General features: G+C 52.4%; 52 protein-coding genes. 23 read left to right on the top strand and 29 right to left on the bottom strand.

Annotated elements, in window-relative coordinates; all coding sequences use genetic code 11:
- Positions 1–200: 200 nt before the first annotated feature.
- The 3 genes from ON072_RS18080 to ON072_RS18070 all read right to left on the bottom strand — a co-directional run bounded on the left by ON072_RS18080 (position 201) and on the right by ON072_RS18070 (position 2,504).
- Positions 201–938 (bottom strand): DsbA family protein, encoded by a 738-nt coding sequence (locus ON072_RS18080; RefSeq protein ID WP_044733833.1) that lies wholly within the window; start codon positions 936–938, stop codon positions 201–203.
- A gap of 140 nt (positions 939–1,078) precedes the next feature.
- Complete coding sequence (locus ON072_RS18075) at positions 1,079–1,720, bottom strand: DNA-J related domain-containing protein (protein WP_261752945.1); 642 nt, start codon at positions 1,718–1,720, stop codon at positions 1,079–1,081.
- Between the two features lie 130 nt (positions 1,721–1,850).
- Positions 1,851–2,504: an oxygen-insensitive NAD(P)H-dependent nitroreductase NfsB gene (locus ON072_RS18070; RefSeq protein WP_025886967.1), complete on the bottom strand. Its 654-nt coding sequence runs from the start codon at positions 2,502–2,504 to the stop codon at positions 1,851–1,853.
- 232 nt (positions 2,505–2,736) lie between these two features.
- Here ON072_RS18070 and ON072_RS18065 point away from each other — a divergent pair, with 232 nt between their 5' ends.
- Together ON072_RS18065 and ON072_RS18060 are read left to right on the top strand one after the other, a co-directional pair.
- Complete coding sequence (locus ON072_RS18065; RefSeq protein WP_025011540.1) at positions 2,737–3,099, top strand: MbcA/ParS/Xre antitoxin family protein; 363 nt, start codon at positions 2,737–2,739, stop codon at positions 3,097–3,099.
- Positions 3,100–3,135: 36 nt separating this feature from the next.
- Positions 3,136–3,882, top strand: a complete 747-nt coding sequence (locus tag ON072_RS18060; protein ID WP_045283715.1) for an RES family NAD+ phosphorylase — start codon at positions 3,136–3,138, stop codon at positions 3,880–3,882.
- A 13-nt stretch (positions 3,883–3,895) separates the two neighbouring features.
- Here the strand turns inward: ON072_RS18060 and ON072_RS18055 are convergent, their stop codons facing one another.
- From ON072_RS18055 to ON072_RS18040, 4 genes are all read right to left on the bottom strand, one after another.
- Positions 3,896–5,461: a hypothetical protein gene (locus ON072_RS18055; RefSeq protein ID WP_107006061.1), complete on the bottom strand. Its 1,566-nt coding sequence runs from the start codon at positions 5,459–5,461 to the stop codon at positions 3,896–3,898.
- Between the two features lie 98 nt (positions 5,462–5,559).
- Positions 5,560–6,285 (bottom strand): amino acid ABC transporter ATP-binding protein, encoded by a 726-nt coding sequence (locus tag ON072_RS18050; RefSeq protein ID WP_025886969.1) that lies wholly within the window; start codon positions 6,283–6,285, stop codon positions 5,560–5,562.
- Positions 6,278–6,955 carry an amino acid ABC transporter permease gene (locus ON072_RS18045; RefSeq protein WP_025011537.1) on the bottom strand — a complete coding sequence of 226 codons (678 nt, stop codon included), beginning with the start codon at positions 6,953–6,955 and terminating at the stop codon, positions 6,278–6,280. The genes ON072_RS18050 and ON072_RS18045 overlap by 8 nt, the downstream gene beginning before the upstream one ends.
- Before the next feature lie 6 nt (positions 6,956–6,961).
- Positions 6,962–7,687: a basic amino acid ABC transporter substrate-binding protein gene (locus ON072_RS18040; protein ID WP_045283734.1), complete on the bottom strand. Its 726-nt coding sequence runs from the start codon at positions 7,685–7,687 to the stop codon at positions 6,962–6,964.
- 411 nt (positions 7,688–8,098) lie between these two features.
- Here ON072_RS18040 and ON072_RS18035 point away from each other — a divergent pair, with 411 nt between their 5' ends.
- A complete protein-coding gene (locus ON072_RS18035) occupies positions 8,099–8,665 on the top strand; it encodes a phosphoribosyltransferase (RefSeq protein WP_025011535.1) in 567 nt (188 codons plus the stop codon).
- A 67-nt stretch (positions 8,666–8,732) separates the two neighbouring features.
- Here ON072_RS18035 and ON072_RS18030 read toward each other — a convergent pair whose 3' ends face one another.
- From ON072_RS18030 to ON072_RS17995, 8 genes are all read right to left on the bottom strand, one after another.
- Positions 8,733–10,022: a glycerophosphodiester phosphodiesterase family protein gene (locus ON072_RS18030; RefSeq protein ID WP_274626130.1), complete on the bottom strand. Its 1,290-nt coding sequence runs from the start codon at positions 10,020–10,022 to the stop codon at positions 8,733–8,735.
- 186 nt (positions 10,023–10,208) lie between these two features.
- On the bottom strand, positions 10,209–10,421 hold the full coding sequence (locus tag ON072_RS18025; protein WP_025886971.1) for a hypothetical protein: 213 nt from the start codon (positions 10,419–10,421) through the stop codon (positions 10,209–10,211).
- Positions 10,422–10,518: 97 nt separating this feature from the next.
- Entirely contained in the window at positions 10,519–13,164 is a 2,646-nt protein-coding gene (pepN, locus tag ON072_RS18020) for an aminopeptidase N (protein WP_274626129.1), read from the bottom strand.
- A 212-nt stretch (positions 13,165–13,376) separates the two neighbouring features.
- Positions 13,377–13,970 (bottom strand): penicillin-binding protein activator LpoB, encoded by a 594-nt coding sequence (lpoB, locus tag ON072_RS18015; protein ID WP_170946744.1) that lies wholly within the window; start codon positions 13,968–13,970, stop codon positions 13,377–13,379.
- A gap of 22 nt (positions 13,971–13,992) precedes the next feature.
- The gene (locus ON072_RS18010; protein WP_107006058.1) at positions 13,993–15,348 is read right to left on the bottom strand and encodes a COG3014 family protein; all 1,356 of its coding nucleotides are present in this window, start codon (positions 15,346–15,348) and stop codon (positions 13,993–13,995) included.
- A complete protein-coding gene (gene def / locus ON072_RS18005; protein ID WP_107006057.1) occupies positions 15,345–15,833 on the bottom strand; it encodes a peptide deformylase in 489 nt (162 codons plus the stop codon). The genes ON072_RS18010 and def overlap by 4 nt, the downstream gene beginning before the upstream one ends.
- Before the next feature lie 21 nt (positions 15,834–15,854).
- Positions 15,855–16,067 (bottom strand): SlyX family protein, encoded by a 213-nt coding sequence (locus ON072_RS18000; RefSeq protein WP_107006056.1) that lies wholly within the window; start codon positions 16,065–16,067, stop codon positions 15,855–15,857.
- 3 nt (positions 16,068–16,070) lie between these two features.
- Positions 16,071–17,045, bottom strand: coding sequence for a WD40 repeat domain-containing protein (locus ON072_RS17995; RefSeq protein WP_025011528.1), 975 nt, complete (start codon positions 17,043–17,045; stop codon positions 16,071–16,073).
- Positions 17,046–17,250: 205 nt separating this feature from the next.
- On the opposite strand from ON072_RS17995, the gene fkpA reads away from it, so the two are divergent.
- Positions 17,251–18,027 carry an FKBP-type peptidyl-prolyl cis-trans isomerase gene (gene fkpA / locus ON072_RS17990; RefSeq protein WP_274626128.1) on the top strand — a complete coding sequence of 259 codons (777 nt, stop codon included), beginning with the start codon at positions 17,251–17,253 and terminating at the stop codon, positions 18,025–18,027.
- 89 nt (positions 18,028–18,116) lie between these two features.
- Here fkpA and ON072_RS17985 read toward each other — a convergent pair whose 3' ends face one another.
- Positions 18,117–19,085, bottom strand: a complete 969-nt coding sequence (locus ON072_RS17985) for a zinc transporter ZntB (protein ID WP_208155797.1) — start codon at positions 19,083–19,085, stop codon at positions 18,117–18,119.
- A 402-nt stretch (positions 19,086–19,487) separates the two neighbouring features.
- Between ON072_RS17985 and ON072_RS17980 the strand changes: the two genes are divergently transcribed.
- Positions 19,488–19,862 carry a YacL family protein gene (locus tag ON072_RS17980; RefSeq protein ID WP_107006053.1) on the top strand — a complete coding sequence of 125 codons (375 nt, stop codon included), beginning with the start codon at positions 19,488–19,490 and terminating at the stop codon, positions 19,860–19,862.
- A gap of 55 nt (positions 19,863–19,917) precedes the next feature.
- Here ON072_RS17980 and ON072_RS17975 read toward each other — a convergent pair whose 3' ends face one another.
- Both ON072_RS17975 and narQ read right to left on the bottom strand, forming a co-directional pair.
- Entirely contained in the window at positions 19,918–20,547 is a 630-nt protein-coding gene (locus tag ON072_RS17975; protein WP_025011524.1) for a response regulator, read from the bottom strand.
- Positions 20,540–22,249 carry a nitrate/nitrite two-component system sensor histidine kinase NarQ gene (gene narQ, locus ON072_RS17970; protein ID WP_028780137.1) on the bottom strand — a complete coding sequence of 570 codons (1,710 nt, stop codon included), beginning with the start codon at positions 22,247–22,249 and terminating at the stop codon, positions 20,540–20,542. The genes ON072_RS17975 and narQ overlap by 8 nt, the downstream gene beginning before the upstream one ends.
- 315 nt (positions 22,250–22,564) lie before the next feature.
- On the opposite strand from narQ, the gene nrfA reads away from it, so the two are divergent.
- Positions 22,565–23,968: an ammonia-forming nitrite reductase cytochrome c552 subunit gene (nrfA, locus tag ON072_RS17965; RefSeq protein ID WP_062793833.1), complete on the top strand. Its 1,404-nt coding sequence runs from the start codon at positions 22,565–22,567 to the stop codon at positions 23,966–23,968.
- 93 nt (positions 23,969–24,061) lie between these two features.
- Here nrfA and ON072_RS17960 read toward each other — a convergent pair whose 3' ends face one another.
- Positions 24,062–24,604 carry a hydrolase gene (locus ON072_RS17960; protein WP_044733845.1) on the bottom strand — a complete coding sequence of 181 codons (543 nt, stop codon included), beginning with the start codon at positions 24,602–24,604 and terminating at the stop codon, positions 24,062–24,064.
- A gap of 301 nt (positions 24,605–24,905) precedes the next feature.
- Between ON072_RS17960 and glnK the strand changes: the two genes are divergently transcribed.
- The 4 genes from glnK to ON072_RS17940 all read left to right on the top strand — a co-directional run bounded on the left by glnK (position 24,906) and on the right by ON072_RS17940 (position 28,446).
- Positions 24,906–25,244: a P-II family nitrogen regulator gene (gene glnK / locus ON072_RS17955; protein WP_025011521.1), complete on the top strand. Its 339-nt coding sequence runs from the start codon at positions 24,906–24,908 to the stop codon at positions 25,242–25,244.
- Between the two features lie 10 nt (positions 25,245–25,254).
- A complete protein-coding gene (locus ON072_RS17950) occupies positions 25,255–26,505 on the top strand; it encodes an ammonium transporter (protein WP_144217936.1) in 1,251 nt (416 codons plus the stop codon).
- A gap of 248 nt (positions 26,506–26,753) precedes the next feature.
- Positions 26,754–27,125 (top strand): hypothetical protein, encoded by a 372-nt coding sequence (locus ON072_RS17945; RefSeq protein WP_229672016.1) that lies wholly within the window; start codon positions 26,754–26,756, stop codon positions 27,123–27,125.
- Between the two features lie 166 nt (positions 27,126–27,291).
- Positions 27,292–28,446, top strand: coding sequence for a hypothetical protein (locus ON072_RS17940; protein ID WP_144132788.1), 1,155 nt, complete (start codon positions 27,292–27,294; stop codon positions 28,444–28,446).
- A 159-nt stretch (positions 28,447–28,605) separates the two neighbouring features.
- On the opposite strand, the gene ON072_RS17935 is transcribed toward ON072_RS17940, so the two are convergent.
- From ON072_RS17935 to ON072_RS17925, 3 genes are all read right to left on the bottom strand, one after another.
- Positions 28,606–29,895, bottom strand: coding sequence for a DUF4785 domain-containing protein (locus ON072_RS17935; RefSeq protein WP_274626127.1), 1,290 nt, complete (start codon positions 29,893–29,895; stop codon positions 28,606–28,608).
- A gap of 10 nt (positions 29,896–29,905) precedes the next feature.
- Complete coding sequence (locus ON072_RS17930) at positions 29,906–30,763, bottom strand: hypothetical protein (protein WP_025011517.1); 858 nt, start codon at positions 30,761–30,763, stop codon at positions 29,906–29,908.
- A 230-nt stretch (positions 30,764–30,993) separates the two neighbouring features.
- Entirely contained in the window at positions 30,994–31,737 is a 744-nt protein-coding gene (locus ON072_RS17925) for a transporter substrate-binding domain-containing protein (protein WP_144132784.1), read from the bottom strand.
- A 291-nt stretch (positions 31,738–32,028) separates the two neighbouring features.
- On the opposite strand from ON072_RS17925, the gene aroG reads away from it, so the two are divergent.
- Positions 32,029–33,084 carry a 3-deoxy-7-phosphoheptulonate synthase AroG gene (gene aroG, locus ON072_RS17920; RefSeq protein WP_044733847.1) on the top strand — a complete coding sequence of 352 codons (1,056 nt, stop codon included), beginning with the start codon at positions 32,029–32,031 and terminating at the stop codon, positions 33,082–33,084.
- Positions 33,085–33,122: 38 nt separating this feature from the next.
- On the opposite strand, the gene ON072_RS17915 is transcribed toward aroG, so the two are convergent.
- Positions 33,123–33,296, bottom strand: a complete 174-nt coding sequence (locus tag ON072_RS17915) for a hypothetical protein (protein ID WP_096142315.1) — start codon at positions 33,294–33,296, stop codon at positions 33,123–33,125.
- Between the two features lie 319 nt (positions 33,297–33,615).
- Here ON072_RS17915 and ON072_RS17910 point away from each other — a divergent pair, with 319 nt between their 5' ends.
- Together ON072_RS17910 and ON072_RS17905 are read left to right on the top strand one after the other, a co-directional pair.
- On the top strand, positions 33,616–35,421 hold the full coding sequence (locus ON072_RS17910; protein ID WP_107353212.1) for an ABCB family ABC transporter ATP-binding protein/permease: 1,806 nt from the start codon (positions 33,616–33,618) through the stop codon (positions 35,419–35,421).
- 60 nt (positions 35,422–35,481) lie between these two features.
- Positions 35,482–35,751: a hypothetical protein gene (locus ON072_RS17905; RefSeq protein ID WP_025011513.1), complete on the top strand. Its 270-nt coding sequence runs from the start codon at positions 35,482–35,484 to the stop codon at positions 35,749–35,751.
- Positions 35,752–35,764: 13 nt separating this feature from the next.
- On the opposite strand, the gene ON072_RS17900 is transcribed toward ON072_RS17905, so the two are convergent.
- From ON072_RS17900 to ON072_RS17890, 3 genes are all read right to left on the bottom strand, one after another.
- A complete protein-coding gene (locus ON072_RS17900) occupies positions 35,765–35,977 on the bottom strand; it encodes a hypothetical protein (protein WP_174840162.1) in 213 nt (70 codons plus the stop codon).
- Positions 35,978–36,094: 117 nt separating this feature from the next.
- Positions 36,095–37,585: an FMN-binding glutamate synthase family protein gene (locus ON072_RS17895; RefSeq protein WP_025011511.1), complete on the bottom strand. Its 1,491-nt coding sequence runs from the start codon at positions 37,583–37,585 to the stop codon at positions 36,095–36,097.
- 9 nt (positions 37,586–37,594) lie between these two features.
- The gene (locus tag ON072_RS17890; RefSeq protein ID WP_037466670.1) at positions 37,595–38,101 is read right to left on the bottom strand and encodes a phosphoglycerate mutase family protein; all 507 of its coding nucleotides are present in this window, start codon (positions 38,099–38,101) and stop codon (positions 37,595–37,597) included.
- Between the two features lie 137 nt (positions 38,102–38,238).
- Here ON072_RS17890 and ON072_RS17885 point away from each other — a divergent pair, with 137 nt between their 5' ends.
- From ON072_RS17885 to ON072_RS17875, 3 genes are all read left to right on the top strand, one after another.
- A complete protein-coding gene (locus ON072_RS17885) occupies positions 38,239–38,817 on the top strand; it encodes a DUF5610 domain-containing protein (protein ID WP_044733869.1) in 579 nt (192 codons plus the stop codon).
- A 115-nt stretch (positions 38,818–38,932) separates the two neighbouring features.
- Positions 38,933–39,682, top strand: a complete 750-nt coding sequence (locus ON072_RS17880; RefSeq protein ID WP_044733870.1) for a ferredoxin--NADP reductase — start codon at positions 38,933–38,935, stop codon at positions 39,680–39,682.
- 13 nt (positions 39,683–39,695) lie between these two features.
- Positions 39,696–40,286: a glutathione S-transferase N-terminal domain-containing protein gene (locus ON072_RS17875; protein WP_144380069.1), complete on the top strand. Its 591-nt coding sequence runs from the start codon at positions 39,696–39,698 to the stop codon at positions 40,284–40,286.
- Here the strand turns inward: ON072_RS17875 and ON072_RS17870 are convergent.
- Positions 40,248–40,703, bottom strand: coding sequence for a hypothetical protein (locus tag ON072_RS17870; RefSeq protein WP_175472264.1), 456 nt, complete (start codon positions 40,701–40,703; stop codon positions 40,248–40,250). The two genes, ON072_RS17875 and ON072_RS17870, sit on opposite strands and share 39 nt — an antisense overlap.
- 215 nt (positions 40,704–40,918) lie before the next feature.
- On the opposite strand from ON072_RS17870, the gene ON072_RS17865 reads away from it, so the two are divergent.
- The 5 genes from ON072_RS17865 to ON072_RS17845 all read left to right on the top strand — a co-directional run bounded on the left by ON072_RS17865 (position 40,919) and on the right by ON072_RS17845 (position 47,596).
- Complete coding sequence (locus ON072_RS17865) at positions 40,919–41,935, top strand: Fe(3+) ABC transporter substrate-binding protein (RefSeq protein WP_109248542.1); 1,017 nt, start codon at positions 40,919–40,921, stop codon at positions 41,933–41,935.
- Between the two features lie 39 nt (positions 41,936–41,974).
- Positions 41,975–43,606, top strand: coding sequence for an ABC transporter permease (locus ON072_RS17860; RefSeq protein ID WP_096142311.1), 1,632 nt, complete (start codon positions 41,975–41,977; stop codon positions 43,604–43,606).
- A complete protein-coding gene (locus tag ON072_RS17855) occupies positions 43,603–44,646 on the top strand; it encodes an ABC transporter ATP-binding protein (RefSeq protein ID WP_181881392.1) in 1,044 nt (347 codons plus the stop codon). Before ON072_RS17860 ends, ON072_RS17855 begins: the two co-directional genes overlap by 4 nt.
- Before the next feature lie 272 nt (positions 44,647–44,918).
- On the top strand, positions 44,919–46,562 hold the full coding sequence (gene ggt / locus ON072_RS17850) for a gamma-glutamyltransferase (protein ID WP_226685229.1): 1,644 nt from the start codon (positions 44,919–44,921) through the stop codon (positions 46,560–46,562).
- A 98-nt stretch (positions 46,563–46,660) separates the two neighbouring features.
- Positions 46,661–47,596 carry a Dyp-type peroxidase gene (locus ON072_RS17845; RefSeq protein ID WP_025886988.1) on the top strand — a complete coding sequence of 312 codons (936 nt, stop codon included), beginning with the start codon at positions 46,661–46,663 and terminating at the stop codon, positions 47,594–47,596.
- A 60-nt stretch (positions 47,597–47,656) separates the two neighbouring features.
- On the opposite strand, the gene argR is transcribed toward ON072_RS17845, so the two are convergent.
- Positions 47,657–48,127 carry a transcriptional regulator ArgR gene (gene argR, locus ON072_RS17840; protein ID WP_025012091.1) on the bottom strand — a complete coding sequence of 157 codons (471 nt, stop codon included), beginning with the start codon at positions 48,125–48,127 and terminating at the stop codon, positions 47,657–47,659.
- Positions 48,128–48,412: 285 nt separating this feature from the next.
- Here argR and mdh point away from each other — a divergent pair, with 285 nt between their 5' ends.
- Positions 48,413–49,348: a malate dehydrogenase gene (gene mdh, locus ON072_RS17835; protein WP_025012092.1), complete on the top strand. Its 936-nt coding sequence runs from the start codon at positions 48,413–48,415 to the stop codon at positions 49,346–49,348.
- A gap of 78 nt (positions 49,349–49,426) precedes the next feature.
- Here the strand turns inward: mdh and ON072_RS17830 are convergent, their stop codons facing one another.
- Positions 49,427–49,870, bottom strand: coding sequence for a DUF4124 domain-containing protein (locus ON072_RS17830; RefSeq protein WP_052657951.1), 444 nt, complete (start codon positions 49,868–49,870; stop codon positions 49,427–49,429).
- Positions 49,871–49,961: 91 nt separating this feature from the next.
- On the opposite strand from ON072_RS17830, the gene pssA reads away from it, so the two are divergent.
- Positions 49,962–50,864 (top strand): CDP-diacylglycerol--serine O-phosphatidyltransferase, encoded by a 903-nt coding sequence (gene pssA, locus ON072_RS17825; protein WP_274626126.1) that lies wholly within the window; start codon positions 49,962–49,964, stop codon positions 50,862–50,864.
- Positions 50,865–51,329: the final 465 nt, after the last annotated feature.

Here is a 51,329-nt window from a genome sequence, read left to right as displayed (position 1 = left end):
TCCGACTTCGACAGGCCCCGGCATGCCTTCAGTCAGATGCCTTGAACGCCAATTGTTGTGCAAGCCACTCTCTACAAAAGAGAGTGCCACGAGGACTTATTCGCACCTTCCCTAATAGACACTAGATAGCAAAAAGGCCACCTCCGGGTGGCCTTTGACTTGTTTGAGAATATAGCGTGTTATCGTTATACCGTCTGATTTCAGCGGCGACGTCTGGTGACGGCGGCGACACCGGCAAAGGCCAGGAACAACCAACCCAGGCTGCCGCCTTCATCTTGCTTGGCATCTTTTTCGGTAGCCAGGAAATTGATCAGATCGGTCAGTTCGCCCAGGGTGCGAATTTCTCCCAGGTTAACCATATATTTGTCGTTTACCACGAAGCTTGGCACGCTCTGAATGGCAAATTCATTCTGCTGCTTACGCCACAAGGCGATGACATCATTGATTTTCTTGCTGTCGGCCAAGGCATCATACTGGCTGACATCGACGCCGTTGGCGGCAAACAATTGCTTGATATCGTCGCGGCTATTGATAGCAGAAGTGTGCTTGTGTCCAGGGGCGGAATGGTCATGGCCATGGGCCCCTTCCTCGCCCTGAATGGCGGCAAACATAGGATGAACCAGCTTATCAGTCGCGCCCAGCTCCTGCATGATGGCCAGAGACTTCATCACCTCAGTGCCCAGATCGCTGTTCATAAAGTCGACATGCTTGCTGTCAAAGCTGACTTCTTTATTGAGACCAGCCTTGATGTCCGGCAGATACTGGGTTTCCATGCTGAAGCAGTTATGACAATAGAAAGAGTAGAACTCGGTGAGTTTGGGTTCTTCACTGCCTTTCTTGGCTATCTGGGTATAGTGTTTACCTTCGATAAAGTCGGCGGCGTTGGCGGCCAGCGGGATCAGGGTAAGTGCCATTGCGGCAACCAGTGGCTTGAGCAAAATAATCTCCTCAGAATTGACCGGGCGCAGCGCCCTTTGCTGTCAGGTTAATGTGACTGGCTTAATTATGACTTAAGCGTCGGCACCTTTGGCGGCCATTTCTGTGAGCGAGGCTAAGCTTTGACGGTTTGCCTGGTTATTCAACCTCGCAGGGCTTGCCAGGCTTCGCAGATCTGTCTGAATTTGGCGGCATCACCACCTTGCCTGTCCGGGTGCCACTTCAGCGCCAGTTTACGCCACTGGCGACGGATCTCCTTGTCGCTGGCGTCGGCTTCCAGCTCCAATACCCGCAGTGCCTCTCGTTGGGCAAAACGGCCGGGACGCGCGCCAATATAATCCTGATAACTGTTCCAGAAGGACTCCAGCATCTCACGAACAACATTGACGCAGGTGTCGTAGTTGTTCCAGTCGAGGTAGTAGTCTCTAAGCGCTGAGTCACCCTGTTGCAGTTGCAGCACATTGGCCGGTGGGATCCGCAGCAATATGATATCCATGGCCTGTACCTGCAGCCATTGGCCCGGCAACAGCATGTGTTGCAGTTCATAGAGGGCATTCATCAACAGGAAGTTGCGTTTGAACAGATCTTTCTCGGGCAGAGGATCCAAGTCGTGCATCAGTCCCTGCTGTTGTAATTCGGTGGCGAGGTGATGCACCTTCCAGGAGCGGTTGCTGCGTTTGAGCAAGCTGAGCAGCGGCCAGATAAGCGGGTTATCGCCCTTGAGTCGGGTCGGCTTGACCTCAGTGGTCTCTGGCTGGGCCAGCGCGGGTTTGGCAAGCAGCATGGTAGCAATCATTCATCCTGAACTGACGATAAAATCTACTATGCCACAGGTGTCCGTGGGTGCAAGGTGAAAATAATGGAACCCGGCGTGGAGCCGGGTTCTGAAAGGGATGATGCAAACTCGTTCCTCGTTAGATCTTGGTAAACAGCTCTTCCTGAGGCAGGCGAGATTTGGGCAACTTGGCGTTGAAGTCAGACTCGTCATGGTAGCCAAGAGCCACAACCACGCTGGCGGTCAGGCCCTGTTCTCTCAGACCCAAAACCTGATTGAGTTTGCTGGCATCGAAGCCTTCAATAGGGGTTGCATCTATGTCCAATACGCTGGCGCCCAGCAGTAGAGTACCCAGCGCCAGATAGGTTTGTTTCTCCATCCAGTGCTGCAGATCCTTAAGTTCGAACTTGTGCATATTGGTGAAGAAAGAGCGGCCGTTGTGTTGGCCTTGCTTGGCGTTTTCGTCGGCGAAGCGGCCATCGGCATCTTCTTGCTCAAGCAGACGCAGCAGATGGGCTTCGTCCATGTTGTTGCGGGTACAGAGTACTACCACGTGGGAAGCGTTGAGGATCTTTGGCGTGTTGAAGCCATAGTCTGCAGTAGACTCGGCAATTTTGGCTTTGCCTTCATCTGTCGCGGCCAGTACAAAGTGCCATGGCTGGGAGTTCACCGAGGAGGGGCTGAACTGCAGCAGACTCTGCAGATCTTCAATTTTATCCTGGGGGATCTTCTTGTTGGGATCAAAAGCCTTGGTGGTATAGCGCTTTTTGGCAAGGTATGTCAGATCTGTCATGTCACTGCTCCGGACAAATGAGGCTGAAATTGTTTTGGCATTCTACGATCTCTGTTGCGCTTTACAACAGTGTTTCTGCTGCAAGCTATATCAAAAATAAATTGAAAGTACGCTGGTGGGGAACCACCTCTCGATGCCAACAAGATTGCGTTTGCATGTTTTTTGGCTGTTAAATTGCGTTTACTGTATATCTTGGTTAATATATGGACAGGTTTATGGCGGAGCAGCAAAGATGAATACCCTAGAGAAAGCCAATGCAGCCGAGGTATTATTCAAGGCGTTTTCCAATGCTTGCAGCGAGTTACAACTTACCCAGGCCGAGGCCAGCCGTATCATAGGTGTTAATCCCAGCACCTTGAGCCGTAACAGCGGCAAGGGGTTTAAACCCGATTCCAAGCAGGGGGAGCTGCAGTTGCAGCTTATCCGCCTGTATCGCTCGTTGTATGCCATAGCGGGTGGTGAGAAAGCCTTTATGCGTCACTGGCTCAACAGCCCCAACAAGGCGCTGAATGGGACCCCCAAGACTTTATTGCAAACCGTGGTTGGCCTGGTGAGTGTTAACCAATATCTGGATGCGATGCGAGGCAAGGTCTGACAGCCATAGCCGGTGACAGGAGACAAATAACTGAAAATGGATTTTAGCGCGTTAGAGCCGCAGGACTTTTTCCCTCGCCCCTACCTTGGCCGCGGTTATCGCCTGGTCGAGTCCCAGGAAGAAGCCGCCACCCTGAGCCTGGTGGATGATTTTGACGAACAGATGCTGCTTGAGTCTCTGCTCGATGAGGTTAAACCGCCTTACCGAAGTGGAACAGAGCACTTGCATTATCTGCTCAAGACCCCGTTTCGTTATCCGCCGCTGCGCCATGGCTCGCGCTTTGGCAGTATCACAATGGAAAGCTTCTTTTATGCCAGTGAATCCTGGCAGACCTGTTTGGCCGAAGTTGCTTACTATCGTTTTGTCTTTATGGCAGACATGCTGGAGCCTTATCTGGAGCCGCTGCGCTCTGAGCATATGCTGTACTCTGTGGATATCAATGCCCGCGATTGTGCCGACCTGACGCTATTGCAGGGGCAGGAAGTGCAGCAGCAACTGACTCACAAGTCGAACTATACCTATACCCAGGCTATGGGGGCCTGGCTGCTGCAACAGCAGGCGCAGATGATCCGCTACACTTCGGCCAGAGCCGAAGAGGGCGTTAATCTGGCGCTGCACGATCCTTTGGTATTGCAATCAACTGAGCCGCAGGAGTGTGAATACTGGATCTGCCAAAGCTCGGCCGCCAAGGTGGCTTTCAGTCGTCGTAATAGCCGTAGCATGCCATTGACCTGGTTTTTAAAAGACTTTTTGCAGGACGGGCAGTTGCCGCGTCCTGCCTGAGTGCAGAACTTAGTCAGGATTGCGTGGTGATAAACAGCGGGTTGGAATAGAACCAGAGATCGCCGTAGTTACGCTCATTGATGTCGTTGTACCATTGCTGCACCTGCTCCCCTTCGGCCTGTGGCAACACCTCTGAACGCAGAGGTGTGCCCTTGTTGGTCAAGCCGCTGACGTTGTAATCCAGGTTAGTACCACGCAGGCGGAAATACTGCTTGCCATCGGCGATAAAGCTGAAGCTCATGTTGTAGAAGCCATCGCTGTCTTTTTGCCAGTCGGCCTGGGTGAATGACTTGATCACCCGGGTGCTGTCGTTGGTTTCCTTTTGCCAGGCAGCCGTTCCCGGCTTGGCCCGCTCACCGATATCGCCAGCAATCAAATCGATATGATGTACTCCCGGATTAATGCCGGCGTAGTGTTCATTGCCGATATCGCTTTCCTTGTTATTCAGCTCAGGGCTGCGGAACCTGATATTGATAGTGACCTTGTCACCGGCCTTGGCGCTCAAGGTTTGTCCCATAGTGATGGTTTGATCACCGCTATTCATCTGGAAATCCAGCCCATCGATTAGATCGCCAAATACCGCAAAGCTGTTCCCCGAGCGTAGCCCTTCAAGCAGGGCCTGGGTGCCTTCACCCTCAACCCAGGTGTAATTCTTGGCGTATTCGCCGGGATAATAACTGCTGGCGTAAGGTGGCCTGGTCTTGAAGTGAATATCCGAGTTGCCCATGTTCCAAATCCTGCGCCCTTCGCCCAGCAGCGCATCCCACCAACCGCCGACTTCGGCCACGACGGGATCGACACCGCCGTAAACACCGCTCGATCTGTCACCATAGTCACCGCGGTTGCCACTGAACTGGCCGCCAACCATGCCTTCCACCAGGAAGAAGACCTCAGGCGCGGCATCGTGAAGCTCCCTGACTTCGGCTATGGTGTAGCTGTCGAGATAGCGTCTGGGGTGATTGAGCATGCCGTAGCTCTGTTTGGGGAAGTGTTGCTGCAGCCAGGCGAGCGCCGCTACGGCATCTGCATGGGTTTGATTCTGACGCTTGACGCCGGCGGCCTCCCAGGCGGCGAGATCTTCGGCTGCGAAATCCTCCGGCTCATTCTTGGCACTGAAGCTGTACTCGAAGGTTTTAATCGCATCCAGAGTCCGCTGTTCATCGGCCAAGATGGCGATATTGAAGTGTTCGTGAGTCGGCATATCCCACTCAAAGCCGGAGTAAACCAACTTGCCCGGGTAGTTGGGCATCAGGCTGGCGAGTCCGGGTTTTTCGTAGCGGGAGAGGGCATCATAAAAGAGAATGCCGCCTAGATCGTTATCTTCATTGTCCTGGCTGTTGTTGCGCATATGGTTGGTCAGGCTCATATAATCCAGGCCAAAGTCCTCAAAGCCCCACTTGAGAATATCGGCCTGGGTCTCTCTGGCATCCTGGGAAACCGCAGTGTGAACATGAAGATCGCCTTTGAGCCAGCGACCCGTTACCGGCTCGGGAGTTTGAGTGTCGTTATCTGAGTTACAGCCGGCCAACAGGGCCAGAGACAGCAGTGACAATGCTGCGACTTGATGGGATTGACGCACGAATAACCTCTCTATATTGGGCGTTTGGGAAAGCCCCCAACATAGAGAACAAAGATGGCAGATTTATGGCACTTTTGTACTAAAAAGTTACCCTGTGCTCAGCGCAGCACCTTGGCAAGGAAGCCTTGAGTACGGGGATTTTGCGGCGCATTGAAAATCTGCTCCGGCGTGCCCGCTTCCTGGATCACCCCTTCATCCATGAAGATCACCCTGTCAGACACCTCGCGGGCAAACCCCATTTCGTGAGTGACTATCACCATGGTCATGCCGTCGCGAGCCAAAGATTGCATCACATCCAGTACATCGCCGACCATTTCCGGATCCAGCGCCGAGGTGGGTTCGTCAAACAGCATCAGTTCGGGAGACATGGTCAGGGCTCTGGCAATGGCCACCCTCTGTTTCTGGCCGCCGGACAAACTGGATGGATAGGCATCTTTCTTATCTGCCAGGCCAACCTTACCCAGCAGTCCCAAAGCCTTGGCTTCGGCCTCGGCCGAACTCATCAACCCCAGCTTGACCGGTGCCAGCGTCAGGTTGGCCAACACTGTCTTGTGGGGAAACAGGTTAAAGTGCTGGAATACCATGCCCACTTTCTGTCTGAGCTTGTCGACACAGGCCCCCGGCGCCGTTATCGATTCACCGGCTATCCGTATTTCGCCTTCAGTCGGTTGCTCCAAAAGGTTGATACAGCGAAGAAAAGTACTCTTGCCACTACCACTGGGGCCTATAATACTGACCACTTCTCCCTTGGCGATATGCTGATCTATGCCTTTGAGTACTTCCAGTTTGCCGTAGTACTTGTGCAGGTTGGTTATCTCAATCACTTTGTTTCAGCCTCGCTTCAAACTTACCCAACAGCCAGGTGAAGCTGTAGGTCAACAACAGATAGATAAGGGCACAAGTCAGCAGCGGCACCACATCTTCGAAGGTTCGGCTGCGGATGATTTCACCGGCACGCATCAGATCCACACCACCGATAAAGCCGATGACGGCCGTTTCTTTCAAAAGCACGATAAATTCATTGCCGAGCGCCGGCAGAATATTCTTGATTGCTTGTGGCAACACTACCTCACGCATGGTCAGTGAATGGCTCATCCCCAGAGAGCGGGCGGCCTCGGCCTGGCCCTTGTCAACCGCCTGGATACCGGCACGGATGATCTCACTGATATAGGCGCCACTGTTGAGGCCAAAGGCGATGATGGCGGCTGTCACCTTGTCGACATCCATGGCGGCCAACACGATAAAGTAGAGGATCACCAGTTGAACCACTACAGGGGTACCGCGGATCACCCCGACATACAGCTTGGCCGGCCAGCGCAGATACCAGCGCTCGGACATACCCATCAAGGTGGTGAGCACCCCGAGAATGGCACCGAGGATCATGGCGAAGAAGGTCACAGTCAAGGTGACCTTGAGGCCGTTTAGGATCAGCAAAATACCGATCATGCCGTCTTCCCCTATGGGGGTAAACAGCGAAGAGATTATTGCATCCATCTAAGATTACTTCTGATACTTTTCAAGGAGTTGTTGGTATTCACCTGAGCTTTGCAGTCGTGACAGGGTGGCATTGATCTGGCCGAGCAGTTCGGGTTGATTCTTGGAGACTGCAATACCGTAAAACTCGGGTGAGAAGTCGATATCCAGTTGTTTGAGAGTGGGGTTCTTGGCCAGATAAGTGGCCGCCGGTTGGCTGTCGAACAGTACCAGGTCTACCTTGTGGTTTTTCAGCTCCATAAAGGCTTCAAAACCCGTATTGAAGGCCACGACTTCGGCCTTGAGTTCCTTGGCCATGATGTCGCCGGTAGAGCCCAGCTGCACCGCAATCTTCTTGCCGGCAAGATCAGCCGAAGTGCTGAATATCTGGCTGTCCTGATTGACTATCACCACTTGGGTGGCTTCGTAGTAAGGCGTGGAGAAGTTGACGCTCTTTTGCCGCTCATCCGTGATTGTCATGCCGGAGGCGATAAAATCGATTTTGCCTGAGTTCAGCGCCACTATCAGAGAGTCGAACTTGAGGTTTTCTACCTTGAGGGTTTTACCGGCGTCGGCGGCAATCGCCTTGGCAATATCGATATCCAGCCCTTTTACCTCATCACCATTGGCGCCCCCCATATATTCAAATGGAGGGAAGGCAGCATTGGTACCGACGACCAGTACATCTTGATCTTTACCGCAGCCGGTCAACAGCAAAGCCGTGACAGTGGCCAGAAGCAGGGATTTTTTCATCATTGAAGATACTCTTGAAGAACCGTATGGCTGGCACTATAGCCAGTTCGAACGCATCAATCAATAACTAATCATAAAAAATGACTAATTATTCATTTGTTGGTTTTGTCTTGTTAGAAAATCTTTGTTAATTAGTTTGTTATTTATTAATTGAACATGCTTAAGTGAATAAAGTAGATATTGCTCAACTAGGACTGAGCGACTAGAGAAGATTTTTTGTCGCCTGAGACACAAGAATGTGCATTTGGCACAGCGCCAAAGAAAAATTTGTTATAAAATGCGCGCCCAAAATCCTCTGCCTGCCTACAATGGTGGAAGCCACTCCGGATTTTGGAACCGGCCTCCAATTCAGTACCTGCCAAAAGCAGACAGCGAAGCACACAAAATAGAACAAGATGGGGTCGCATACCTATGACAGAAAAACGCTTTATTACCGCACAGGAATTGCTGGAGGACTCATTTCGTCTGGCAGCACAGGTCTATGACAGTGGCTTTCGGCCGCAGTTTATTGTTGGGATCTGGCGTGGCGGCGCCCCGATAGGGATTGCGGTACAGGAGTTTTTCGACTTCAAAAAAGTGGAGACCGACCATATTGCGGTGCGTACTTCATCCTACTACGGCATAGGCACAGACAAGCAGAGCAAGGAGATCAAGGTTCATGGTCTGCACTACATTGTTGAAAATGCCAATGCCGATGATGGTTTGCTGATTGTTGATGATGTTTTTGACTCCGGCCGCAGTATCTTTGCACTGAAGGAGAAACTCGGTCAGCTGATGCGACTGAACATGCCCAAGGATATCCGTATCGCTTGTCCTTACTACAAGCCACAGAACACTGCGGTGCCACTGAAGCCCGACTACTATATCCATGCCTCGGATGAATGGTTGGTATTCCCCCATGAAGTTTCCGGTTTGAGCCCGCAAGAGCTGGCTGAAGGTAAGGGCGATTTGAGAAATATCAAAGAGTTGTTCCTCTGATAAAGGGTTTCTATCATCAAATACTGAAGAGGGCACCAATGGGCGCCCTCTTTGTTGTTCGCACTCGTTATATGTCCATGCAGTTGGCGTAATAAGTCACAGTCGCCGGCCAATCGGAGAAGACTCCCAAGACCTCTACTTCTTTGGCCAGTACATCCAGCAGTTGATAGACATCGCCATCATTGTTGATGCCATCGCTGATGCTCTGATAATACCAACCACCGCCTTGCGCCAGGGGGCCAGAGCGTTCCAGTGACCAAGTGATTATTTTAAGCCCGGCTTCCTTGGCCGCCAGAGCATAGGCCGAGGGAACTATCTTGCCACTGTCATCCAGTGCCACCAATACCCACAAGGGCGGTGCAATGATTTCGACTCCCAGCGCCTTGAGCCTTTGCATATCGGCCTGCCAATGGGCCAAATCATTGGGGTTAAAGCTGCTGTCTGAGTCATACCTGTCATCCAGATAAACGGCCTGCTTGCCAAAATCGGCGTTATTGGCCAACCAGTATTGCACATCCTTCAGATTAAATGACTGGGGATAGACATCTTTTGCCGGCACCCCGGCGGCCTGATATTCGTCGATCATCTTCTGAGCATAGTCCTGTTGGCTAAAGCCATCGAAGGGCATGGGCACACTGGCGGACTTGAGTTCAGGCGTCATCTTGACCTTGGCTTCTTTAAACAGAGCTATGCTCTCGGCGTGGGTCATCAATGTGCCACAACTGGCGTAGAGATCAGTGCGCCAGGCAGGAGTGCCCTCCATAAATTCATGCGCCGTGGTGGCCTTGGGATTAAAGCCATCCATCTTGCCGCAAAGCTGTTTGAATTCGTCCAGGGTTATATCACAGGTACAGCACTCGGCGCTGGCGTTAACACCATTGGCAGCATCGGCGGGAGAGAAAGGCTGACGGCATTTGGCTGCCAACTCAGGGATACCCAGGATATTGGTGGTTGTGGCCAGATCGCATTGGGAGTGCCGACAAACCAACTGTTTATCGGCGGTGAAGGTGACATCGCATTCCACTATTCCGGCACCGGCATCTATGGCTGCCATATAGGCTTCTTTGGTGTGCTCAGGGAACTGCATGGAGGCGCCGCGGTGGCCTATGCTGAAGTCGGTGCGATAAAAGGGCCCCTGGCTGCATTGTGCCAGTTTATCTTTGAGCGGCCCTTCATCCATGTCATTTACCAGAAACAGGGGACGGGGGCCCAGATTGGCGCCAACTTTCTCCTGCTGATCCTGTGTCGGGGTTGAAGTATTGGCGTTGTTGTCATTGCTGTTGCAGCCACCGAGCAACAGGCCAAACAGTACAGAGCCAAGTAATACCGACGTTGTTTTGGAGTGAAAAGCCTTCATTAAGCAGATCCTCATACTATTTCACACAGGAGTTTACTCACTTGGCGAGAATGGTATTTAGTCATAAACAGGCCGCTTAAGCTAAAGACGGTTGATGACAGCCGGATAGCAAAATCATGACAATTAACTTAATTAATACAGTATCTTGTTCCGGATATACTGAAGAGAAACCTATTGCGTTAGCCCTTAGAGCCGATTGATCTTGTCCTTCAGATCGTAGCTTTTGTCCGTGACTATGGTTTCCAGATTGGCAATTCGCTGCCTCAATTCATCCACTTCCCGTTGCAGTTTTTCAACTTCGCCATTTTGGTGGTATTGCTGCTTGCGGTTGTAATCCTTGATGAGTATCACGGCAAAGATGCCTATGACTATCACAAGCATCAGACTGATTAATCCCATAACGACTCCTTGGTGTTAAGCATGTTGAACATTCTGGCACAGTATAGGGGGACAGGAAAATCAAGGGCCTCATTGAGGCCCTTGTTCTGTCTTTCGGCTAAGGTTTCAGGGTATCTTTTATCAGTACGCAGCGCTGCTCTCTCTCTATGGCTTGCTTGAGATTACGCTGGGTCATGGCCGATAGCTCAGGGTTGGCCTGTAAGGCTTTTTCGAGCTGCAGCACTGAGGCGTGACTGCATTGACGCGGTAATAATGCCGGTGCGTAACTGCGCATAAATACCGGGCCTTTTTCGGCGTCCAGGGTGGCCAGCTGACTCAAGCGCTGCTCTGCGGTGCTGGCCTGGAGTTGCCCTTGGCTGCTGGGATAGAGGTTTTCCATTGCCACCCTCAGCTTGGCAAACGGCAGCGCCGAATGGTTGATTTTCTCCAGCCAGCGGCGTTTACCGGCGGTTTCCGGGCGCACTACTTCGGCGGCGATGGCTGCCTTTTGCCCCGAGTCGCTGTTATCAAGCTTGGCTTCTTGCTGCAGCAGAAGTTTGCTGGTGGGGTAATCGTAACGGTTCAACTGATAGATAAGCTGCCAGCGGGTATCTTGATCCAGCTCCACTCCCTTTATCTTGCTGTGGCCTTGCAGCAGTGACAGCAGGTGATCCAGCGAGTCCCCGTCGCGGGCAAAGTCCACATAGGCATCGAACCAGCGCCGCTGCAGATCTTTATTATCCGCGTTTTGCATGGTCAGACGCAGGCTCATCTGCGCCAGCGCTCTGATGGCGCGCTCGGCATAGGCCGAGTGAATGGGAGCCATCGACTCGAGCAAGGCCTTGCTGTAGCGCATATTGCCGAGAATTTGCCCCAGCAGGGTGTAATCGCTCTCTTTGGGAGCATTGATAAGCACTGTTTCCAGATACTTGTTCAAGGGCAACTTACCGCTCTGGACACTGTCCCACAGGCTTTGCCAGAGCATCGCGCGCAGCAGGGGATCTTCTACCTTGGCCAGGTGATTGAAGGCGGTATCGAACGAGCGTGGGTCGAGCTCGACTTTGACATAGCCCCAGTCCTGATAGTTGGGATAAACCAAATCAGGACAGGACGCGCCTTTAAGTTGCGGCACCAAGGTCTTTTCACCTTGGTAGGTAACGGCCAGAGTTTGCAGCAGGTGCATCTCATGGCGGCCCTTGCTCAGTAAGGCCAACTGAACTTTTTGCTCTCTTAGAGTCGGGTAGGCCGGATCGCTTGCCGACTGCAACAGGGCAAATTCACTAATGCGGCCATCTTGGCACTGGAACTCGGCCTTGAGGCTGTTGACACCGGCGCTGTAGAGCCAATCCCGGGTCCATTGGCTCAGATCCCGCTTGGCGGCCTGGCCGAGACTGGTAATGAAGTCTTCCAGTGTGGCGTTTTGCCAGGAGTAGCGTTTGAGGTATTCACTGACGCCACGGCGGAAGGTTTGCTCCCCAAGCAGGTGGCGCAGTTGAATGAGAACCGCGGCCCCTTTCTGGTAAGTGATGGCGTCGATATTATCGAAGGCGTTGGCACTACTGGCCACAGGCACTTCTATCGGATGGGTGGTAACGCCAGAGTCCTGCTGATAGGCACTCTGTTTGCCCCTGGCGTAAAAACTGCGCCAGGTGTTGTCAAACTCAGTGGCTTCGGCGCTCGCCAGCATGCCCATGAAGGAGGCGAAGCTTTCATTGAGCCACAAACCGTTCCACCATTTCATGGTCACCAGATCGCCAAACCACTGGTGCGCCATTTCATGCATGATCACCGACGCCAAGCGCTGGCGCTGATTAGCTGTCATCTCACCACTGCCAAGAAAACGCCCTTCGGCAAAGGTGATGGCGGCGGCATTTTCCATGGCACCATAGAGGAAGTCAGGCACCAGCAGTTGATCGTATTTTTTAAAGGGGTAGTCGATACCGAAATAGTCGTCAAAAAACTTAAGCCCGGCGTCTGTGTATCTGAACCAGTCGGTGGCATTGACCTGGGCCGCCACTGATTGGCGGGCAAACAGGCGCATGGGGTATTTGCCGCTGTTGTCTTGCCAGACATGGTAAGGGCCTGCATGCATGGAAAAGTTGTAGGGGCTCAACTTGGGTGTTGCCGGAAACTGCCACAGCTGGTTGTCACCCTCCGGGGTCACACTCAATTCTTGGGTGGCGCTGATCACCTGCCAGTCTTTGGGGGCTCTGACAGTTAACTTGTAGCTGGCCTTGAGATCCGGTTGGTCGAATACGGCAAACATCTGCTGCGCGGCGGCGGGCTCAAAGTGGGAGTAGAGATAGACCTTGCCATCGACGGGATCCACAAAGCGGTGCAGCCCTTCACCATTGCTGGAATGCTGGCGTGTGAAGCTGACTTCTATCTCATTGTCGCCTTTGAGCAGCAACTTGGCACTGATCTCCAGATAGGCGCCATTGTATTTGGGATAGAGCCTGTGGCCGTTGATCTTAAGGCTGGTGATCTGCGCCTTGCTCAAGTCCAATGTCAGGGGCTGTTGGTTATCGCTGAGACTGAAACGTACCAGGGTGCGGTTGGCAAATCGCTCGCTGCCATCCAAGGTAAAGTCCAGTTCATAGCTGACATTGCTGACTCTGGCAGAGCGGGCCATCGCCTGTTGCTCACTGATATAACCGCTGCCATCCCGCACACCTGCAGAGGATTGAGTGCTGCTGCAGCCGCTGAGTGATAGCAGTCCGGCAGCCAACAGGCTGAGACCAAACAACCGGGGAAGAGATTTCACAAACAGATTCCTTGCTTTTTATTGTTTTACCATTGGGTGTCGGTGTTTTCCCTCACAACAGGAATGAAAGGGAGGGATACGCCTTAAGTTAATACCCTGTCAGGCTTGGCGCCCGCGGCATAAATTACGCTATTTGCCGACAAAGAACAAAGGAGAAATGTTACAAAAAAGCCGCTGTGACAGCGGCTTTTGGGAAGGAGTGTGATGCTTGGTTAGAGCCCGAGGAAGGACTTGGACTTCACTTTGCGGATCTCTTTTTCATCGGACCATTCGATCAAGCCGGTTTCCAGATCCATCAGGCGCATGGTCATCTTGTAGTAGACATCACGGGTGCTGCCATCTTGTTTGACTATGCTGGAAAGGTTGCCGTAGAGCATGTATTGAGCGCCTATCTGACGACCGAACTTGATGGCGGTGGATGGGTCAACCATGCCGGCGTTGTTCTGGTAGTCCAGTTGCTTGCGCACTGAATCCACCTTGGTCATATCGATAAAACGGAACTTGCCTGAGCGCAGCAGCTTGTTGCTGATGGAGTCGGTCACTGACTCAGTATCTATATGCTCAGAGGTCTTGTTCTTGATCTTGTCGACAAAGATGATAGGTCTGTCGTTGGCTGTCATGGCCACCACAGGCGGGAAAGTCAGCATGCTGTCGACCATTTTGGCGGCAATGGCTTGCAGATCTGTCGAACCGAAGTTTTCATTCACTGTCTCTACCTCAGTGGCATCACCGTATTCCACTTTGGATTGACAGGCTGCCATGCCCATAGCCATTGCCAGTATCAGTATCAGCTTCAAGTGTTTCATAGTCAGTTCCATTTCAAGGTTATCAAATCAATTTTGTATAAAAACGTGTGACATTGCCAGTGTCTATTGCCCAGACCAGAGTGGTCTTGCCACTCTCAACCTGAATTTCCGTGCCCTGATTGTCCAGGGTTAGTTGATAGCTGCCGGCATCGACAAACTGCCTTGCTATCTGTGCCTGCCTAGGTAACGTGAGCCAACTGCGGCGATCGGCTTGCTCTGTGACCACGTTGAATATCTGCATGGCTATCACCCCAAGGTCCGAACCGTCTTTGCGTTCGGCCTTGCGGGCCATTTCCGACTTGGCATAGACCCTGGCGGCCTGGCGCACCAGCAGATAGGGTAGTTCCTCCTTGAGCGCCGTGATGGCCAAGGCATCTATGTTGGCTATCGGGGCTGCGGTCATAGGTTTTGACAAGCCGCGGATATGGGCACTGCTTACCGGCACTCTGGATGGCATATAGGTGGGCAGAGAGACAGTTTGCCAGTTGCCGTGAATGGTGAAGGGAACTGTTAGGCTCTCCTTGGTGGGCACAAAGCCACGCTCCAGCAGCAAGATGACCTGGCCTTGCCCCTTGGCGGGCGTGGGCGCTTCTCCCCAACGGCGTTTGAACTCATCATACTGAGGCATGGCAAGCTCTTTGGCCAAGCGCACCAGATCCTGCTGCAAATAAGGATTATCCGGCATAATCTGCGCCGCCTTGCGATAGTCGATAAAGGCATCGTTGCGCTCACCAAGGATTTCGTGCAGTACCCCTGTGGTGTAGTAACTGTAGGCGTTCAAAAACGAGCTGGTGACACTGCCGGCCGCCTTGCCCAGTTTATCCATTTCAGCGCTGATAGTGCCGTTGGCCATCTGCTGCACAGCGCTGCTGGATTTCTCGTACCTTTGCTGTTCCAGCGATTGCAGTTCATTGCTGCGACGCACCTCCACCAACGCGCCTTCGGCATCGCCGGCAAACAGATAATTGAGAGCCTGATATTGGTGCAGCATGATGCGCTCATACCCGGGACCACGATAGGGAATGATATTGTCGTTCAGCAGCAGGCTGCCGCCCTGTGAACCCAGCTCGGACAAACTGAGCTTGGCCTTGTCGTCGAATGCCTGATAGGCGGCTATGGCGCTTTGGTAATAGTCTTTGCTGGCGGTGAAATCGCCGCTTATCTGCGCGGCGCGCCCCGCTTCCTGGGCATAGAGCAGGCCATCTCGGCTGTTGATCCCGCCTGCCAACTCCTTGGCGGCATTGCCCGGCATTGATGAGTTGAGTTCGGCGCGAACGCCGGCCAGTTGGGATGGATAGTTGACCAATACACTGTTGAAGGCGCAGCCAGTAAGGCTCAATGACAACAACAGTGGCAGCAGTAACTTGCCTGACTTCAAGAGTCGGCTCCTTGGTTTTGGATCTCCAGTCGTTCTCTCAAGGTGAGCCCTTCCAGATGATCATATTCATGCTGAAAAATGCGCGCGACAAAGCCCTGTAACCATTCTTGCTGCCACTCGCCGCTGAGATCCTGATAACGTACCTCAATGCTTTCATGGCGCAGAATCTGTACTCTTTCACCGGGCAGAGACAGGCAACCTTCTTCTCCGGCCAGCATCTTGCCTGAGCGTTTGAGTATCTGCGGGTTGATCACCACCTGGGGCGCCATCAAAGGCGCATCCGGATATCTGTCGTTGGGATGGGATGCCATAATAAACAAGCGGATACCTTGGCCTACCTGAGGCGCGGCTATGCCTACGCCCTGTGCCAGTTTCATGGTCTCGAGCATTTTCTCGGCCAGGGCTGACAAAGGTTCATCGAACAGTTGAACCGGCTGGGCAGCCTGTCCCAGAATACGTTCTCCGTAGGTTGCTATGGCTAACATCCTTATCCCCCTTTATTCGACTCAGTAGTGAGGCGGCGGCGTTTCTTCCGATTGAGACGCGATATTGCTCGGTTCTACCGCTTTGAGTTTACCGATTAACAACTGGATCTGAAACTGCTGCTCGGCCACGACTTTATTGAGTTCGAAAATCTCCTGACTCAATTCTTCCAGTGTGGCTTCCTGAAATGACAGCTTGGTTTCGAGCTCTTCGATCCTGTCCGGGATTGCTTGCATTACTTACCTCTGTGTTGGCGCCGACCAGCGTTCCAGCAAGCTGGCACTGCTGATACTCTGAAGTTGGCCGTTGTCGGATTCAGACACTGAGTATACTACGGCGCTTTGGGGCAAAGGCTTTTTTGGCAGTGAAACTTGCCAGTTGGCGACTTTTTTCCCCGAATCGACCTGCCACAGACTCAATTCTCTGGCCGGCGTACCGGTCAACAAGGCCTGCTCCTGTTGGATAAAGCGCGCTGCCGAAAAGTTCATTTGCCGCCGGACTATCGCCAGCGAGCTGGCCAGTTTCCCTGAGTCATTGTGCCAAATGTCGGCATTGCCGGTACTGTCGGACACTAAACTAAGGTTACCGCTGCGGCTGAGGGCAACCTTCAGTACCCTGGAGTCCATCTGCCAGCGCCTCAGTACCTGAGCATCTTGGGTGCGCCACAGCAGGGCGGTGGCATCGTTGGCGCCGGTCAATGCCAGGCGGCCATCGGCAGAGAGGGCAACGCTGTTGACCTTTTCGCTGTGGCCAAGAAATTTCACCAGCACACCTGTGGTCGGGGTCAGCGACATCACCGCGCCATCGGCCAGCCCTACCAGCAACTGGCCGTTGTCGGCCACGGCCACAGTCTGGGCTACTGCCGGCAGTGACCACCAACCCGCCGCCCGGCCGTCGGCGATTTTCCACAGTGCAACTGAATCGCGGCTTAACGTCACCGCATATTCTCCATTGGCCGAGATATCTGTGGCGATGACATCATTGGCTTCACTGCCTTGAGCCCACTGATACTTGACCGCGCCTTGTTTGAGATCCCAAAGCTTGATCCCCTCCTGGCTGCTTATCAAAGCGTAGCGGCCATCGGCAGAGAGGCTGGCGCTGTAGCTGGGATCGGCCGCCAGGGATTGGCTGCTATTGGGGCCTGGATGGCAGGCACCAAGGCCAAGCAAAGTAAAACTGAGCGTGCAAATAAGTAGCAATCTGTTTATTGCCATGAACTTATACCGCCTCGACTTGTCATTTTGAGTAAGGGTAAAACGCTGTCGCTTCCATGTAAGGGTTATCGGTTTGTCGGCCGCTTTCCCTTGTTAACCAGTATGGATAATCTGCTTTGTATCTCAAAGTTAACTGGTATAAAGTGAGTCGTCTTACATATTTTGGGTTAATTGTAACCATTTGAAGATCCTGAGGATGCCTTTAATGAAACCGATTTACAAAATTTCACTGGTCGCACTGGCTCTGATCGGCCTTTCCGCCTGTAACCAAGAACAAAAAACAGCGAGTGCCGACAAAGTGGAACTGAGCTCTGTCGAGCAGAAAGAAGCCTATAGCGTGGGTGCCTCTATTGGCCGCTACATGGCCGGCCATATCAAGGAGCAGGAAGAGCTGGGTTTCTCAGTCGATCGTGCTTTGATTGTGACAGGTTTCCAACAGGGGCTGAAAGACGAGCTGCAACTAACTGAAGACGAGGTGCAGAAAGTGCTTGAAGGTCTGGACCAGAAGCTGAATGAAAAACGTATGGCCAAGGTTCAGGAGATGGCGGCCAAGTCGATGCAGGAAAGCAAGGCTTATCTGGAACAGAACAAGGCCAAAGAGGGTGTGATCACCACTGAGTCAGGTCTGCAGTATGAAGTATTGACTCCAGGCGAGGGTGAGAAGCCAGCCGCCGAAGATATAGTGACTGTTCACTACCGTGGTACTCTGATTGACGGCACTGAGTTTGACAGCTCCTACTCCCGCGGTGAACCGGCAGAATTTGCTCTGAACCGGGTGATCCCGGGCTGGACCGAAGGTGTACAGTTGATGCCGGTCGGTGCCAAGTATCGCTTCGTTATCCCATCAGAGCTGGCCTATGGCGAGCGTGATATGGGCACTATTCCTGCCAATTCCACACTCATCTTTGAAGTCGAGTTGCTCAAAGTCAAGAAGGCCGATGCACCCGTAGAGCCTACCGAAGCCGAGGCTTCTGCCAAGTAATCCCTTGTTTCACGGAAAGTGGATACCCGATATTGAAAAGGACGCCGCCGGCGTCCTTTCTTTTTACAGCCACTTCTAGGGCATTGACCCTAAAGCCATTTATAACGATAGAACAGCCACAACTGTCCCCCTACCAATAGCAACAGGAACAGGCAAAAGGCTCCGAAGGCCCAGCCAACATCGGCGCCCGGGATCCCGGCGATATTGACCCCGAGCAGACCGGTAAGAAAACCCAGTGGCAGAAAGACGGCGCTGATCAGCGACAGGAAATAGAGGCGGCGATTGACGGCCTCGGCCTGACGGTTTTGCAACTCTTCCTGGGTGACGCTGGCCCTGTCTCTGATTGCGTCCAGATCTTCGATGCAGCGAATGAGTTGATCATTGATTTCGTTGAATTTAAGCCGCTGCTGTTCATCAAATACCTTGGCCGAGTCTGCCAGCAGGCGGCTAAAGGCTTCCCGCTGCGGCGCCAGGTAGCGCCGGACCACCACTATCTGGCGCCTGAGCTCGGCGATATCGCTGCGTAGATCCCTGTCGTTACCGGCCATGACCTTGTCTTCCAGATCGTCGACAGTTTCTTCCAGCCGGTCGATAAACTCCGTCTTACGTTGGGTGAGACGCTGCGTCAGCGTCAGCAAAAACTCCCCGGTATTGCCGGGGCCAGCTCCCTGGCTGACTCTCTGGATGATGTCTTTGACCGATAACAGCTCGCGACTGCTGGTGCTGATAATTCTGTGATTGTCCAGGTAGAGGCGTATCGACACCATGTCTTCAGGGTCGGCCCCGGGGTTGTGATTGACCCCTCTGAGCGCCAGCAGGAAACCCTGGCCGGATTGTACCACCCTGGGGCGAGTGTCCTGCGCCAACAGTGCTGCCACTTCCAGCGCGTCCAGGCCGCTGTGTTGTTGCAACCACTGACGGTTGGATTTCTTCTTATAGTCCAGATGCAGCCAGAGTATGCCCTGCTCCGGGCGCCAGTCGCTGACCTGTTGCTGCGTCAACTCCTTGCCTGCCATCTCCCCGCTGAGCAGCAAGGCACAAAATTGTTTTTCGGCCATAGATTCACTCTCATAGGTTTGCTTTAGTTCAAGCTAACCTAGTTATACCACTGGGCATAGGAATTTACTCACTCAGTGACGATGAAAAGCTGGGCAGGCAAGTAAAGTAATAGGATATCGGGATAAAGCGACATTGGCTTGCGCCGCATACGTGCTTTTTCAACTCGACCTTGGGGAGCTTGTCAGCCACCAGATGACTACACCAACTTGTCTCACCGTAGCATCACTATGCCATCGCCAATCTGGCTTGAACCCCAATGGTTGACACAGTTCTGAGCAAGTCAAACATCTATAGGGAATGATATTACGATAGAAAGTAAAGCCCAGGCATAACTATGGGCAATCCCCTGGGCTCTGGGTTAAAATTAGGATAGGTTTGATTACAGCAAAAGAAGTGGCACCATGGAATACGAATTTCGGCGCAATTCACTGACGGGAACCGCAATGGCCCGCTTCAGTATGGAGCATCATGTACTGGGGCAATGGTTCTCTGAAGAGTTGGCGGATAACGCCGAGATCTGCACTCAGGTCAAACAGGCATTGGCGGATTTACAGTCAGGGCGCATTCGCGAATGGCAGTTGATTGGCCAGGATCTGACGCTGCAACTGGATCAGGAGCAGGTGCGGGTTTACGCCAATGTGCTCGAATTCGGTGAGAGTCAGGAGTTGGATGAGTCCCTCTCCCTTTATGATGCCGAGTCAGAAGCCTGGTGCGGCCTGGAAGACTTTCAGGATGTGCTTGAGAGTTGGTGTGACTTTCTGCACCAGAGTCGCTGAACAAGCGGCATTGGCAGCAATGAGAAGGGACGCAGTGGCGTCCCTTTTTCGTGGCTTAACGGTTGAGATAACGCACAGCCATTTCGGTGCGGGACTTGGCATTGGCCTTGCGAAGCAGGTTTTTGACATGCACCTTGACCGTGCCTTCGCTGATATGCAGTTCTTCGGAGATCACCCTGTTGCTCTGGCCTTCAGCCAGATGCTGCAGTATCTGCAACTCTCTTGGTGTCAGGCTGTCGAGCCAGGCTTCTTCGTCGGCGGCATTTTTCAATTCAAACAGATAGTCTTCCACTTCGGCGCTGATCACTCGGTGGCCGGACATGGCTTCTTTCAGCTGCCCAAGCAGCAGATCGGGTTCGGTATCCTTGAGCAGGTAACCATCGGCGCCGGCTCGCAGCAAACGGATAACATCCTGTTTGGCATCGGAAACCGTCAGGATAACGATTCTGGAGGTGACTCCCTCCTGACGCAGGGCGTTCAGGGTATCGAGACCCGTCATGCCTTTCATATTCAGATCCAGCAGGATAATGTCCGGCTCGTTTTCGGCGGTAGCCGCCAAGGCGTCGAGCCCGGTACCGGCTTCACCGAAGAGACTAAAGTCAGGATCGGATGCCAGTAACTGACAGATACCGCGACGCAGTAAGGGATGGTCATCGACTACCAGAACTGAATAAGGTTTACCCATGATGTGGCTCCTGCTGAGGTGGGAAAGTCAGGACAACACTGGTGCCTCCCGACGCATTGCTGGAAAATTCAACCATACCCGAGAGGCGGCTGGCTCGTTCGTGCATTATCCCTATGCCGAAATGTTGATCCCTTTCCTTGATATGCGCCAGGCCTATGCCGTTGTCTTCGACACTGATAACCACCATGTTATCAGAGTTCTTTTCGCAGCTGATACAAATACGACTCGCATTTGCATGTTTAATGGCATTGAGGGTGGCTTCTCGGGTGAGCTGCAGAATGTGAATATGTTGGTGCGCCGCCAGTAACTGCGGCGGCAGGCGATAGCTGAGTTCCAGCTCCGTGTCTGTTTGGCTGCGCAGTTGCTCCAGCATGGCCTCGAGGGCGTTGCGGAGATTGGGTTCTTTAACGGTCAGGCGGAAGGTAGACAGCAGTTCTCTGAGCTGGGCGTAGGCTGTGGTCACCCCCTCATTGAGTTCTTCGAGCTGTTGGGTCACCGCCGGGCTTTTGCAGCTCTGGTCGAGGCCTTTACGCAGCAAACTTATCTGGATTTTCAGGAAGGACAGCAGTTGCCCGAGAGAATCGTGCAGCTCCCTGGCGATAACCGCCCGCTCTTCCAGCAGGGCCAACTGTTGGCGTTGTTCGGAGGCGTTGTGAATCACTATCGAGCGAGCCAGCATGATGGCGAAGTTTTCAAACAGAGGCACATTGATATCGTGCTCGCCTATCACTTCCAGAAAGCCGAGTTCCTGTTGTTCAAATTTGAGCGGAAACTGCATGGTCTGTCCGGATTGCGGCCAGATATCCTCGTCGGTGGCGATTACCTCCATGGCATCTTCATCCTGCTGAATAATCAGCCGCAGATGTTGCAGGTGCTCATACTCCTTGAGTTGCAGCAGCGACTGCCGCATCACCTCGAAATTGAGTTTGCCCGAATGCAGCAACACCAGATTGTCATAAAGAAACTTGAGCTCACGGTTGGCACGGGTCAAAGCCAGGGTCTTCTCTTTCACCTGAGTTTCCAGGTTGCCGTAGAGAGTTGCCAGTTCCTGAGCCGTACTGTCGAGGGCATCGGAAAGAGCGCTGAGCTCAATATATTCCGTCTTCGGCATTTCGACGGCAAAGTTACCCTTGGAAATAGTGTTGGCCGATTCCATCATCTGTTGCAGCGGTACCACCACCTTGCGTTTGGTAAAGCGCACGGCGATAAAGGCAATCAACAGCATTAACCCCAAGCCCACTATCTGGCTGACGGCCAGCAATCTTAGTTTGAAGGCGGCATGGTGCTCCATCTCCAATACCAGCAAATCTATGGTATCGACAAAGTCTTTCAGCGAGGAGGCATAGTTGCGCGAGTCTTCCTGCTCTATGTAGTACTTCATGACCTTCCACTTGCTGATCACCAGTTGGTATTGCTGCCCGAGCCTGGCCGGCGATGACCAGTCCATCGAGCGTACCAAGGCATCTGAGTAGAGAGTGTTTTCAAATTCGCGAATTTTTTGCAGCGCTTCTTCACTGCCGGAGTTGGCATAAAACATCAGCCGGTAGCTCTGCATTCGCAGTGAGCCGGAAGCGTTGATCGCCCTGGCATCTCCCAGGCTGTAAGACAGATTGATAATGGCAAAAGTGGCCAGACCGCTTGAGAGCAGGATAAGGGTCAGCATTAAGCCTAAAATGGTAGAGGTCAAACTGCCTCGTTTCATGAAATATTCACTCACTTTTGCTAAGGTTTCCTCAGTCCCTGCAGCGTTACTCTCGATTATCGGAAAGGAAACGCGCCGATAAGATTGTCGAGAATAAAAAAGGACTTGGGTCTCAGAGTTCTACATTAGCCAGCGCTTGAATACATTAACAAGAGTACAAAAATGTGAACAACATCGCCTTCACATTTTGATCTGGCGCAAACTTCGCCCCGGATACCCCCTAAGAGGTATATTTTTGGCGTATTCAAGCGGCTACTTTTGACCTTGGAGATGTCGTGGTTATTGCAAATAACGATAAAGTAACACGGAGATGAGATGGTGAAAAAATTAAGCCAAAAATCCTTTGCACTCAGTGCATTGGTCGCGGCAAGCGTAATGGCTGCCGGTGCGTTTGCGAGTGACAAGACCGAGCCTCGCAACGAAGTCTACAAAGACAAGTTCAAAAATCAGTATGCCAGTTGGCATGACACTGCAAAGAGTTCTGAAATTGTTGACGTATTGGCAGAAGATCCCAACCTGGTGATCCTGTGGGCCGGTTATGGTTTCGCCAAGGACTACAATGCCCCTCGTGGCCACATTTATGCCGTGACCGATGTGCGCAACACCCTGCGTACCGGTGCGCCAAAGAGTGCCGAAGATGGCCCAATGCCAATGGCTTGCTGGAGCTGTAAGAGCCCGGATGTACCTCGCCTGATTGAAGAGCAAGGTGAAGATGGTTACTTCACCGGCAAGTGGGCCAAAGGTGGCCCTGAAGTGGTTAACGCCATAGGTTGTGGCGATTGTCACGAGAAAGGTTCGCCTAAGCTGCGTTTGGGCCGTCCTTTTGCCGAGCGCGCCATGGAGACCCTGGGTACGCCATTTGATAAGGCTTCCCGCAAAGACAAGCAATCCATGGTTTGTGGCCAGTGTCACGTAGAATACTACTTTGAGAAAGTGGAAGGCCGTAAGGGCTTTGTTAAGTTCCCATGGGATCAAGGCACTACAGTGGAGTCCATGGAAGCTTACTACGATGCCATCGAGTTTGCCGACTGGACTCACGCTCTGTCCAAGACTCCTATGCTGAAGGCACAGCACCCAGGTTATGAAACCTGGCAGCTGGGGGTTCACGGTAAGAACAACGTGACCTGTGTTGACTGTCACATGCCGAAAGTAACCAACGACAAGGGTCGTAAGTTCACCGATCACAAAGTGGGTAATCCTTTCGACCGCTTCGAAGAAACCTGTGCTCAGTGCCACACACAGAGCAAAGAGTTTATGGAGAACCTGACTGCCGAGCGTAAAGCCAAAGTTAAAGAGCTGAAGCTGAAGGCTGAAGATCAAATCGTCAAGGCACACTTCGAAGCTGCTGCCGCCTGGAAAGCCGGTGCGACAGAAGCCGAGATGAAGCCAATCCTGACTGATATCCGTCATGCTCAATGGCGCTGGGATTATGCTATCGCCTCTCACGGTGTCGCGGCTCACGCTCCTGATGAAGCGCTGCGGGTACTGGGTACTGCGGTTGACAAGGCTGCCAATGCCCGGGTGAAACTGGCGCAGCTGCTGGCCAAGAAAGGTATCGTTGAGCCTGTCGCTCTGCCTGATATCTCCACCAAGGCCAAGGCTCAGGCTGCTCTGGGTATGGACATGAAGAAGATGGTTTCCGACAAGGAAGACTTCAAGAAAAATGTTCTGCCTAAGTGGGATGCTGAAGCCAAGAAGCGTGAAGCAACCTACAAGTAACAGTCGTTAACATAGCGAAATGAAAAATCCCCGCACCGCGGGGATTTTTTTATCTTACAAGCCAGCAGTGGTAGCCAGCGAAGGATTACAGGCCTATTTGATCAGCTTAAGCAGAGCCTTAAAGCGTTCACCTTCTGCCTGATGTTGCAGTTCAAACAGTAAAGACTCGCTGTTGTTGAGCCTGGCTCCCTGCTGCTTCATCATCTCTATTCCCAAGCGTTTGTTGCTTTCACTGCGGGAGCTGACGGCATCGGCTATCAAGTGCACATAGAAACCCTGCTCGATAAGATCACCACAGGTTTGATAGACACAGACATGTGTCTCTATCCCGGCCAGCAGTACCTGTTTGCGGCCCGTGCTCAACAGTGCCTCACGGAACGCCGGGCAGTGCCAGCCACTGAAGTGATGCTTGGCAATCGGCGAAGTGGTCTTGGATAGCAGGGCAGCCAGCGACTCTGTAGTAGGGCCGAGCTTCTGCGGCAACTGTTCCAGCCAGAGCACTGGGATATCAAACAAAGCCGTGCCTTCTATCAGCATGGCCAGTTGTTGATGCAGCTGTTCACTCTTGTCCATTATCTGCGCCAGTTTGCCCTGAACATCCACTATGACCAGCACACATTCTTCCGCTTTTAACATCTTGTTCTCCTTTAGGTTGGTCTTAGGACAGGTGCAAACGAGTCCTTCTTTCTCTCCAGTCAACGACAGGACATTCAGTTAACGTCAGTACAGGGCTTAAGCCAATAGGCCTTAGGTCGTAGATGATTGCGCTTTTTTTGTGCGCCCAAGCCTTACTTGCACTTAATTGGTGCATATCTGCAGCTCTTAACCTGGTCCGTAAAAACTAACTCTTTATAAAACAAAAAATTAACATTTTGGCCTGATGCTTGAATTGCTTTTGGCATAACACCAATACAGCAAGGCGATTCTGGAGGTCTGGATGAAATTAGTCAGCGCAATCATTAAGCCGTTCAAGCTTGATGATGTCCGCGAAGCGATTGCGGGCATAGGCATTGAGGGGATGACGGTCACCGAAGTCAAAGGTTTTGGCCGACAAAAGGGGCATACAGAGCTCTATCGGGGAGCCGAGTATCAGGTGGACTTTCTGCCCAAGGTTAAGCTCGAGATAGCCACCAAGGCGGAGAATCTTGAGCACCTGCTGGAGGTCATCACCAATGCCGCTCATACCGGCAAGATAGGTGACGGCAAGATCTTTGTGACAGATCTGGAACAGGTTATCCGTATTCGTACGGGTGAAACAGATACAGAAGCGCTGTAAGGGGGAGAAGATGGAAGAACTGAGCAAATTGGGTACTACGGTCACAGAGCTGCGTTTTGCGCTGGACACCTTTTACTTTCTGATCTCCGGCGCGCTGGTGATGTGGATGGCGGCGGGTTTCGCCATGCTGGAGGCCGGGTTGGTGCGTTCCAAAAATACCACAGAGATACTCACCAAAAACATCTGTCTCTATTCAATCGCCTGTATCACCTACCTGATTGTGGGTTACAACATCATGTATGTGGACAATGGCGAGGGCGGCTGGCTGCCGAGCATCAGCACCTTGATAGGAGCTCAAGCTGCCGACGCCGACCATGCGCTGGAGTCTGATTTCTTTTTCCAGGTGGTATTTGTGGCTACAGCCATGTCGATTGTTTCCGGCGCCGTGGCTGAGCGCATGCGCCTGTGGGCTTTCCTGGCATTCAGCCTGGTAATGACGGCAGTCATCTATCCAGTGGAAGGTTACTGGACCTGGGGCGGTGGTTTCCTTTCCGAAGCCGGCTTTGTCGACTTTGCCGGTAGCGGCATAGTGCATATGGCCGGTGCGGCCGCAGCCTTGGCCGGTGTCTTGCTGCTGGGGGCCCGTAAAGGTAAATATGGCGTCAATGGCCAGGTTAACCCTATCCCGGGATCCAACCTGCCGCTGGCAACCCTGGGGACTTTTATCCTCTGGATGGGCTGGTTTGGTTTCAACGGTGGTTCTCAGTTACTGGTCTCTGATGCTGAAAATGCCAGCGCCGTGGCCAAAGTCTTCGTCAACACCAATTCGGCGGCGGCCTTCGGCGCGGTATCTGCACTGATCGTCTGTAAGATGGTGTGGGGCAAGGCCGACTTGACCATGATACTCAATGGTACTTTGGCTGGTTTGGTGGCTATCACGGCCGATCCATTGTCGCCCTCTCTGCCGATGGCGGGTGTGATAGGCCTGGTAGCCGGCGGTTTGGTGGTGTTCTCCATCGTGGGCTTTGACCGCATCAAGATAGATGATCCTGTCGGGGCTATCTCGGTGCACGGGGTCGCCGGCTTCTTCGGTTTGATGATGGTGCCTCTGTCCAATGCCGATGCCAGTGTGACAGGGCAACTGTTTGGCGCTGCGGTGATCTCTGCCTGGGTGTTTCTGGCGTCATTGCTGGTGTGGGGCGCCTTGAAAGTGACCATGGGGATCCGGGTGACCGAAGAGGAAGAGTACAACGGTATGGACGCGTCGGATTGCGGTATCGATGCCTATCCTGAGTTTGTGACTGTCAAGAACGCCAATTGATAAGCCAAGAACGCCAACTGAGAGGCCATGAGTGTTCTTGAGAGATCAAGCAAGCTTCCTTAATCTTTAAGCCATCTCTTGTGAGGTGGCTTTTGGTTAGAGCTGGCTTTGGGGTTACCGGCCTTGTTGTTACCTGGCTTGGCGGGAGTCGGCCAGGAAAAGCGCATTTTGGGGCTATGGCGCTTGATGACAGACGCTCTTGGGGGCAGACTGAAAGCAGAAACAGCCTGGAGCCTAAGGGGATGGCGATGAAGACTCTCAGTGTAATGAAGCTGACCGGTACTTTTCTCTGCACTTTGTGCAGTACCTTGCTGTGGCTCGGCAATGCCGAGGCAGGTCAAGTGGTGGTTCGTGATGCCAGTGAGCCTTTCGATGCCTTTGCCGTCAGGGATGAATTACTGCGTCAGCATGAGTGGCAGGAACTACTGCGCTCGCAGCAACAACTGGAGATCCTGCGCAGCCTACCTGCCATATGTGTTCCTTACATGCGCCCCTATCGCTACTTTTCCTGCGATGGCCATTTTTATCGCCCCTATCTTTACCGGCAACAGCAGCTCTATATAGGGATCCCCAAGCCGGGTTCCGAAGTTATCGCTCCCGGAAATGAAGGCTTGAACTAGGGGATATTCACATTTTGTCACCCTTTGGCGCGGCAGGAGTGGCCAGTCTGACTTAAGCTTTCAGTAAAGAAGCCTTAACTCAGGAGGCCCTATGTTCTCAGGCACTTTCTCAAGCGCTTTCTCCGGCTCTCTCACTCGTGCTCTCTCTGGCGCTCTATCCGCTACCATGTTGAGTCGCCTATTGGGTGCGGTTTTGCTGCTGCTATTTTGCGGTTGCAGCAGTACACCGGTGCCAAGCAAGATGGCCCTTGGCAGCCTGTTTCAGGATAACCAATTCAAAGAGGTTGGGAATATCCCCGAGCCCGCCGAGTTATTCGCCTTGCCTCCCGAGGCGGTGCAGTTGCTCAGAGGTGCCTATAGCCGCGGTGCACTCATGTCCAATCAGGAGTTGGCCCACGAGTGGTTGGCTGACTATATCCATGCCGACAAGGGCGGCTTTCGCTATCAGGACAACTACACCCGCACCGCCGCCGAAACCTTTCACGACAGGGCCGGAAACTGCATGTCACTGGTGATCCTGGCGGCGGCCATGGCGCAACAACTGGGGATAGAGGTTGAATTTCGTGATGTGGAAGTGCCCCCGGTCTGGGATCGTCAAGGCGCCTTTTATCTGGTCAATGGTCATATCAACCTCAAGCTATACCCGCCCAAGAATAATCATGTCTTCCATGTCACCGAGCGTTCCATTCTGGTGGATTTCCTGCCAGAGCGTGCTGTGCGCAGCTATAAGGTCAATAAGATCAGCCAAGGTACTGTGGTCGCCATGTATTACAACAATGCGGCGGCCGAGGCATTGATCAATGAGAATTGGGATCTCGCATACGGCTTGCTGAAAAAGAGCTTGCAACAGCAGAGTCTGTTTATTCCGGCGCTCAACAGCCTGGCGGTGCTTTATCGCGCCAGGGGCATGGAGCAGATGGCCGAGCGGGTCTACCGCTATGCGTTGACGCTTGAGCCGGAAAACATGACTACCCTCTATAACCTGGCGGTCATGCTGAGCAGCCAGGACAGACTGGATGAATGGGCCGAAGTGCACAAGGTACTGGAGCTTGCCCGGATCCGGAATCCTTATTACTACTATGATATGGCGCAGCAAGCCTACATGGATCATCAATATGATGAGGCGCTGAGTTGGTATCGAAGAGCGATTGAGAAGGCGGATTATCGCCACGAGTTTTACTTTGGTTTGTCCAGAACCTATTGGGCAAAAGGGGACTCCGACCGGGCGAAGAGCAATCTGCAAAAGGCGTTGGCGTTGGCCGGTGACGGCGAGCAGAAAAAACGCTATCAGGCCAAGTTGCATGCGATGGAAGGGCATTGATTCAAAAGCTTGGCTGAAAGAGTGGGGTTATAAAGGCGCAATCGGTTAAGCCAAGCTGCAGAATAAAAAGCCCGATGCTGACATCTGCATCGGGCTTTGTTGCTTTTGGGCTATAAGTTGCTTTCTGGCTATAAGTTTCTCTCTGCCTGAAAGCTGGCCTTAAAGGGCTTCGAAACTCAGCGCCTTGTCGCGGTAACTCAAGCGCACCATCTGCCCCATATCCTTGAGCTCAACTGCCCTGACACCATAGGGCGGCTTTAAGCCCGAATTTTGGATTAGCTCAAGGTTTAGAGGCAACTGCAGACTGTTTTGCTCTTGTGTCAGCCAGGCCGCAGTCTCACTCTGCAGTATGGCGATTTCCCGCCCCTGGGAGTCCATCCCTGTCAGTATTGCCGACACCCCAAAACGACCACTTTGGGCCAGCTCCAGCGTAAAATTGAGGGCGCTTGGCAGACCATTTTGCCAACCAACTTTGATTTCGGGTGCCAGCCGCGCCGATGGATAGAACTGCTTGAAGGCGGTCTTGACGGTACGTCGTACCAAGGTGTTATCCACCTGGGTCTCAATATCGACCACCAATTCACTGAAACCCGCATTGCTTGAGGGCATGGGCAGCTGCTCATTTTGCAGTCGCCAGCTGTTGCCACTTTGGCTGAGTTGCAGTGGGGTTCGCTCGCCGCTTGCTTGCTGAAGCCGGGCACGGGCTAAACGAGGTGAACCCATGGCCTTATCGTTCTCAAGCGCCAGTTCCAACTCGAGATGGGTGTTGGCCTCGAGTGATGATGGGGTGCTTAACTTGAGACGATAGGCAGACCCTTTCTCTTTGACATTGACGAGATAGTTGTCAGTGGCGGTCAGCGCTGCGGCGACCTGCAGGCGATAGAGACCGGGCTTGATATCTGAGCTCAGCAACAGGGCACTGGAGTCATCATCCATCCCGGCGCTGGCCAGAGACTCAGAGTCTACGGCGCGGCGGATAAGACGCTTGTTCTCAGTTTTGCCTGCGGCCGAGCTGAGTTGAACTGCGTCCGGAGCAATGCTCTTGGGGGCAGTCGGGGCGCCGCTGCTTTTATCCCAGCGAGGAGCCAGACGGATAACGCTGCTGCCTTGGGTTAATGGCAGCTCTATGCCCTGGTTAAGCTCGGCGCCTGTAACCATCAACCAGTATTCATCACTGCTGGCACTGGCGGATTTGTCCGGCAGCTGGGCTTGATACTCCCCTGACAGCGCCCTGACAAAGCTGACATCTTCCCTGGAAGTATTCAAGGGCGGCAATTGCCCTGTATCTAGCTCTTCTGAAGCCTTGATATCGCTTGTCTGGGGCGGCACCATGGCCAAGGTCAGGCTTTTGGGCTGCTGGTTCTGTTCTACCTTGGCATCATCCTGGCAACCCGTGAGGCTCAGGAGTATCGCTGCCAGCAGCGGTGTCTTGCTGATATGCATCTTCATACTTACGTCCTCAGATATGATTGCGCAGAAGGGTGTCGAGATTAAAACAGGCCCGGCGGCTTTGATGGTGACTCAAAGGTTCTCTGTCACGGGTTTTCTGCTTATCGGTAAACCAGACACTGCCGGCGGCACTCTGGGAGCTGCACTCAAGAAAACCGTCGGAGCAGTTATCCAGCCAGTTTTGGGTAGTCTCCAACCCGACCTGGTACTGATAGCCGCCGCAATAGCTGTCGCTGTCCCAAACTGCCGACTCCACGTCCGAGCCGACAACAGCTTCAAAAGGCTTACCCAGAGAAGGGCGCCCGGCTGTGCCGTACAGCCATTGACTGTTGTATTGCGCCATCCAACCCACTTGCTGCTGTTTGACGGCATCGCTGTCGTAACCGAGCAGCCAGCCGAGACTGGTTTCAAACACATTGCCTTGAGTGACGGCATCGGCCAGTGGGGTACCGGCACTGGAAGGAGCCAGCGCTATCACTCGGCTGATGCTGTTGATCACAGCTGGATAACGCCCATCCCAGGTGGGATTGGACAAGACCCAGCGCACTATGTTGCCGCCATTGGAGTGGGTGATGAGGATCAGTTGATCCAGATTGCGGGCGTTGATAAAGCTCTGCAGCTGATCGACCAGACAGCCGGCAGCGGCCTCATCCCACATATATTGTTCGAAGTCACAGTTGATGACCTGATAGTTACTCGGGGTGCTGATACCTTGACGAACTGAATCGACAAACTCGCGGGTCCAGTAATCGTTCAGGGCATCGGTTTGTTTTCCTGTTCCATGGACAAAGGCGACGCCGGTGGCGCCATGACTCAGGGAGCAGACACTACAAAGACCCAACATCATTAGGGTGGTGGATATTTTCATGTCGCATTTCTCTTGTTGATTGTCATTATTTTGTTGAACGGATAAGTATGCTCATCCACTAATTAAGCTAACTTCGATATGTTAAGGCGGCAAGACTTTATGCGGAATATTTGATTGTCTGAAGAGGGTTTAATGTGGGATTGTGTTTGAATTTCAGCTTTGACTTTATTTATCTGCTGTTTTTTCAGATAAATAAAGCCTGATGGAAAACTACTCGGGTTTGAATATTGTCAGTCATCAAACTGTGGTGGTTCGGCCAGAATACGCTCGGCAACTCCCTGCTCATAAAGCCACTCGATACCGGCGGTTATTTCGGCGGCTATCTCAGGATCCCGGCAAGCCAGAAAGCGTGGGGCCTCTTCGAACAGCGATACTTCCCTTACAGGAGGAAGTGAGTCCTTTTTCTCAGCAAGTTTTTGATAGTTATAGGCAAAAATTCGCCTTTCCAACACTATTGCCTCAACTCTATTCCCCAGCAACATAGCCACCTGATTACTCTGATTGGCAATTTCACTGTAATCCGGATTCAGGCGGGCCATCTTGGCAAATTCCGCTCCCAGGTAATGGCTGGCATTTTGAAAGGCCGCCAGGCGTATATGGGCGAGATCGGCGACTTGCTCAATGATTCTCTGGTTATCGGCGAGCAGAAAGATGCTGTTTTGGTAACTGAGCAGGCTCGGGGTGTAGTGCATCCCTTTGAGTCCGGGCGGAGCATTGATAAGACAATCGACCTGGCCGGCCAACAGCAGCCGCAAGGCGCGTTTGGGGGGCGTAAAAGCGATATCTCCCAAGGTGAGTTGCCTGTGTTGCAAGGCTTGTTTCAGTAACTGGTATTGGATGCCGTTGTGGCGGTCTTCAGTAAAGAAAGGCGCGATGGAGAAACTGGTGGAAAAGGTCACCGACCGATTGGCCTGCGACTTGGCTTGGGCAAGAGGCATCAGCATGAGTACAGATAGCAGACAGAGTCGGATCACAGTTGGCCTTGGGTTACTGGGTATCAGGTGTAATTATAATTCGGTTCCTGGGGCCTATAGGCTGTTTGCCTGTTTTACTGCCCATTGGTTGCTGAACATCTCTTTCGTTTGCAATATCACACTTAAAGAATTTTTTATTAAATCATAAGATTGCCATACAAAAAACAATAAAAGGGCAGATTTGCCTGTAAACCCATATAAGTCAATTGCATTGGTTGAATATAACGGATAGATTGAAACTGTTATCCAAAACAAGAGATTCTTATCAATAGCCGGAGTAGTGTGACATTTATGTATTACCAGAATGATGATGTACGGATTAATGAAGTTAAAGAGTTACTGCCACCGATAGCCATTCTGGAACGATTTCCGGCAACCGAGCGCGCTTCCTCAACTGTCTTTAAGGCCAGGGAAAATATTCACAGAATTCTTCAGGGACAGGATGATCGCCTGCTGGTGGTGATAGGGCCATGCTCTATTCACGACCCTGAAGCGGCGTTGGAGTATGGTGCGCGTCTGGCCAAGCTCAGAACGGCCTATCAGGATCAACTGGAAGTGGTGATGCGGGTTTATTTTGAAAAACCCAGAACGACAGTGGGCTGGAAGGGGCTGATTAACGATCCATACATGGATAACAGCTTCAAGCTCAACGACGGCCTGAGAACTGCCCGCAAATTGCTGCTCGAATTGAATGACAACCAGGTGCCAACCGCGGGTGAGTTTCTCGATATGATTACCCCGCAGTATATGGCCGACCTCATGTGTTGGGGCGCCATCGGAGCCCGTACCACAGAGTCCCAGGTTCATCGGGAGTTGGCATCGGGCCTCTCTTGCCCTGTGGGATTCAAAAACGGTACAGATGGCACCATCAAGGTGGCGATAGATGCCATTGGGGCCGCCAGTGCGCCACACCATTTCCTGTCTGTGACCAAGTTTGGCCATTCGGCGATTGTGTCAACCAAGGGGAATGATGACTGCCATATCATTCTGCGCGGTGGACGCGAGCCCAACTACAGCTCGGCCCATGTGGCCCAGATATGTTCTCAGCTTGAGAGTGCCGGTCTGAAACCCAAGGTGATGATTGATTTCAGCCATGCCAACTCCAGTAAGGACTTCCGGCGTCAGATGTTGGTCGCTGAAGATGTTTGCGGCCAGATTGCCGCCAAACAGCAGGCAATTTTTGGGGTGATGGTGGAGAGTCATCTGGTGGAAGGACGTCAGGATCTCAAACCCGGACAGCCACTTTGTTATGGCCAGAGCATTACCGATGCCTGCATAGGTTGGGATGATACAGAGAGACTGCTGTCAATGCTCAACGACAGCGTGCTTAAACGCCGTCAGGGTTGAATGTTTCTACTACAAAAATAAAGGCGCCATCGGCGCCTTTATTTTTGGGCTTGCTGTGCCAAATATTCGTTGGCTTTGGCCAGACTGCCAAAGGAAGCTATCAGGTTGTTACGGCCTTTTTCCTGGATCTCGGGGTTGCCTGATTCGATCATCATCCATACCCAGGTTTGGATCAGCGGCAGGGGCGGGTATTGAACTTTTGAATCCAACATAAGATTTCCTTCAAAATATACGGTAAAAATCGGTGCGGGCCGGTTTGTTTGACATTTTTTGAACACTTGTTGCTGCCCGTACTCAATAGCTGGAAAGAGTACCAAATTCTTTTTTCATGCATAACCATCTTTCGCTTCTTTGAGGTGATTTTGGCGATAAAAATTCCGTTACTAGTTATTTAGTCTAGGTCTAATGTTATTTTTGTCATTCTAAAGTGCTAGTTGCTGTGATTATTTCCGAGTGGGCAGCCAAACAGATCGCAGACTTGAGTCCTGGTCACTGTTACACTCGAGTCACTCTTTTCCCCTGGCAAGATGTATGCGTCCAACTCTCTACTTTGAAGGTCCCGTCGATAAGCTCAACTGGCAAGTGCTCAAACTTCTCTGGCCCTATCTGCTGGAATACAAGGGCCGGATTATCCTGGCGCTGTTGTGTCTTGTTGTGGGAAAGCTCGCCAGTGTCGGCTTGCCTTTCCTGTTGAAGCATTTGGTAGATGGCCTTGGCGGCGAACAAACTGCGCAGCTGTTGGCCGTGCCCTTGGCGCTGGTTTTGGCTTATGGCGGCTTGAGATTGGTTAATGCACTCACAGGGGAGATCAGGGATACCCTCTTTGGCAGGGTAACAGAGAGAGCGATACGGCGCCTGGGGTTGCAGGTATTTGAACATCTGCACCGGCTGGATCTTGGGTTTCATCTCGACAGACGCACCGGCGGATTATCGAGGGACATAGAGCGTGGCACCAGCGGCATCAGTTTTCTGATGCGCTTTATGGTGTTCAACATAGTGCCTACCCTGCTGGAAATCCTGATGGTGGTGGCCATTTTGCTGTGGAATTACGGCATCTGGTTTGCGCTGATTACCTTCTGCTCCGTGTTGGCCTATGGCATGTTCTCTGTGATAGCCACCGAGTGGCGCACCGCCTATGTACGTGAGGCGGCAAAGGCCGACTCTGTATCCAATACCCGTGCTATCGACAGTTTGCTTAACTATGAAACCGTCAAGTACTTCAATAATGAAGCCTATGAGGCGAATGAGTATGACAAGGCTTTGGCGGATTGGGAGGTGGCCAAACGCAAGAATCGCCTGTCGCTGTTTGCTCTCAATGCCGGTCAGGCCACAATTATTGCTGTTGCCATGACCTTGATGCTGGGGCTCGCGGCTTTTGAAGTGACCCGGGGGCAGATGACAGTGGGTGATTTTGTGTTGATCAATGCCTTTATGATGCAACTCTTTATGCCGCTCAACTTCCTGGGTTTTGTGTATCGTGAGATTCGTGGAGCCTTGGCCAATATTGAAAGGATGTTCTCGCTGCTGGATAAGACTCCGCTGGTAAAAGATAACCCAGTGGCCAAGGATATCGTGCCGACAGAGGGCAGAGTCAGTTTTGACTCGGTTGGCTTTGGCTATGGTGACAGGGAGATACTCAAGGGCGTGAGTTTTGAGATAGAACCCGGGCAGAAGGTGGCTGTAGTGGGTGAAAGCGGCGCCGGTAAATCGACGTTGGTACGCTTGCTGTTCCGTTTTTACGATGTCAGCCAAGGGGCGATTCGGGTCGATGGTATAGATATTCGCGACATGACCCAAGATGCACTGCGCCGGGCCATCGCCATAGTGCCTCAGGATACAGTGCTGTTTAACGATACTCTGTTTGAAAACATTCGCTATGGCCGCCCCGATGCTTCTGACGCCGAGATTTGGCAGGCGATAGAGTTGGCCCATCTGAAGCAGTTTGTTGAGACATTACCACAGCAGGCTCAGACCAAGGTGGGTGAGAGAGGCATGAAACTCTCCGGCGGTGAAAAGCAGCGAGTGGCTATTGCCAGGGCGATATTGAAGCGCTCGCCGATACTGATCTTCGATGAAGCCACCTCGTCACTGGACAGCCGCTCCGAGAGGGCTATTCTCAAGGCGCTCGATGAAGTTGCCAAGGGCCATACCAGTCTGGTGATTGCCCACAGGCTGTCGACTGTGGTGGATGCCGATAAAATCTTAGTGTTGCATCAAGGTCGGTTGGTTGAGTCCGGCACCCACGACCACCTGTTGGCCGCCGATGGATATTATGCTCGTTTGTGGCGGATCCAGCACACAAAACAGGCAGATGAGTCGGTGCAAGTTCAGCATTGATTCAGGCTGGCTGCCGCATACTTGATGCTCCGAAGTAGCGTCAGCCTGGGGGCAGCACAGATGGAAAACATTGTATTGCAGGTCAATATCGAAGGAATGCAGGACAAAGTCCGTACAGACTGGAACAGTTTGGCAGATAATCTGAAAAAGCGGGGTATGGACGAAGTTGCCCTCAATCAACTGCATACTGAGTTACGTGCTGGACTGAGAGTTTCCACCCGCGGCCTGACTCTGTCTATGGTATCTGCGGAAACCTTTAATGCGGCGTTGGAAGGGATTATCAGTGAGTCAAGAAAGCAGGCTCAGTCGCAAGGGGTTTTGCGCAGCTGAGCCTGAGTTGATCCTATTTCTTGGTTTGGTTGCGGTCGGCTTGCCAGCCGTCGCACAGTAGGTTGAAACCATTTTTCGCTTCGTTTACCGGCGTCAGTTCAGTTATTTTACCGCCGCGATAACAGAGCATCTCTCCCTCAATCTCAATCAAACGGCTGCAATTCTTGCAGCTGAGCGATGCAGTTTTGCTCGTTTCCGGCTTGGGGACCTGACTGACAAATGTCATTTTCACTTCAAAATCCTCTGGAAGTGGCAAGTCTTGACTAGGAGTAAGATCTTACCACTTTTGTGACATAACGCACAATCTACCCACTATTATACTTTAGTGACAGCTAAATTATCTTTATTGATCGAAGTGAGCGTAATATTTATCCAAGGACACAGACAGACCATTTTGAGTGACGACTCTGACATGATGTGGCTTGAGCTGTCTTGGGTCACTGACTCCACAGGAATGGGCCAGCATCCCCAGGTCATGGTGTAATGCCTTGTTGTAGTTGGCGACTCGGGTGGATTTGTCTCTGGGATCCAAACCCTGTTGCAGCTTCTTGTTGTGGGTGGTTATCCCGGTAGGGCAGGTATCCTTGTTGCACTGCAATGCCTGAATACATCCCAGCGCAAACATGTTACCTCTGGCAGAGGCGATGAAGTCTGCGCCAAGAGCCAGTGCCCAGGCGACTCTGGAAGGGGTGATCAGCTTGCCCGAGGCAATCACTTTAATCCTCTGCTTCAATCCATGGCGGCGAAGATGATCCACCAGCAATGGCAGACTCTCTTTCAGCGGCAGGCCAACGTAATCCATCAGAGTTTGCGGCGCCGCGCCTGTGCCGCCATCGGCGCTGTCGAGGGTGAAGAAGTCGGGAGCCGATTCATGGCCGCGTTGGTTAATCTCTTCCAGAAAATCTTCCAACCAGTGGATATCACCCAAGACTGCCTTGATCCCTGTGGGTTTGCCTGTCACTTGCCTGACTCTGGCTATCATGTCGAGAATGTCGCCGACATGGTGAAATTCAATATGACCATTGGGACTGATGGAGTCCTGTCCGACAGGGATGCCGCGAATGGTGGCTATCTCTTCGGTTACTTTCACCCCGGGAAGAATTCCGCCTTTGCCTGGCTTGGCTCCCTGACTGAGTTTGATTTCGAACATCTTCACCTGAGAGTGAGCGGCCACTTCCCTGAGCTTGTCATCATCCAGGTGGCCTTCGGCATTGCGAACACCGTATTTGGCGGTACCTATCTGAAACACCAGATCGCAATTTCCCTTGAGATGGTGGGCGCTGAGGCCGCCTTCCCCTGTGTTGAGCCAGCATCCTGCCTGAGCCGCACCATGGGAAAGGGCGGTAACAGCCGGGCGGGAGAGGGCGCCAAAGCTCATGGCGGAAATATGGCAAATGGCGCTGGTGGCAAAGGGATGTTCACAGTCCGGGCCAATAACCACAGGCGTTGGTGGCACAACGTCTTGATCCAGCGTTGGGAAGGCCGTATTCATAAACATGATACTGCCGTTGGCTTCCAGTGGCCTGGTGGAGCCGAAGGCTATGGTGCGATCAACATTTTTCGCCGCCCGATATACCCAACTACGCTCGGCGCGATTAAAGGGAAGTTCTTCCCGATCGAGGGCAAAAAAGTACTGGCGGAAGAATTCGCCCATTTTCTCGAAGAAATATCTGAATCGGCCTACAACAGGGTAGTTATGCCGCACCGCCTGCTTGGTTTGCATCACATCGGCGATATACATGTAAGTGATCACCAAAAGCCCTAAGCCGACGACTATCAGAAACAGGCCGGAAAACAGTTCCAGCCCCCACATAAACCAGTTTTGCTCGCGCATCTTCTATCCTTATTGACTGCCAAAGTGGGTGGTTACCAGGCCTGTGGGCCCCTGTTCTCCCAAGGTGAGAATAAACAGTTGGTCGTATTGCTGCTCATTCAGGCTAACCAGGGGGCCACCCAGAGCCTTAATGATGGCCGGAACTGTATTGCTGTGGCCGGCGATCAGCACATTGCCTTGGCTGGCTTTAACCGCATCAGCTATGGCATTGATGTGAGCCTCCAAGCCGGCTTTGGCTGGAAACACTTCTATCCTGAGTTGTTTGGCTGTTGCAATCGGCGCCAGGGTTTCCTGAGTACGGCGAAACTCACTCGACATTAGCCTTTGCAGTTGGGTGTCCCGTAATGCCTCGGCTAGAGCCTCGGCTCGCGCTTTACCGGCGGCTGTCAGCCCGGGATCGGTTCCCTGGGCTTTTTCCGCGTGCCTAACCAGAAATATGGTTTGATTGGTGTCAGCGGCAAGGGATGGCAAGCTAAAAAACACAGAAAGACAAAGCAGTAGGAAAATTCTTACCATTTTTATTTCCTATCAAATACTTAAATAGCATGCGGGATCATAGCTCAGACTATCGGTCTGGGTAAACAATCGCTAAACTAATTACTGAACTGGTCGATAATTAACCTGAGATACGCTTTTCATACGAGGAAACCAAGATGGAAATCCGCAATCATGGCGCTCAGGTATCTGAGGTGGCCAAGGACAAGACCCAACAACTGGACGGGAATCATGGCAAGGCGGTATCTGAAGTCGCCAGCAGCAAGAGCGCCCGCCATGTCAGCCAGCAGTTGATGAATAACGCTATTCTGGCGGCGCAGGAGGAGGTAAGCCTCAATAGCGGCAACGAACCCATGAGTCTCTTATATCGCGCCGCGATTGAGGCCATCAATGAAGAACTGGCACCTTACATGGGGGAAAATGCCCTGCAGCAGGTGCAGGATCAGCAGATAGATACTTCTCCCGAGGCCACGGCCGACAGAATTGTCAGTTTTGCCACTCAGTTCTTCAGTGTCTACCAGCAGCAAAATTCCAGCATGGACTTTGACAGTCAGCTGTCCGGTTTTATGGACGTTATAGGCGGCGCCATAGATCAGGGCTTTAAAGAGGCGACGGATATTCTCTCCGGGCTCAAGGTGCTGGAAGGCGATATCAAGGCCGGGGTAGATGAAACTTACTCCCTGGTACAGCAAGGGTTGCAGGCATTCAGAGACAGCTTTAGCACAGAGCAGGAATAATTGAGCTCACGCGAAACCTTACCTGCAGATAACACCCCTCACTATGAGGGGTTTTTGTTGGCTGAATATGGAGTTATGCTGCAATAATCGTCTTGTGTTACCTTAAGGAGAAGCTATGTGGACTGAAGGCCGGGTCATTGAGCGTATCGATTGGAACAGCAAGTTATTCAGCCTGAGGATAGCCGCCGAGATAGCGCCGTTTATTGCCGGCCAGTTTATCAAACTCAGTCAGGTGCGGGATGATAAACGTATCGCCCGGGCCTATTCTCTGGTGAATGCCCCCGGGACTGACTATCTTGAAATACTGGCGGTGGCGGTAGATCAAGGCCAGTTGTCGCCAGACCTGCAATCTTTGCAGCCGGGTGACAGTATTAGTGTGACAGACAAAGCCACCGGCTTTATGACCCTGGATGAGATCCCTAAAGGGGAATTACAGGGGCGCCACCTGTGGTTTTTGGCAACAGGTACTGCTGTGGGGCCGTTTCTTTCCATGCTGGATACTCAGGAGCCTTGGCAACGGTTTGATAAAGTGGTTCTGGTTTACGGGGTAAGAGAAGTGCAGGATCTCGCCTATCTCGATAAGATCCGCGGCTATCAACAGACCTATCACGAGCAATTTGTGTTTGTGCCCAGTGTCACTCGTGAAGACTTTGACGGTGCGCTGCGTTGTCGCATCCCGGATGGGTTGCAAAGCGGTGAGATAGAGGCCAAGGCCGGGCTGAGCATAAGTGCAAAGGACTCGCAATTGATGCTTTGTGGTAATCCCGGAATGATCCAGGGGGCTACGGCGGCACTTATCGATAAAGGCTTGGCCAAAAACCTGCGCCGGGCCCCCGGACAGATAACAGTCGAAAAATACTGGTAACAGGAGAGTCTGGATGCAGCTCTATTACTCTACAGCTTCGCCTTATGCCCGCGTGGTCAGGGTCATTGCCCGCGAGCTGGGTTTGGCGCTGGATGAAAAGCTGGTCAATCCCTTCGATAACAGTGACGAGTTACTGTCAGTTAACCCCTTGGGGAAAATTCCCTGTCTGCTTTTGGACGATGGCGCCGCAATGTTCGACAGCGAAGTCATTGTCCGCTTTCTGGACGACAGATTCGGCCAGGATCGTTTCTTTGGGCCATCCAGAAACTGGGCCTATGAGTGTCAGTTCTCACTGCTCAAAGGCGCGCTGGATAGCGCCGTTGGCTTAAGGCAGGAACAGATGCGTGAAGAGGAGGGGGTTCGTTCTCCTTTCTGGAGCGGCCGTTTCGAGCAGGCCCTGCTCAGAGCCTTGATGGAGGTGGAGCGTCAGGGAATCATCGCGAGCGGTCCACTCGATGCCAGGCAGGTGCTGCTATTGGTGCTACTCGAATACCTTGATTTTCGTCATCCGGATCTCGATTGGCGTAAAGTAGTGCCTGCCCTGGCACACTGGCAGGAATCGGCGTCACTCAGGCAGAGTTTCCGAGATACTCGTCCTGGATGATTTCTCGGTAATTTGCGGTTTGGCCAAGTCCGAGTAACGCCTGCCCTTGGGGTTGTCCCTGCGGTTGGTTTCACCGAAGGCACCGTAGAGATCATGGCTCATGCCATAATCCAGCCGTCGGTCGCTGAAGGGAACCCTTCTATCTTCATGATGTTGATACTTGCAGTCGCATTGGCTGCAATCACACTCAGGCAAGGGAAGCCTGGGCGCCTCCTTCGACAAAAAACGCTTGCCTTCAAGCACTCTTATCGCCTGGCAGGCAGTTGGTGTCAACATTATGGAGACACAGTGATACTGCTTTTCCTGCGGCGTAACAGGTTTGGCCAGCCGTCGCTTTCCTGGCCTTAATCTGTGGCGGAACAGAAACAATATCAGTAGCAAAGACACCACAGCCAGCAAGATTTCCAACATATCCAAGGCGTTTTCCCCCTCGCCATGCATGGGTTTTAAGGTTCAGTTTAGTTTAGTTTGCGACAATTCGGCCGATTCCAATCGCTTTGCTCCCAGCCGCTGCCATTCTGTCTATTTCATTTGTATTCCCCTTGCCAGAATTTTTGCACTAGGCTGAAAATAAAGTGGATTAGAAATAGTTCTCATTAAATTACTCATCCCAATATGGAGTGCCGAAGAATATGAGCTACAAAACAGGTCTGATACTTTGCAGTGCGTTGGCCGCATCCAGCGTGACGCTGCCGGTGGCCGCCGCCGGTGAGGTGACGGTTTATTCCTATCGTCAGGAGTTTTTGGTCAAGCCCATTCTGGATGACTTCAGTCAGGCTACCGGGGTGAAGGTTAATTTTGTGTTTGCCAAAGATGGCATCGCCGATAGATTGGCCCGTGAAGGACGCTTATCACCGGCGGATCTGGTGCTGACGTCTGACTTTTCCCGGTTGCAGGAATTGGTGGACAAGCAGTTGGTCAAACAGGTGGAAAGCGACACGCTCAAGCAGAATATTCCGGCCCAATACCGGGATCCAGAAGGAAACTGGTACGCCCTAACCATGAGAGTGCGTAATCTCTATTCCAGCAAGGAGCGCCTCGGGCCGCTGGCGATCAACTATGAAGACCTGGCCGATGCCCGCTACAAGGGCAAGGTTTGTATGCGTAGTGGCAAGCATCCCTACAATATAGCGCTGGTGGCCTCCATGATAGCCCACCACGGTGAAGCCGATGCCAAGAGTTGGCTTCAGGGACTGAAGAGTAACTTGGCCCGTAAGCCTCAGGGTAACGACAGGGCGCAGGTGCAGGCGGTGAAAGAAGGCTTGTGTGATATCGCCATCGGTAACAGCTATTACTATGGCAAGATGCTGCAAGACCCCAAACAGCGGCCATGGGCCGAAGCGGCAGTGATCAACTTCCCGAACCAGGAAAATCGCGGTGCCCATATCAATGTCTCGGGTATGGCGCTGGCCAAGCATGCACCTAACTCGGCCGATGCCCTCAAGTTGATGGAGTATCTGTCTTCGGATGCCGCCCAACAGAGTTATGCCGAGGTCAATATGGAATATCCGGTCAAGGTCGATGTGCCTGTCTCAAAACTGGTGGCATCCTGGGGGGACTTCAAAGCCGATGACTTGCCTGTCTACAAATTGGCAGAGCACCATCAGGCGGCGCTGAGACTGCTCGATGAGGTTAAGTTTGATCTCTGAGCTTGAAGGCGTTTCTGCAAAGGTTATGGGGGAATAGCGGTGATCCTGACCTTCTCCAGAGGCTGGTCGTGGGCGGGGTTTACCGTCTGCGGCCTTATGGTGGCGCCTTTGCTGGCGCTGGTCATGCAGGCATTAGAACCGGGCGAAACCCGCTTTGGGCAGATGTTTGCCACTGTGTTGCCGTCATACATAGCCAATACCTTCTGGCTGATGTTGGGGGTGAGTGTCGGCAGTCTGCTTTTGGCGGTGCCGGCTGCCTGGCTGGTGGCACGCTGTGAGTTTCGGGGTCGGCGCCTGTTCCAGTGGGCTCTGTTGTTGCCGCTGGCCATGCCGGCCTATATCGTCGCTTATGTGTATACCGATCTACTGGATTATGCCGGGCCTGTGCAACGGTTTTTACGCGCAAGTTTTGGTTGGCAATCGGTAACCGACTACTGGTTTCCCGATATTCGAACTCTGGGCGGCGCCACTGTGATGTTGTCGCTGGTACTCTTCCCCTACGTTTACCTCTTGGGGCGCACTGCGTTTCTGGAGCAATCCTTAAGTTTGCAGCATGCAGCCAAGGTGATGGGCTGCTCGCCATGGCAGAGTTTCTGGCGTTTGTCTCTGCCAATGGCGCGCCCGGCGCTGGCGGCCGGTGTCGCCCTGGTGGCCATGGAAACCATGGCTGACTTGGCGACGGTCAATTATTTTGCGGTATCCACCCTGACCACGGCTGTCTACGACACCTGGCGAGCCTATGGTGACTTGGCGGCCGCGGCTAAAATTTCGCTATTGATGTTGCTTGGGGTCTTTACTCTGTTTGCGCTGGAGCGTATGGCGAGGCGTAAACAGCAATTATTTCAAAAGCAGCTGTTGCTGGAGGCGCCAGAGCCTTACCGGCTCAAAGGTTGGCGTGAGTGGTTGGCGCTCGGCTACTGCTCGCTGTTGCTGCTGTTGGCCTTTGTTTTGCCATTTGTCATTCTCGGCAGTTACGCCTTGGATTACTGGCAACAGAGCTGGAACAGTGACTTTTGGCAGTACAGTCTCAACAGCCTAACAGTCGCCGCCATCAGCAGTGTATTGTGTTTGCTCTTGGCTATCCTCTTGATGTTCATTCGCCGCCTGAGTCCGCGAAAGTGGGACATACTGCCATCCCGTCTGGTCAGTACCGGCTACGCTCTGCCGGGCACTGTGCTGGCGATTGCCGTGCTTATTCCGCTGACCTGGCTCGATTTCAGAATCGATGATCTCTATGCCCTGTTCGAGCGCCAAGGCCCGGGACTCTTGTTCACCGGCAGTATCGCCGCCCTGGTGCTGGCGTTTTGTATTCGCTTTGCCGCCATCGCCATCGGCAGCATAGAGAGCAGTTACAAACGGCTGTCGCCTTCTCTCGACATGGCGGCCATCAGCCTGGGCAAGACACCGGGTAAAGTACTGGCATTAATCCATCTGCCATTGCTGCGCAGCGGTATTTTTGCCGCTCTGCTACTGGTATTTATCGAGGCGATGAAAGAGTTGCCGGCTGCCTTGCTGCTAAGCCCTGTCGGGTTTCACAACCTGGCTACCCAAGTGTTCCAATACGTCTCCGATGAGCAGTTGGAGCAGGGGGCGCTGGCGGCTATTGTCATTGTGTTGGTGGGGCTGGTGCCCTTGATTTATCTCAACCGTTCGCTGGAGCAAAACAACTGATGTCGACCCTGAGTGTCAAGCAACTCCACAGCCATTATGGCGCCCAACAGGTGCTCAAAGGGCTGAGCATTACCTTGCAAGCCGGTGAAATTGCCGCCCTGCTCGGACCCAGTGGTTGTGGTAAAACGACTCTGCTCAGAGCCATTGCCGGACTGCAGCCGGTCTCCGCCGGTGAAATTTATATCAGCGGCCGTGCAGTAACCACGGATAAGCTGCAGGTTCCGGGAGAGGAGCGTGGCGTGGGGATGATCTTTCAGGACTATGCCCTGTTTCCCCACTTGACGGTCGCACAGAATATCCTCTTTGGTGTCAAGGGATTGAACAAGGCGCAGCGCCTGAGCCGGCTCGAGGAGATGCTGGATTTGGTCAAGCTCCCGGGGCTTGCTGAACGTTATCCCCACGAGTTGTCCGGCGGTCAACAACAGAGGGTGTCGATTGCCAGGGCGCTTGCCTATGAACCTGAACTGCTGTTGTTGGATGAACCCTTCTCCAACATAGATGCCCAGGTACGCGGCGAGCTGATGCTGGAGATTCGTGCGATCCTCAAGAGCCGTAACGTCAGCGCCGTATTTGTGACCCACAGTAAGGATGAAGCCTTTGTTTTTGCCGATACCCTGGCGCTGTTTGAAGATGGAAAAATAGTGCAGCAAGGCAGTGCTGAAACTCTCTATGCCAACCCGGTCAATCGCTATGTGGCGGACTTTCTCGGCAGCGGTAATTATCTTAAGGCCCTGGTCAGCTGCGAACACTGTGTCGATACTCAAATCGGTCGACTTAAAAGCTCTTTGCCCCATGGTTTGCCACTGAACTGGCAGGGCGAGTTGTTGCTGCGGCCACAGCAGTTGGAGTTACGACCCGACGAACAGGGGCTGGCCGTGGTTACCGAGCGGCGTTTTCTGGGCAATGTTTGCCATTATGATGTGCAGCAAGAGGGCGTCATACTCGAGGTTCGTAGTCATCAGGTACAGTTTTCTCCAGGGCAGAGAGTCAGGCTGTCGGCACTGGAACATCCGTTGGTGTTGTTCGGTAATGGCTGTTAACAACAATTGTTTCATAAGTTTGCTGTGGGTGATAATTTGTTTGTCTCTGTGTTATACCAAGCAATCGGTTTGATTGAACTCATCATAGGTATTCACTGAACCCCGGACTCGCCCATGCGCCGCTCCGGGATGAGAGCGGAGGCGAGATGCATAACTACAGCAATAATAAAATGCAGGACGCACAAGGGATACGGAATATCAGCAACAACTCATGTCGTCAGCTGTTACTCGGTGTCATCGGGAGTTTGGCTGTTTTCTGCAGCACGGGAAGCATGGCGATGGACAGAATCACGGGCGCGGCCTTTGCGAGCCGCTCTGAAGTCTATGCGGTCAATGGCATGGCGGCAACCAGCCAACCACTGGCGACTCAGGTGGCGGTCGATATTCTTAAGCAAGGAGGCAGTGCCGTGGATGCCGCGATTGCCGCCAATGCCATGCTGGGGTTGGTGGAGCCTACTGGCTCTGGCATAGGCGGCGATCTTTTTGCCATTGTCTGGAGCGCCAAAGAGCAGCGGCTCTATGGGCTCAATGCGTCTGGCCGCAGTCCGGCTTCTCTGACGCTGGAGATGCTCAAGGCCAAAGGGCTTGAGCATTTGCCGCCTTATGGGCCTTTGCCCGTATCCGTGCCCGGTGCCGTGGATGGCTGGTATGAACTGCATGACAAGTTCGGCAAATTGCCCATGAAGGATAACCTGGCGCCGGCTATTCATTATGCCCGTGAAGGATTTCCGGTTTCCGAGCTCATCGCCTTCTATCTGGCTCGCAGCGGTGACAAGCTGGCCAAATACCCGGGGTTTAAAGAAACCTATATGCCAGGCGGCCGCATGCCGGCCGTCGGTGAATTGTTTCGAAACCCGGCTTTGGCAAACAGCTATGAAAAAATTGCCAAGGGGGGCCGGGACGTCTTTTACAAAGGAGAGATAGCCCGCAGTATTGCCGCCTATATGCAACAACAGGGCGGTTATCTTTCCTATGAAGATCTCGCTTCTCACAAGAGTGAGTGGGTTGAGCCTGTATCGGTTAATTATCGGGGCTATGATATCTGGGAGCTGCCGCCCAACGGCCAGGGAATAGCGGCACTGCAGATCCTTAAAACCCTGGAGCCATTTAATCTCAAGGCCATGGGGCTGGACAGCGCCGAATATGTGCATCATTTCGTGGAAGCAAAAAAGCTGGCGTTTGCCGACCGAGCCAAGTTCTACGCCGACATGGACTTTGCCAAAGTGCCGGTAGCGTCACTTATCTCCAAAGAATACAACTACGCCAGAGCCAAGCTTATCGATGCTGACAAAGCCGCCGCCAGTGTTGAGCCGGGTAATCCCAATCTTTTACACGGTGATACCATCTATCTCACTACCGCTGATAAAGAAGGCAATATGGTGTCCCTCATCCAGAGCAATTATCGTGGCATGGGCTCAGGCATGACGCCTCCGGATTTGGGATTTGTGTTGCAGGACAGGGGCCAGCTGTTTGATCTCACTCCCGGGCGTGCCAACTCCTATGCACCGGGTAAGAGACCGTTTCATACCATAATTCCGGCCTTTGTCACCAAAGATGGCAAGCCTTGGCTCAGCTTTGGCGTCATGGGGGGAGCCACCCAACCCCAGATGCACGCTCAGATCATGATTAATCTGATTGATTTTGGCCTCAACCTGCAGGAGGCGGGCGATGCTCCGAGAATACTGCATACAGGTTCCAGCCAACCGACCGGCGAGCAGATGACAGATGGCGGTTATATCAGTCTCGAGTCGGGCTTTTCCATGGAAACCCGCCGTGAGCTGATGAAAAAGGGGCATACTTTGAGTGATTCTCTCGGGGCTTTTGGTGGTTATCAGGCCATAGGCGTCAATGTTGAAAGCGGCGTTTATCGGGGAGCGTCCGAGTCCCGTAAAGACGGGCAGGCATCAGGTTATTGAAAGCAATCGGCAAAAACGTGCGTGAGCTAATTCAAATTAACGCTCAAGTTGCGGATAATAAGGCCGAAGATGAATTAATCTGAAAGGGTAGATTGCAAATGGATACACAGGTTATGCCACGGGAACAACTGGGAATCTGCGCTGAGGGAAATCTGCACAGCGTTTATCTGATGTTCAATGCCAACGAAGGCGGGGAGTCACAACTGCGTCCTTGCCTGGCCAATGTCGCCCAGTATTTGTATGAGCTGGCAGATCAGTATGCCGACAGTGCCTTTAACGCCTTTGTGGCGATTGGTGCCAACTTTTGGGATCACCTCTATCCGGGAAGCAGACCGGCTGAACTCAGGCCGTTCCCTGCTATGGAGTCGGGTAACCGGGATGCGCCGGCGATAGAGTTCGATATTTTTATTCACCTGCGTTGTGATCGCCTGGATATTCTTCATCTGGTAGCCAATGAGGTCAACGAAATGCTGGAAGGGTTGGCTGAACTGGAAGAGGAGGAGCGCGGGTTCCGCTTTATGGACAGCCGCGATCTGACCGGTTTTGTCGATGGCACAGAAAACCCCAAGGGCAGAGGCCGTCAAGCTGTAGCCCTGGTAGGTGATGAAGACGATGCATTTCGCGGCGGTAGCTACATTCATGTACAGAAATATGTCCATAATCTGAGTAAGTGGCACAGACTGCCGCAGAAAAAGCAGGAAGACATCATAGGCCGCACCAAGCAGGACAACATAGAGTACGCCTCGGAAGACAAACCGCTGACGGCACATATCAAGCGGGTAAATCTCAAGTATGACAATGGTGAGTCGATGGAGATCCTGCGTCAGAGCATGCCCTATGGTTCTGTAAAACAGCAGGGTTTGATGTTTATTTCCACCTGTAAGACACCTAACCATTTTGAAAAGATGCTTCACAGTATGGTTTTCGGTGACGGAGAAGGGCACCATGATCACCTGATGCACTTTACTCAGGCGGTAACAGGCTCCTCTTTCTTTGCCCCTTCTCTGGATTTCATGATCCAGTTTGATGATTAATAGCGCGATAAAAACAAAAACGCCCCTCATTGAAGGGCGTTTTTTTATGGCATTTTCAACTCAGTCTGTGTAATTGAACAGCGACTTCACTGTTTCCAGGGTTTCATCAATGGTCTTGATGCTGGAAGGGCAGATAAAGATAGTATCATCACCGGCGATAGTGCCCAGAATACCTTCTGGCTTGCCGATGGAGTCCAACAGCCTGGCAATTAACTGCGCCGCGCCCGGGCTGGTACGCACCACTATCATGGCTTGGTTATGATCCACATCCAATACCAGATTCTTCAGCGGGCTGCCGGCAGTAGGCACCCCTAGTTCGGCCGGTAAGCAGTAGACCATCTCCTGCTTGGCGTTACGGGTGCGCACGGCACCGAACTTGCTCAGCATGCGCGAGACTTTGGACTGGTTGATATTGGCAAAGCCTTCGGCTTGCAGTGCATTGACTATTTCACTCTGGGAGCCGAAGCGCTCCTCTTTAAGCAGAGCCTTGAAGGTTCTGATTAGCTCATCCTGATTTTTGCTTGCTTGCATCATCTTCTTCTGTCGTTATTCAGAAAATCCCGGCCATTCTGCATATCAAACGGATAAGTGTCAACAAATACCCAAGATGTCTGCATAAAAATGCAATGCAGGTCATTTGGTGGGTAAAAGAAGCCTCAGTGGGCAGTAGAAAACGCTGAAGTTAATTCAGCTTTTGATGAAACAGAGTCATATGACTAAGGGATAATTGCTATTTTTGTGACGATCCTTTAATGTTGCGCCATCACAGAATTAGATCTATGTCACACATAATTCCGAGAATTGACGGAGATAACTATGAAAGTTGCTGTACTTGGTGCTGCTGGTGGTATCGGCCAGGCTCTTGCCCTTCTGTTGAAAACCCAATTGCCTGCCGGCTCTCAGCTGTCACTCTATGATATCGCCCCCGTAACGCCTGGGGTTGCCGTGGATCTGAGTCATATCCCGACAGCAGTTGAAGTTAAAGGTTTTGCCGGTGAAGACCCAACGCCTGCACTGGAAGGTGCCGATGTGGTGCTGATTTCTGCCGGTGTTGCCCGTAAGCCGGGCATGGATCGTTCTGATCTGTTCAATATCAATGCCGGTATCGTCCGTAACCTGATTGAAAAAGTGGCCGCGACTTGTCCCAAAGCGCTGATCGGTATCATCACCAACCCAGTGAACACCACTGTGGCCATTGCTGCTGAAGTACTGAAAAAAGCCGGTGTTTACGACAAGAACCGTCTGTTCGGTGTGACGACTCTCGATGTCATCCGCTCTGAAACCTTTATCGCCGAAGCCAAAGGGCTGAACGTTGCCGATGTTAAAGTCAATGTGATTGGCGGCCACAGCGGTGTGACCATTCTGCCTCTGTTGTCTCAGGTTGAAGGTGTCAGCTTCTCTGATGAAGAAGTTGCTGCCCTGACCAAGCGTATTCAAAACGCTGGTACTGAAGTGGTTGAAGCCAAAGCCGGTGGCGGCAGCGCGACTCTGTCCATGGGCCAGGCCGCTTTCCGTTTCGGTCTGTCGCTGATCCGCGGTCTGCAGGGTGAAGCCAATGTGATCGAGTGCGCCTATGTTGATGGTGGTAGCGAGCACGCTGAATTTTTTGCCCAGCCAGTGGTACTCGGCAAGAATGGTATCGAAAAGGTTCTGCCGTATGGAGAGCTGAGTGCGTTTGAAACCAATGCCCGTGACGCCATGCTGGATACCTTGAAGGCGGATATCAAACTGGGTGTAGACTTCGTTAAGTAAGTCAACTTCAGTGAATAAAAAGGAGCGCCGCGGCGCTCCTTTTTGCTACTTGAACTTATTCTTCTCTGGCCTTGCTGGCTAGTTTCTTTGGCAAAACAGCCGAATTCTCTCCTGCTGCTCCTTTATCTGCGCCTGCCGTTCTTCTTCTGTCATCTTAATCATTTCACCGGAGGCCTCATCTTTACGTTGTAGTCTGGTGTGGGTATTGAGTACATCCAATTGGAATTTGGCCTTATCACAAATAGCCTGAGCCTGGGCCGCATCTTTCTCCTTGATCAATTTGGCCTGTTTCTCAGACTCAGTTTCCTGCACAACGTCATCTTTTCGCTGCGGCGCGACCGTGCCAATTCTGGCGGGTTGCAGATTTTGGCTGTTCAATTCGGTGGCCTGTTGCTGTGGCGGCGGCTCTTGGCTGTAGTGGGTAACGCCATTTTCATCGACCCAAGTATAGATGGGCGTTGCCGAGGCAGCGTTGGCTCCGAGTAATGCCAGCAGAGCCATAAATAGGCTGATCCTTATCATTGTCTGTTTCCGTTTCTGCAGGGTGAGCTTGTCTGAGCAAGTGTGTTATCTTTGCCGCTATAGACCTTTATTACACCATCAGGTTAAGTGTATGCAAAATTTATCCAAGCCAACAATAAAAACCCGTGGCATCTATCTGTTACCCAATCTGATGACAACGGCAGGATTGTTCTCGGGCTTCTATGCTGTTATCGCTTCCATGAATGGGCACTTTGAGGCATCGGCTATTGCTGTATTTGTTGCCATGTTATTCGATGGACTGGATGGTCGTCTGGCGCGTTTGACCAACACTCAGAGTGCCTTTGGTGCCGAGTACGACTCGATGGCAGATATGGTATCCTTCGGTATGGCTCCGGCCTTGATAGCCTATAACTGGGGGCTTTCTGAATTGGGCAAAATAGGTTGGCTGGCGGCCTTTATCTATTGCGCCGGGGCTGCCTTGCGTCTGGCGCGCTTCAATACCCAAGTAGGAGTGGCCGATAAACGTTTCTTCCAAGGGCTTGCCAGTCCGGCCGCAGCGGCTCTTATTGCTGGCAGTGTCTGGCTGGGGCAGGGCTACGGCGTCTCAGGGCATGATATAGGCATATTGGTGGCCCTGGTCACGGCCGTTGCCGGTCTGTTGATGGTGAGTAATTTCCGCTATCACTCCTTTAAAGAAGTCGATTGGCGTGGCAAGGTGAACTTCCTGGTGATCTTGCTGGTAGTGGCCGTATTTGTGGTGATCTCGGTCGAGCCTGCATTAATTCTCTGTCTGCTATTTTATCTCTATGCTCTCTCGGGGCCTGTGGTTACCATTCGCAGCGTTAGAAAACTCAAGGTGTCTCATGTCGTTGGTGATGACGATGAGGCAGATGACTGTGATGACAAAGCATCAAGTGCAGAGAACTCTCCCATTTCCCATGCTCGAGATAACAAGGATAGCGATAACAAAGAGAGCGCCGAAGAAAAAGAAGATACGGGAGATAAAGCGAGCCAAGGCAAGCTCAAGTCATGAATCTCTCTTGAAAGTGAAAACTTTGGGCTGCCACTCAAAAGGCTTTTACTCTGCAAAGCGGCAAAATATGTGCTAAACCTAGATCCCACCTCGAGTGAAATAGCCTTATGAAGACTCGTTTCACTCGGGCAACGGAACCCAACTTGCTAACTGTTCGACTCAAGGACGTAAGTTCGGGCATAGGTTTGGCATAGGTTTGGCATAGCTTCGAGCAGAGATGCGGAGGACTGAATCACTTTGACGAGCAACTCTGGTTAGTGAGCAAGTCAGCTTGCATAGCAATCTCAGTTGGTTCAAGTTACTCATCAAGATGAAAAGGGACTTTAGGGTAATATCTATGTTGCTCAAAGGTTGGTTTTGCCCTGTTGATGCCTAAATAGTGTTCGCTTGGTGTGATTCTGCAAAAATCCCCCTTGCACAAAAGTTCAGGCTCCCTATAATGCGCTCCCACTGACACGGCACAGC

Origin of the sequence: Shewanella sp. K8 (assembly GCF_028823715.1) — a bacterium.
Lineage (GTDB): Bacteria > Pseudomonadota > Gammaproteobacteria > Enterobacterales > Shewanellaceae > Shewanella > Shewanella algae.
This window is presented reverse-complemented; position numbering and strand designations above follow the sequence as displayed.

Excerpts from the sequence above, each read along its gene's own strand:
- ON072_RS17895 (WP_025011511.1), bottom strand. The coding sequence starts at position 37,585 with ATGCGCGAGCAAAACTGGTTTATGTGGGGGCTGGAACTGTTTTCCGGC.
- fkpA (WP_274626128.1), top strand. The coding sequence starts at position 17,251 with ATGAAACCGATTTACAAAATTTCACTGGTCGCACTGGCTCTGATCGGC.
- ON072_RS17845 (WP_025886988.1), top strand. The coding sequence starts at position 46,661 with ATGGATACACAGGTTATGCCACGGGAACAACTGGGAATCTGCGCTGAG.
- ggt (WP_226685229.1), top strand. The coding sequence starts at position 44,919 with ATGGCGATGGACAGAATCACGGGCGCGGCCTTTGCGAGCCGCTCTGAA.
- ON072_RS18045 (WP_025011537.1), bottom strand. The coding sequence starts at position 6,955 with ATGGATGCAATAATCTCTTCGCTGTTTACCCCCATAGGGGAAGACGGC.
- ON072_RS17885 (WP_044733869.1), top strand. The coding sequence starts at position 38,239 with ATGGAAATCCGCAATCATGGCGCTCAGGTATCTGAGGTGGCCAAGGAC.
- lpoB (WP_170946744.1), bottom strand. The coding sequence starts at position 13,970 with ATGAAACACTTGAAGCTGATACTGATACTGGCAATGGCTATGGGCATG.
- ON072_RS18000 (WP_107006056.1), bottom strand. The coding sequence starts at position 16,067 with ATGCAAGCAATCCCGGACAGGATCGAAGAGCTCGAAACCAAGCTGTCA.
- ON072_RS17910 (WP_107353212.1), top strand. The coding sequence starts at position 33,616 with ATGCGTCCAACTCTCTACTTTGAAGGTCCCGTCGATAAGCTCAACTGG.
- ON072_RS18065 (WP_025011540.1), top strand. The coding sequence starts at position 2,737 with ATGAATACCCTAGAGAAAGCCAATGCAGCCGAGGTATTATTCAAGGCG.
- ON072_RS17905 (WP_025011513.1), top strand. The coding sequence starts at position 35,482 with ATGGAAAACATTGTATTGCAGGTCAATATCGAAGGAATGCAGGACAAA.
- ON072_RS18070 (WP_025886967.1), bottom strand. The coding sequence starts at position 2,504 with ATGACAGATCTGACATACCTTGCCAAAAAGCGCTATACCACCAAGGCT.
- pssA (WP_274626126.1), top strand. The coding sequence starts at position 49,962 with ATGCAAAATTTATCCAAGCCAACAATAAAAACCCGTGGCATCTATCTG.
- ON072_RS17900 (WP_174840162.1), bottom strand. The coding sequence starts at position 35,977 with ATGACATTTGTCAGTCAGGTCCCCAAGCCGGAAACGAGCAAAACTGCA.
- ON072_RS17940 (WP_144132788.1), top strand. The coding sequence starts at position 27,292 with ATGTTGAGTCGCCTATTGGGTGCGGTTTTGCTGCTGCTATTTTGCGGT.
- ON072_RS17975 (WP_025011524.1), bottom strand. The coding sequence starts at position 20,547 with ATGGGTAAACCTTATTCAGTTCTGGTAGTCGATGACCATCCCTTACTG.
- ON072_RS18040 (WP_045283734.1), bottom strand. The coding sequence starts at position 7,687 with ATGAAAAAATCCCTGCTTCTGGCCACTGTCACGGCTTTGCTGTTGACC.
- glnK (WP_025011521.1), top strand. The coding sequence starts at position 24,906 with ATGAAATTAGTCAGCGCAATCATTAAGCCGTTCAAGCTTGATGATGTC.
- ON072_RS18025 (WP_025886971.1), bottom strand. The coding sequence starts at position 10,421 with ATGGGATTAATCAGTCTGATGCTTGTGATAGTCATAGGCATCTTTGCC.
- ON072_RS17935 (WP_274626127.1), bottom strand. The coding sequence starts at position 29,895 with ATGAAGATGCATATCAGCAAGACACCGCTGCTGGCAGCGATACTCCTG.
- ON072_RS17880 (WP_044733870.1), top strand. The coding sequence starts at position 38,933 with ATGTGGACTGAAGGCCGGGTCATTGAGCGTATCGATTGGAACAGCAAG.
- ON072_RS17995 (WP_025011528.1), bottom strand. The coding sequence starts at position 17,045 with ATGGCAATAAACAGATTGCTACTTATTTGCACGCTCAGTTTTACTTTG.
- ON072_RS17960 (WP_044733845.1), bottom strand. The coding sequence starts at position 24,604 with ATGTTAAAAGCGGAAGAATGTGTGCTGGTCATAGTGGATGTTCAGGGC.
- ON072_RS17830 (WP_052657951.1), bottom strand. The coding sequence starts at position 49,870 with ATGATAAGGATCAGCCTATTTATGGCTCTGCTGGCATTACTCGGAGCC.
- ON072_RS17890 (WP_037466670.1), bottom strand. The coding sequence starts at position 38,101 with ATGGTAAGAATTTTCCTACTGCTTTGTCTTTCTGTGTTTTTTAGCTTG.
- ON072_RS17985 (WP_208155797.1), bottom strand. The coding sequence starts at position 19,085 with ATGGCCGAAAAACAATTTTGTGCCTTGCTGCTCAGCGGGGAGATGGCA.
- argR (WP_025012091.1), bottom strand. The coding sequence starts at position 48,127 with ATGCAAGCAAGCAAAAATCAGGATGAGCTAATCAGAACCTTCAAGGCT.
- aroG (WP_044733847.1), top strand. The coding sequence starts at position 32,029 with ATGTATTACCAGAATGATGATGTACGGATTAATGAAGTTAAAGAGTTA.
- ON072_RS17865 (WP_109248542.1), top strand. The coding sequence starts at position 40,919 with ATGAGCTACAAAACAGGTCTGATACTTTGCAGTGCGTTGGCCGCATCC.
- nrfA (WP_062793833.1), top strand. The coding sequence starts at position 22,565 with ATGGTGAAAAAATTAAGCCAAAAATCCTTTGCACTCAGTGCATTGGTC.
- mdh (WP_025012092.1), top strand. The coding sequence starts at position 48,413 with ATGAAAGTTGCTGTACTTGGTGCTGCTGGTGGTATCGGCCAGGCTCTT.
- ON072_RS17980 (WP_107006053.1), top strand. The coding sequence starts at position 19,488 with ATGGAATACGAATTTCGGCGCAATTCACTGACGGGAACCGCAATGGCC.
- ON072_RS17950 (WP_144217936.1), top strand. The coding sequence starts at position 25,255 with ATGGAAGAACTGAGCAAATTGGGTACTACGGTCACAGAGCTGCGTTTT.
- narQ (WP_028780137.1), bottom strand. The coding sequence starts at position 22,249 with ATGAAACGAGGCAGTTTGACCTCTACCATTTTAGGCTTAATGCTGACC.
- ON072_RS17875 (WP_144380069.1), top strand. The coding sequence starts at position 39,696 with ATGCAGCTCTATTACTCTACAGCTTCGCCTTATGCCCGCGTGGTCAGG.
- ON072_RS17945 (WP_229672016.1), top strand. The coding sequence starts at position 26,754 with ATGAAGACTCTCAGTGTAATGAAGCTGACCGGTACTTTTCTCTGCACT.
- ON072_RS18075 (WP_261752945.1), bottom strand. The coding sequence starts at position 1,720 with ATGCTGCTTGCCAAACCCGCGCTGGCCCAGCCAGAGACCACTGAGGTC.
- def (WP_107006057.1), bottom strand. The coding sequence starts at position 15,833 with ATGTTAGCCATAGCAACCTACGGAGAACGTATTCTGGGACAGGCTGCC.
- ON072_RS17915 (WP_096142315.1), bottom strand. The coding sequence starts at position 33,296 with ATGTTGGATTCAAAAGTTCAATACCCGCCCCTGCCGCTGATCCAAACC.
- ON072_RS18035 (WP_025011535.1), top strand. The coding sequence starts at position 8,099 with ATGACAGAAAAACGCTTTATTACCGCACAGGAATTGCTGGAGGACTCA.
- ON072_RS18060 (WP_045283715.1), top strand. The coding sequence starts at position 3,136 with ATGGATTTTAGCGCGTTAGAGCCGCAGGACTTTTTCCCTCGCCCCTAC.
- ON072_RS17930 (WP_025011517.1), bottom strand. The coding sequence starts at position 30,763 with ATGAAAATATCCACCACCCTAATGATGTTGGGTCTTTGTAGTGTCTGC.
- ON072_RS18030 (WP_274626130.1), bottom strand. The coding sequence starts at position 10,022 with ATGAAGGCTTTTCACTCCAAAACAACGTCGGTATTACTTGGCTCTGTA.